General features: G+C 36.7%; 54 protein-coding genes (2 of these 54 running past the window's edge). 37 read left to right on the top strand and 17 right to left on the bottom strand.

Annotated elements, in window-relative coordinates:
- From lon to AC58DT_RS05825, 5 genes are all read left to right on the top strand, one after another.
- On the top strand, positions 1-1,599 hold the 3' portion of the coding sequence (gene lon, locus AC58DT_RS05845; protein ID WP_497215903.1) for an endopeptidase La. Its footprint begins 852 nt before the window's first position; only the last 1,599 of its 2,451 coding nucleotides appear in the window; the start codon falls outside the window, past its left edge; its stop codon occupies positions 1,597-1,599.
- A gap of 213 nt (positions 1,600-1,812) precedes the next feature.
- A complete protein-coding gene (gene porQ, locus AC58DT_RS05840; protein WP_497215902.1) occupies positions 1,813-2,832 on the top strand; it encodes a type IX secretion system protein PorQ in 1,020 nt (339 codons plus the stop codon).
- On the top strand, positions 2,832-3,527 hold the full coding sequence (gene cmk, locus AC58DT_RS05835; RefSeq protein WP_497215901.1) for a (d)CMP kinase: 696 nt from the start codon (positions 2,832-2,834) through the stop codon (positions 3,525-3,527). The genes porQ and cmk overlap by 1 nt, the downstream gene beginning before the upstream one ends.
- 57 nt (positions 3,528-3,584) lie before the next feature.
- Positions 3,585-4,025 (top strand): large-conductance mechanosensitive channel protein MscL, encoded by a 441-nt coding sequence (gene mscL, locus AC58DT_RS05830; protein ID WP_497215900.1) that lies wholly within the window; start codon positions 3,585-3,587, stop codon positions 4,023-4,025.
- Between the two features lie 209 nt (positions 4,026-4,234).
- On the top strand, positions 4,235-6,148 hold the full coding sequence (locus tag AC58DT_RS05825; RefSeq protein WP_497215899.1) for an ATP-binding protein: 1,914 nt from the start codon (positions 4,235-4,237) through the stop codon (positions 6,146-6,148).
- A 36-nt stretch (positions 6,149-6,184) separates the two neighbouring features.
- On the opposite strand, the gene AC58DT_RS05820 is transcribed toward AC58DT_RS05825, so the two are convergent.
- Positions 6,185-6,556: a DNA topoisomerase IV gene (locus tag AC58DT_RS05820; RefSeq protein WP_497215897.1), complete on the bottom strand. Its 372-nt coding sequence runs from the start codon at positions 6,554-6,556 to the stop codon at positions 6,185-6,187.
- A 42-nt stretch (positions 6,557-6,598) separates the two neighbouring features.
- Positions 6,599-7,018 carry a helix-turn-helix transcriptional regulator gene (locus tag AC58DT_RS05815; RefSeq protein WP_497215896.1) on the bottom strand — a complete coding sequence of 140 codons (420 nt, stop codon included), beginning with the start codon at positions 7,016-7,018 and terminating at the stop codon, positions 6,599-6,601.
- Between the two features lie 292 nt (positions 7,019-7,310).
- Between AC58DT_RS05815 and AC58DT_RS05810 the strand changes: the two genes are divergently transcribed.
- From AC58DT_RS05810 to AC58DT_RS05790, 5 genes are all read left to right on the top strand, one after another.
- Complete coding sequence (locus AC58DT_RS05810; protein WP_497215895.1) at positions 7,311-8,477, top strand: M14 family zinc carboxypeptidase; 1,167 nt, start codon at positions 7,311-7,313, stop codon at positions 8,475-8,477.
- A gap of 33 nt (positions 8,478-8,510) precedes the next feature.
- Positions 8,511-8,990: an Lrp/AsnC family transcriptional regulator gene (locus tag AC58DT_RS05805; protein WP_062622982.1), complete on the top strand. Its 480-nt coding sequence runs from the start codon at positions 8,511-8,513 to the stop codon at positions 8,988-8,990.
- Positions 8,991-9,061: 71 nt separating this feature from the next.
- Positions 9,062-9,577, top strand: a complete 516-nt coding sequence (locus AC58DT_RS05800; RefSeq protein ID WP_497215893.1) for a DinB family protein — start codon at positions 9,062-9,064, stop codon at positions 9,575-9,577.
- Entirely contained in the window at positions 9,578-10,534 is a 957-nt protein-coding gene (locus AC58DT_RS05795) for a YihY/virulence factor BrkB family protein (RefSeq protein WP_497215892.1), read from the top strand.
- 111 nt (positions 10,535-10,645) lie between these two features.
- On the top strand, positions 10,646-11,194 hold the full coding sequence (locus tag AC58DT_RS05790) for a type 1 glutamine amidotransferase domain-containing protein (RefSeq protein WP_497215891.1): 549 nt from the start codon (positions 10,646-10,648) through the stop codon (positions 11,192-11,194).
- Positions 11,195-11,254: 60 nt separating this feature from the next.
- Here the strand turns inward: AC58DT_RS05790 and AC58DT_RS05785 are convergent, their stop codons facing one another.
- Positions 11,255-11,548, bottom strand: coding sequence for a hypothetical protein (locus AC58DT_RS05785; protein WP_062622978.1), 294 nt, complete (start codon positions 11,546-11,548; stop codon positions 11,255-11,257).
- A 77-nt stretch (positions 11,549-11,625) separates the two neighbouring features.
- Complete coding sequence (gene aroB, locus AC58DT_RS05780; RefSeq protein WP_497215889.1) at positions 11,626-12,696, bottom strand: 3-dehydroquinate synthase; 1,071 nt, start codon at positions 12,694-12,696, stop codon at positions 11,626-11,628.
- 71 nt (positions 12,697-12,767) lie between these two features.
- Between aroB and AC58DT_RS05775 the strand changes: the two genes are divergently transcribed.
- On the top strand, positions 12,768-13,940 hold the full coding sequence (locus AC58DT_RS05775) for a proline dehydrogenase family protein (protein ID WP_497215888.1): 1,173 nt from the start codon (positions 12,768-12,770) through the stop codon (positions 13,938-13,940).
- 10 nt (positions 13,941-13,950) lie between these two features.
- Here the strand turns inward: AC58DT_RS05775 and AC58DT_RS05770 are convergent, their stop codons facing one another.
- The 6 genes from AC58DT_RS05770 to porX form a co-directional block, all read right to left on the bottom strand.
- The gene (locus AC58DT_RS05770) at positions 13,951-14,328 is read right to left on the bottom strand and encodes a hypothetical protein (protein WP_497215887.1); all 378 of its coding nucleotides are present in this window, start codon (positions 14,326-14,328) and stop codon (positions 13,951-13,953) included.
- Between the two features lie 56 nt (positions 14,329-14,384).
- Positions 14,385-15,584 (bottom strand): alanine dehydrogenase, encoded by a 1,200-nt coding sequence (locus AC58DT_RS05765; RefSeq protein ID WP_497215885.1) that lies wholly within the window; start codon positions 15,582-15,584, stop codon positions 14,385-14,387.
- A 57-nt stretch (positions 15,585-15,641) separates the two neighbouring features.
- The gene (locus AC58DT_RS05760; RefSeq protein WP_497215884.1) at positions 15,642-16,175 is read right to left on the bottom strand and encodes a hypothetical protein; all 534 of its coding nucleotides are present in this window, start codon (positions 16,173-16,175) and stop codon (positions 15,642-15,644) included.
- Positions 16,176-16,637: 462 nt separating this feature from the next.
- On the bottom strand, positions 16,638-17,150 hold the full coding sequence (locus tag AC58DT_RS05755; protein WP_062622973.1) for a hypothetical protein: 513 nt from the start codon (positions 17,148-17,150) through the stop codon (positions 16,638-16,640).
- Positions 17,151-17,415: 265 nt separating this feature from the next.
- Positions 17,416-17,829, bottom strand: a complete 414-nt coding sequence (tsaE, locus tag AC58DT_RS05750) for a tRNA (adenosine(37)-N6)-threonylcarbamoyltransferase complex ATPase subunit type 1 TsaE (protein ID WP_497215882.1) — start codon at positions 17,827-17,829, stop codon at positions 17,416-17,418.
- Positions 17,830-17,922: 93 nt separating this feature from the next.
- Complete coding sequence (gene porX, locus AC58DT_RS05745; RefSeq protein ID WP_497215881.1) at positions 17,923-19,473, bottom strand: T9SS response regulator signal transducer PorX; 1,551 nt, start codon at positions 19,471-19,473, stop codon at positions 17,923-17,925.
- A 156-nt stretch (positions 19,474-19,629) separates the two neighbouring features.
- On the opposite strand from porX, the gene AC58DT_RS05740 reads away from it, so the two are divergent.
- From AC58DT_RS05740 to AC58DT_RS05685, 12 genes are all read left to right on the top strand, one after another.
- Positions 19,630-20,874, top strand: coding sequence for an HD domain-containing protein (locus AC58DT_RS05740; RefSeq protein WP_497215880.1), 1,245 nt, complete (start codon positions 19,630-19,632; stop codon positions 20,872-20,874).
- Between the two features lie 120 nt (positions 20,875-20,994).
- Complete coding sequence (lpxD, locus tag AC58DT_RS05735) at positions 20,995-22,020, top strand: UDP-3-O-(3-hydroxymyristoyl)glucosamine N-acyltransferase (protein WP_497215879.1); 1,026 nt, start codon at positions 20,995-20,997, stop codon at positions 22,018-22,020.
- A complete protein-coding gene (locus AC58DT_RS05730) occupies positions 22,013-23,419 on the top strand; it encodes a bifunctional UDP-3-O-[3-hydroxymyristoyl] N-acetylglucosamine deacetylase/3-hydroxyacyl-ACP dehydratase (protein ID WP_497215878.1) in 1,407 nt (468 codons plus the stop codon). The genes lpxD and AC58DT_RS05730 overlap by 8 nt, the downstream gene beginning before the upstream one ends.
- Positions 23,420-24,205, top strand: coding sequence for an acyl-ACP--UDP-N-acetylglucosamine O-acyltransferase (gene lpxA, locus AC58DT_RS05725; RefSeq protein WP_497215877.1), 786 nt, complete (start codon positions 23,420-23,422; stop codon positions 24,203-24,205).
- Between the two features lie 36 nt (positions 24,206-24,241).
- Positions 24,242-24,808 (top strand): elongation factor P, encoded by a 567-nt coding sequence (efp, locus tag AC58DT_RS05720; protein ID WP_045081644.1) that lies wholly within the window; start codon positions 24,242-24,244, stop codon positions 24,806-24,808.
- 56 nt (positions 24,809-24,864) lie between these two features.
- The gene (locus AC58DT_RS05715; protein WP_497215876.1) at positions 24,865-25,803 is read left to right on the top strand and encodes a UDP-3-O-(3-hydroxymyristoyl)glucosamine N-acyltransferase; all 939 of its coding nucleotides are present in this window, start codon (positions 24,865-24,867) and stop codon (positions 25,801-25,803) included.
- Positions 25,800-26,213, top strand: coding sequence for a nuclear transport factor 2 family protein (locus AC58DT_RS05710; RefSeq protein WP_497215875.1), 414 nt, complete (start codon positions 25,800-25,802; stop codon positions 26,211-26,213). The genes AC58DT_RS05715 and AC58DT_RS05710 overlap by 4 nt, the downstream gene beginning before the upstream one ends.
- A 110-nt stretch (positions 26,214-26,323) precedes the next feature.
- Positions 26,324-27,196 carry a succinate--CoA ligase subunit alpha gene (gene sucD, locus AC58DT_RS05705; protein ID WP_497215874.1) on the top strand — a complete coding sequence of 291 codons (873 nt, stop codon included), beginning with the start codon at positions 26,324-26,326 and terminating at the stop codon, positions 27,194-27,196.
- Between the two features lie 191 nt (positions 27,197-27,387).
- Positions 27,388-28,134 carry a 3-oxoacyl-[acyl-carrier-protein] reductase gene (fabG, locus tag AC58DT_RS05700; protein WP_497215873.1) on the top strand — a complete coding sequence of 249 codons (747 nt, stop codon included), beginning with the start codon at positions 27,388-27,390 and terminating at the stop codon, positions 28,132-28,134.
- A 45-nt stretch (positions 28,135-28,179) separates the two neighbouring features.
- Positions 28,180-29,157, top strand: coding sequence for a DUF6624 domain-containing protein (locus AC58DT_RS05695; RefSeq protein ID WP_497215872.1), 978 nt, complete (start codon positions 28,180-28,182; stop codon positions 29,155-29,157).
- A gap of 43 nt (positions 29,158-29,200) precedes the next feature.
- Positions 29,201-31,234, top strand: coding sequence for a vWA domain-containing protein (locus AC58DT_RS05690; RefSeq protein ID WP_497215871.1), 2,034 nt, complete (start codon positions 29,201-29,203; stop codon positions 31,232-31,234).
- Positions 31,235-31,259: 25 nt separating this feature from the next.
- A complete protein-coding gene (locus tag AC58DT_RS05685) occupies positions 31,260-32,075 on the top strand; it encodes a prohibitin family protein (RefSeq protein WP_497215870.1) in 816 nt (271 codons plus the stop codon).
- 106 nt (positions 32,076-32,181) lie between these two features.
- Here AC58DT_RS05685 and AC58DT_RS05680 read toward each other — a convergent pair whose 3' ends face one another.
- Positions 32,182-32,331, bottom strand: a complete 150-nt coding sequence (locus AC58DT_RS05680; protein ID WP_497215869.1) for a hypothetical protein — start codon at positions 32,329-32,331, stop codon at positions 32,182-32,184.
- 113 nt (positions 32,332-32,444) lie between these two features.
- Positions 32,445-34,175 (bottom strand): sodium:solute symporter family protein, encoded by a 1,731-nt coding sequence (locus AC58DT_RS05675; RefSeq protein ID WP_497215867.1) that lies wholly within the window; start codon positions 34,173-34,175, stop codon positions 32,445-32,447.
- A gap of 280 nt (positions 34,176-34,455) precedes the next feature.
- Here AC58DT_RS05675 and hisG point away from each other — a divergent pair, with 280 nt between their 5' ends.
- Genes hisG through corA form a run of 9 tightly spaced genes read left to right on the top strand, consistent with a single transcriptional unit; the run spans position 34,456 to position 42,762 of the window.
- Positions 34,456-35,313 carry an ATP phosphoribosyltransferase gene (hisG, locus tag AC58DT_RS05670; RefSeq protein WP_497215865.1) on the top strand — a complete coding sequence of 286 codons (858 nt, stop codon included), beginning with the start codon at positions 34,456-34,458 and terminating at the stop codon, positions 35,311-35,313.
- 1 nt (position 35,314) lies between these two features.
- On the top strand, positions 35,315-36,628 hold the full coding sequence (hisD, locus tag AC58DT_RS05665) for a histidinol dehydrogenase (RefSeq protein ID WP_497215864.1): 1,314 nt from the start codon (positions 35,315-35,317) through the stop codon (positions 36,626-36,628).
- 11 nt (positions 36,629-36,639) lie between these two features.
- Entirely contained in the window at positions 36,640-37,689 is a 1,050-nt protein-coding gene (gene hisC / locus AC58DT_RS05660) for a histidinol-phosphate transaminase (protein WP_497215863.1), read from the top strand.
- The gene (gene hisB, locus AC58DT_RS05655) at positions 37,689-38,825 is read left to right on the top strand and encodes a bifunctional histidinol-phosphatase/imidazoleglycerol-phosphate dehydratase HisB (RefSeq protein ID WP_497215862.1); all 1,137 of its coding nucleotides are present in this window, start codon (positions 37,689-37,691) and stop codon (positions 38,823-38,825) included. The genes hisC and hisB overlap by 1 nt, the downstream gene beginning before the upstream one ends.
- 31 nt (positions 38,826-38,856) lie before the next feature.
- On the top strand, positions 38,857-39,489 hold the full coding sequence (gene hisH, locus AC58DT_RS05650) for an imidazole glycerol phosphate synthase subunit HisH (RefSeq protein WP_497215861.1): 633 nt from the start codon (positions 38,857-38,859) through the stop codon (positions 39,487-39,489).
- A gap of 31 nt (positions 39,490-39,520) precedes the next feature.
- Entirely contained in the window at positions 39,521-40,273 is a 753-nt protein-coding gene (gene hisA, locus AC58DT_RS05645) for a 1-(5-phosphoribosyl)-5-[(5-phosphoribosylamino)methylideneamino]imidazole-4-carboxamide isomerase (RefSeq protein WP_497215860.1), read from the top strand.
- A complete protein-coding gene (gene hisF / locus AC58DT_RS05640) occupies positions 40,263-41,018 on the top strand; it encodes an imidazole glycerol phosphate synthase subunit HisF (RefSeq protein ID WP_497215859.1) in 756 nt (251 codons plus the stop codon). The genes hisA and hisF overlap by 11 nt, the downstream gene beginning before the upstream one ends.
- Before the next feature lie 5 nt (positions 41,019-41,023).
- Entirely contained in the window at positions 41,024-41,629 is a 606-nt protein-coding gene (hisIE, locus tag AC58DT_RS05635) for a bifunctional phosphoribosyl-AMP cyclohydrolase/phosphoribosyl-ATP diphosphatase HisIE (RefSeq protein WP_497215858.1), read from the top strand.
- A gap of 44 nt (positions 41,630-41,673) precedes the next feature.
- Positions 41,674-42,762 (top strand): magnesium/cobalt transporter CorA, encoded by a 1,089-nt coding sequence (gene corA, locus AC58DT_RS05630; protein WP_497215857.1) that lies wholly within the window; start codon positions 41,674-41,676, stop codon positions 42,760-42,762.
- A gap of 152 nt (positions 42,763-42,914) precedes the next feature.
- Here the strand turns inward: corA and AC58DT_RS05625 are convergent, their stop codons facing one another.
- The gene (locus tag AC58DT_RS05625) at positions 42,915-43,655 is read right to left on the bottom strand and encodes an arylesterase (protein WP_497215856.1); all 741 of its coding nucleotides are present in this window, start codon (positions 43,653-43,655) and stop codon (positions 42,915-42,917) included.
- 27 nt (positions 43,656-43,682) lie between these two features.
- Between AC58DT_RS05625 and AC58DT_RS05620 the strand changes: the two genes are divergently transcribed.
- The 3 genes from AC58DT_RS05620 to AC58DT_RS05610 all read left to right on the top strand — a co-directional run bounded on the left by AC58DT_RS05620 (position 43,683) and on the right by AC58DT_RS05610 (position 47,953).
- A complete protein-coding gene (locus AC58DT_RS05620) occupies positions 43,683-44,372 on the top strand; it encodes an ABC transporter ATP-binding protein (RefSeq protein ID WP_497215855.1) in 690 nt (229 codons plus the stop codon).
- A 47-nt stretch (positions 44,373-44,419) separates the two neighbouring features.
- Positions 44,420-46,909: an ABC transporter permease gene (locus AC58DT_RS05615; protein ID WP_497215944.1), complete on the top strand. Its 2,490-nt coding sequence runs from the start codon at positions 44,420-44,422 to the stop codon at positions 46,907-46,909.
- 318 nt (positions 46,910-47,227) lie between these two features.
- Positions 47,228-47,953 (top strand): NAD(P)-dependent oxidoreductase, encoded by a 726-nt coding sequence (locus tag AC58DT_RS05610; RefSeq protein ID WP_497215854.1) that lies wholly within the window; start codon positions 47,228-47,230, stop codon positions 47,951-47,953.
- 502 nt (positions 47,954-48,455) lie between these two features.
- On the opposite strand, the gene AC58DT_RS05605 is transcribed toward AC58DT_RS05610, so the two are convergent.
- Positions 48,456-49,154: a LytR/AlgR family response regulator transcription factor gene (locus tag AC58DT_RS05605; RefSeq protein WP_497215853.1), complete on the bottom strand. Its 699-nt coding sequence runs from the start codon at positions 49,152-49,154 to the stop codon at positions 48,456-48,458.
- The gene (locus AC58DT_RS05600; RefSeq protein WP_497215852.1) at positions 49,147-50,274 is read right to left on the bottom strand and encodes a sensor histidine kinase; all 1,128 of its coding nucleotides are present in this window, start codon (positions 50,272-50,274) and stop codon (positions 49,147-49,149) included. Before AC58DT_RS05600 ends, AC58DT_RS05605 begins: the two co-directional genes overlap by 8 nt.
- A 228-nt stretch (positions 50,275-50,502) precedes the next feature.
- On the opposite strand from AC58DT_RS05600, the gene AC58DT_RS05595 reads away from it, so the two are divergent.
- Positions 50,503-51,390: an ABC transporter ATP-binding protein gene (locus AC58DT_RS05595; RefSeq protein WP_497215851.1), complete on the top strand. Its 888-nt coding sequence runs from the start codon at positions 50,503-50,505 to the stop codon at positions 51,388-51,390.
- A 3-nt stretch (positions 51,391-51,393) separates the two neighbouring features.
- A complete protein-coding gene (locus tag AC58DT_RS05590; RefSeq protein ID WP_497215850.1) occupies positions 51,394-54,960 on the top strand; it encodes an ABC transporter permease/M1 family aminopeptidase in 3,567 nt (1,188 codons plus the stop codon).
- A 335-nt stretch (positions 54,961-55,295) separates the two neighbouring features.
- Here AC58DT_RS05590 and AC58DT_RS05585 read toward each other — a convergent pair whose 3' ends face one another.
- Complete coding sequence (locus AC58DT_RS05585) at positions 55,296-57,530, bottom strand: caspase family protein (RefSeq protein ID WP_497215849.1); 2,235 nt, start codon at positions 57,528-57,530, stop codon at positions 55,296-55,298.
- A gap of 29 nt (positions 57,531-57,559) precedes the next feature.
- On the bottom strand, positions 57,560-57,671 hold the 3' portion of the coding sequence (locus tag AC58DT_RS05580) for a tetratricopeptide repeat protein (protein ID WP_497215848.1). Its footprint extends 1,856 nt past the window's final position; the window shows 112 of its 1,968 coding nt (coding positions 1,857-1,968); the start codon falls outside the window, past its right edge; its stop codon occupies positions 57,560-57,562.

Raw genomic sequence — 57,671 nt, 5'->3', positions numbered from 1 at the left:
ATAGAAGAAATGCGTGAACGTGCCACAAAAAAGAAGTGGAACAAAGACGTTGAAAAGCATTTTAATAAAGAACTCTCAAAAATGCAGCGCATGAATCCACAGGTTGCTGAATTCAGTATCCAGCGAAATTATTTGGACCTGCTTTTAGACCTTCCTTGGAATAAATACAGCAAAGATAAATTCGACTTAAAGCGCGCCCGAAAAATTTTGGATCGTGACCATTATGGCCTTGATGATGTTAAAAAGCGCATCATAGAATATTTGGCCGTTTTGAAACTAAGAAACGATATGAAATCACCCATTCTTTGTCTCTACGGACCTCCCGGTGTGGGTAAAACTTCTTTGGGAAAATCTATTGCGGAAGCATTAGGCAGAAAATATGTGAGGATGAGCTTGGGCGGACTTCGCGATGAAGCTGAAATAAGGGGCCATCGTAAAACCTACATTGGGGCCATGCCGGGGCGTATAGTGCAAAGTATTAAAAAGGCTGGTACAAGCAATCCTGTTTTCGTTTTGGATGAAATTGATAAAATTTCCGCAAGCAATCAGGGCGACCCTTCTTCAGCAATGCTCGAAGTTTTGGACCCAGAGCAGAATAATGCCTTTTACGATAACTTTTTAGAATTGGGCTACGACCTTTCAAAGGTTATGTTCATAGCTACTTCAAACAGTTTGAGTACCATTCAACCTGCTTTGCGGGATAGAATGGAAATAATAAACGTAACAGGATATACCGTAGAGGAAAAGGTTGAAATAGCAAAGCGCCATTTGCTTCCCAAACAATTAAAAGAGCACGGAATGGAAAGTGAGGCTTTGAAAATAGCCAAGCCCCAACTTGAAAAAATTGTGGAAGGTTACACACGTGAAAGTGGTGTACGTGGATTGGAGAAGCAAATTGCCAAAATGGTTCGCTATGCAGCAATGAAAATTGCAATGGAAGAGGAGTATGAAATAAAAGTGACCAATGATATTATTATTGAAGTCCTGGGCGCTCCCAAACTGGAACGCGACAAATATGAAAATAATGATGTAGCAGGCGTGGTTACTGGTCTAGCTTGGACTAAAGTGGGCGGAGATATATTGTTTATTGAATCTACCCTTTCCAAAGGAAAAGGTGCGTTAAATATGACCGGAAATTTGGGTAAGGTTATGAAAGAATCTGCTACAATTGCTTTGGAATACATAAAATCCAATGCTGAAAAACTTGGTATCAATCCAGATATATTCGATAATTATAACGTTCACATTCACGTGCCGGAAGGTGCAACGCCCAAAGATGGCCCAAGCGCCGGTATAACAATGCTTACTTCATTAGTATCGCTTTTCACACAAAGAAAAGTAAAGAAATCCATCGCAATGACCGGTGAAATTACTTTGCGAGGAAAGGTATTGCCCGTTGGCGGTATTAAGGAAAAAATTCTTGCAGCAAAACGCGCACGAATTAAAGAAATTCTACTTTGTGAAGACAATAAACGCGACATAAACGAAATAAAACCTGAATATTTAAAGGGGCTCACTTTTCATTATGTAAAAGATATGAGCGATGTCTTAGAGTTAGCCCTAACCAAGGAAAAGGTAAAAAACGCCAAAAAGCTATAATTTTGAGCAAGAAGATGATTAATGCAGAGTTGCCAAAACCAATTATGCATTAATCATCAATCATATTATTGCCTACGTTATTTTTAAAGTTTAATTGGAACTTGCAGCTATCAAGCCCAAGCATTATAAAAATTAATCATGGATGTTTCTTTCCTTTGCAAAAATAAATTATACTTGCATTCGTTTAGTTTTTAGTTACGGTAACTTACGTCTATGACCCAAAAGGTTTTCTTAGTTGTTTCCTTATTTATATCTCAGCTTTTGGCAGCCCAGATAGGAGGTAAGGCAACTTATCAGTTTCTAAACCTTGTTAATAGTCCTAGAATGGCTGCTTTGGGCGGAAAAGTAGTTACTAATTATGATTACGACCCTACCCAGCCACTATTCAACCCCGCAAGTATTAATCCTGCAATGGACAATCAGCTTTCGCTTAATTATACAAACTACATTGGGGATGTAAACTACGGTACGGCTACTTATGCCTATCTATGGGATCGAAGAACACAGGTTTTGCATGCGGGTATTACCTACGTTAACTATGGGCAGTTTGACGGCTATGATGAATTGGGAAACCCAACAAACAGTTTTAGTGGGGGCGAAGTAGCCCTTTCTTTGGGACATGCCCGAAATATTGCATTCACAAATTTTCACGTAGGTGTAAACCTAAAGCTTATTTCTTCTAAACTGGAAAATTATTCTTCATTTGGAGGCGCTTTGGATATTGGTATTATGTACGTTTATGAAGATTGGGATCTTCATATTACGGGAGTTGCTAGAAATTTGGGAACACAATTCACACCCTATCACGAAGAATATGAACCCCTTCCGTTTGAACTTATTTTTGGAATTTCACAAACATTGCAGAATGTGCCTATTCGCTGGCATTTTACCTTGGAGAATATGCAACAATGGAACGTAGCTTTTTCTAACCCTTCAAGAGAGGAAACTGATTTGGAAGGAAACACTACCGAAGAAAATATAAATTTTATAGACAACGCTTTTCGGCATATGATTGCGGGAATTGAACTATTTCCCGAAAGCGGTTTCAATATTCGGTTGGGGTATAATTTCAGAAGAGGTGAAGAGTTGCGAATAGCAGAAAAACGGGCTTTCGCAGGAGTAAGCGCCGGCTTTGCAATTAAACTGAATAAATTAAGATTGAGTTATTCCTATTCAAAATTTAGCACCGCTGCTTCATCCAGCTTTTTCGGCTTAAATATAGATCTTCAGTAATGGGAAAAATTACTATTGCCATTGACGGATATTCCTCAACCGGAAAAAGTACGGTTGCCAAGCAATTGGCCGATTATCTGGGCTATGTTTATGTGGACAGTGGTGCAATGTATAGAGCCGTAACGCTCTATGCTATGCAAAATGGTATTATTTCCAAAGATCATTTTGACACTTCCAAACTTATAGAATCACTTTCATCAATCCATCTTAAGTTTTATAAAGAGCCTGATTGGGGCAAAGCACATATCTTTTTGAATGGAAAAGATGTGGAAGATAAAATAAGAAACCTTGAAGTATCAGAGTTTGTAAGTCCCATTGCGACAATTCACGAGGTAAGAGCAAAACTGGTTGCCCAGCAAAAACAGATGGGCCTAGAAAAAGGAGTGGTTATGGATGGTCGTGATATTGGCACAATAGTTTTTCCCCAAGCCGAGCTAAAAATATTTATGAATGCATCTGCTAAAGAGCGTGCCCAAAGAAGGTATAAAGAGCTTTTGGAACATGGTGAGAACATACAGTTTGCTGAGGTTTTAAAAAATATTCAAGATCGTGACCACATTGATACTACCAGAAAAGACTCTCCCTTGGTAAAAGCAGCCGATGCTATTGAAATTGATAATTCTGAAATGAATCTGGAAGATCAGTTCCATACAGTACTACAGCTTGCAAAGGATCGAATTGCTGGTCGCGTTTAACTTCTTTTTTCTTTCTGAAATCTTTTCTATTATTACACTCTAATAAAAAATCAACACATGGCTTCATTTTTTCAGGAATTTAAAAACTTCGCCATAAAAGGCAATATGATTGATATGGCGGTGGGTATCGTAATAGGTACTGCCTTCAATAATGTAATAAGTACAATTGTAAAAAAGATTGTAATGCCTCCGCTCTCAATGCTTACGGATGGTGTAAACCTGGCCAATAAAAAGTATATACTGCAGCCTGCAAGTGAGACATCTGAAGAAATTGCCATTGGTTATGGGGAGCTTATGGAAGTGCTGATTGACTTCTTCATTATTGCTTTTACCATTTTTATGGTAATAAAATTCATCAATCGCTTTAAGAAAAAGGCAGAGGATCCTCAGGATAAAACTGTGGAAACGCCAAAGGACATCCAATTGCTATCAAATATTGAAAAACTGATGGAAGAGCAAAATTCTTTCATGAAATCAAAAAATAACATTTCAAAATAGAGTTTTTAAAAAATTTTTAAACAAATCTTTAGAATAATAAAAGATAATCTTTTTTAACTTTAAAAATGCTTCAAAGAAGAATAATAGCTAATTTCCACAAAAGCAAATTTGCCTTGCTTTCTATTATTTTATTTTTATTCCTTTCAGCTTTATGTGTTCTAAGTTATTATAGAACTATAATTGATCAAAAGCAAGCTAAGCTCAGGCAGTTGGACATTGCGGGCACATTGACCCATCAGGATTTTAAAAAAATAATTAGTCATAATATTACTTCGCTAGAGGATATGCGTGACCGTATAGTTGAGAGCAATGGTAAATTCAAAGCCTATTTAAAATCTGATACGGAACGGATTATCAAACAAAACAAGTCAATTAAATTTATAGAATATATAGATAGCACGGGTATAATAAACTTTGTAGCTCCTTATTACCCAAATAGGGAAGCACTTAACTTAGATATAAAATCCGTAGGGTATCGTTACCAAAGCTGGATTGAAAACTCTAGGGATACATTAGTAAATATAACTTCCTGGGTCAATCTCACCCAGCACGGTAAGGCTTTTTTGGTAGATGTTCCAATTTATTATGACAACAGTTTTCAGGGAACAATATCCGCAGGCATGGATTTTAAAGACCAATTTGACAATATAAGCTCCAAACAAAATCTTTTTAGTGTCCGGATTACAGACAATGCGGGAAATATTTTTTACAGCTACAATAATCCCAAAATTGAAGATTTTCAAAGCGATCAAATATTTGCGCAAAGCTTAAATCCACTTGCGGATAGGGCGGAGGGTGATTGGAAATTTGAATTTATGTTTTATTCCCGTCAAGAATTAAGAGCAACCACATTGCAGAATTTTATATTGGCACTTGGCATATTTTTATCATTTCTTATTGGTTTACTAGCCTATTTCTTTTTATTGGCCAAAAGACAGTCTCACAGGTATAAAATTATGAACCAAAAACTGCAGATGCTTAATGCCGAAATTGAAAAAGAAAGGCTTAGGGCGGAAGATGCCTCTGTAGCAAAAACACAATTTCTTTCAAACATGAGCCATGAAATAAGGACTCCATTAAGCGCCATATTAAGCATTTCTGAAATACTGGAAGGCAAACAACTTTCAACAAGTGAAAAAGAATTTTTAAAATTAATGCAAAACTCATCGAAGGTATTATTAAATCTGGTCAATAATATTCTCCATATAGATAAAATTGAATCAGGCCAAGTAGAACTTTCACAAGATGTTTTCAGTCCTTTTTTCATACTTCAAAGAATTGTCGATATTTACGCACCCACCATAAAGGTTAAGGGAATTGAGGTAAAAACAAATTTTGCGAGTATTCTGAAACAGAAAAACGTAATTGGTGACGTTTCGCGTACCGAACAGATTTTTACCAACCTTATAAGTAATGCGACGAAATTTACAGAAGAGGGTTTGATAGAAATTTTTTACGAAGAAAAATCAGAAAATGGTAGGCTAAGAATACAGTTGGTTGTAACTGACTCTGGTATAGGAATTGCCCCTTCGAAAATGAATGATATTTTTGAAAGATTTAAACAACTGGATTTTGGAATCACTAAAAAACATCAAGGGAGTGGATTGGGTTTGGCAATCACTAAAACTTTGGTAGAATTGATGGGGGGTACAATTAGTGTGCAAAGCAATGCAGGGAAAGGGTCTATTTTTACGGTATCTCTAGATTTTCCTAAAGTTGAAAACCAAGATGAAAACAAAAAATTAAGGCACTACAGGAATTTAAGCTATTTAAAGGTCTTAATTGTTGATGACAATCTCTTGAACCAAAAAGTTTTGGCAAAAATACTTTCAAAAAGCCAAATTTCTGCAGATCTTTCATCAGATGGAAACGATGCTTTACTTAAATGTGCTTCCCGCCATTACGACCTTATTTTTATGGACGTACATATGCCCGGAAAGGATGGGTTTGAAATTGTACAACATTTGAGAAAAATAGATAATACTTCAGTAATACTCGGGTTTTCAGCAGATGTAACAAAAGAAGCCATTGAACGTGGAATTAAGGCAGGTATGAATGAATATCTTACAAAACCCGTTGAGCAGGGAATATTATTTGGTATTTTAAATAAATACTTTTCTTGATCCAGTTTATTACTTACAAATAATTGGGATATAAAATTACTTAACTTTCTTTGCCGTAGCCTTGCTCGTTTTAGTTTTACCCACTTCACTGAATTCAAAAGTGTAGCTATTTTTATCAGTGGTTAAAATTTTGATGTGAATGGCTTTCTTTTCAGCTTGGTTCTTAGGATTTATTTTTTTTAGGACATACTCACAATCGTTTATCCATCTAATAGAAGAAGAATCTGTTTTCCCCTGAAAATAATCAACCTCTATGGAATCATTGCGAATTATGGTTGTTTTGAAGACCTCAGTGCCCGAAAGCGCTTCAAACTCGAAGGTTCCGGTTTTAAAATCGGCACAATCTCGTTGGGTTTCATAGCACCCCGCCAATAATAGAAAACTTAATAAGGCTAAAAAAAAACGCATGCTTAAAATTTATGCGAATTTCCGAAAAATTACTGAAACCATTTAGTTTTGGTAAACATTAAAGCTACCGTCAGTATAAAAAATTACAATTCTCTCAATATTCTTTACATTTTGATTCACTTGAATGTTTCTTTTGACCTCGGTGTCATTTTCTGCAGAAAAAAGATTCAATGAGTTTTCTTCATTTGAAGTTTTAATTTGTTTTTGATTGTCCGGACTTTTTAAGTTTTCTCCGGTAGAAGGGAAGCTCCCTTTTCCGAAAAGTAACCAATCCATATCAACCTCTGGAAATTTTTGATAGAGCTTCATCACAAATTCCAAGCTCGGTTTATTTCTTCCTGAGAGTAAATGTGAAATAGTGGAGCGGTTAAAATCAATTTCTTCCGCAAACGCAGCGGCAGATAATGAGTAATAATCCAGTATTTTTTCCAATCGTTTTGTAAAATCCGAAGTGTTTACCATTGTAACATATTATGAATAACAATAACGATTACAAATGTAATTTATTTCTTTTCAAAAGCCTAAATAAATTATAATAATTACAAATATTGTCAAATTAATACTTTATTTAATCGAATTTAAAATACTGAAAAACAATATCATAGGCTTATTGTATAATTGATGGACTATAATTCAATAAAATGGTAACAAATCAACAACATCTTCGTTTACAGAAGTAATCAATAATTGACAACGCATTTGTTTACGATTGTGAACAAGCCATTGTTTAACTTTGTAAACTATAATTTAGAATATGAAAATAGAAGACTGGTACAAGAATCATTTTGAGACTCAGTTAAGAGGTCGATACATCACTATGGAACACATTTATCCGTTACTGGATATGTATAAAATTAAGTATGAGGTTTCGGTACCTGGAGTGTCAGAAAAAGGACAGGATATTCCCTTGATTAAAATTGGAAATGGTAAACAGGTGGTTTTGGGATGGTCTCAAATGCATGGAAATGAATCTACAACAACGAAAGCTCTTTTTGATTTTATTCGATTTATTGATCAAAAGGAAAATTTTCAATCAGAAATTGATGAATTTTTAGGCACATATACTTTTTATCTATTTCCTATGTTAAACCCCGATGGCGCCCAACTTTACACGCGTGAGAATGCCAATGGAGTGGATTTGAATCGAGATGCCCAGGATTTATCTCAAAAGGAAAGCAAATGTCTGCGCAAAGTATTTGAAGCGCTTAAACCTGACTTATGCCTTAATCTTCACGATCAGCGCTCTATTTATGGCTTTAAAGATGGCAAGGCTTCAACTATTTCGTTTTTATCTCCAGCAGCAAATAAGGAACGATCTATAACTCCTTCCAGAATAATTGCGATGGAACAAATAGTAAAAATGAATAAATTGCTGCAAGATTACATTCCCGGGCAAGTGGGCAGGTATGATGATAGCTTTAATAATGCTTGTGTGGGCGACACCTTTCAAAATGCAGGGGTTCCAACTATATTATTTGAGGCGGGTCAATATTCCCAAGATTACCATCGTGAAAAAACCCGAGAATTTATCTTCTATTCCTTACTTGTCTTATTTAATATTATTGGGGATAGTAAACCTGCATTAAATTACAGAGACTATTTTAATATTCCAGAAAATCTTAAAAATTATAATGATTGTATTTTGAGAAATGCAAAATTGAAGGATAAAAGAGAGCAAGTATCAGTTGCAATCCAATATCGTGAAATTTTAAGAAATGAAACCATTGTCTTTGAGCCATTTATTGATGAAATTGGGTCATTAAAGAACAAGTTTGCATATATTGAAAATAATGTGGAAGGCGCTGAAATTTTAACAAATTCACAAGATATTTTAACAGTGGGTGATAATATTTCAGAAATTATTGATAAAAATGATAAATCAATGATTTATTTTCAAAGAATAAATTCTATTATAGCTTAAAAGTTTATAATTTTGCAAAAAAAAAATAGATATATGCCAAAGTTTAAATTAGACGATGTAGACCACAAAATTCTTGATTTATTAATTGATAATACGCGAATCCCCTTTACAGATATTGCAAAAAAATTAGAGATTTCTGCAGGGACAGTTCATGTGAGAGTGAAAAAAATGGAAGAAGCCGGCATCATTACCGGTTCATCACTTCAAGTAGATTATAAAAAGCTTGGATATTCCTTTATTGCTTATGTGGGAGTTTTTATTTTTAAAACTTCACAAACTCAATTTGTTTTGGAACGAATAAGTGAGATACCCTTTGTTACTGTAGCCCACGTAACAACCGGAAAATTCAATATTTTCTGTAAAATTAGGGCAAGGGATACTGCCCACGCAAAAGATGTAATCTATCAAATAGACGACATTGAAGGCGTAAGCCGTACCGAAACAATGATATCAATGGAAGAGAGTATCAATGATAAAAAGAGATTGCTACATTCCATTTTTAACGAAATTTAAGTAGCGCCTCTTAATTAAATTAAAAACCTTTGTTTAGCGACAAAGGTTTTTTTTATCTTTAAAAGAAAACTATGAAGCCTACTGAAATTAATCCTTCAGAATATAATTCCTATTATCAAAAATATATTGACTTGGTCAATAACGTATCATTACCTGAAGCTTTGGAAATAGGTTTGCGCAACACTCCAAAGTTTTTTAAAGGTATTACTGAAGTAAAATGGCACTATCGGTATGCTGAAAACAAATGGACGCCAAAGGACATTTTGCAGCATATTATTGATACCGAAAGGGTTTTTACATATAGGGCGCTTTACTTTTCAAGAGCTGATAGTGCAAATTTGAAAGGTTTTGATGAAAATATATTTGCTCAAAACGCCAATGGAAATAATAAAAGCATCGACCATCTTTTAGAGGAATACAGTGCTGTGCGCAATGCAAGTTTCCATTTATTTAAAAATTTTGATGAAATCCAATTAAAACGAACAGGTAATGCCAACAACAGTGTTATGTCAGTAGCAGCCGCAGGATTTATCATTTGCGGCCACGAGATTCATCACCAAAACATAATTAACGAACGTTATCTTTAAATGAAGATTTTCAAATTATTAAAGGACACTTATCTTAGTTGGGACAAAAACGATCCGTGGGCTAAAAGTGCTGTGATTGCCTATTATGCTTTGTTTTCATTACCCTCTCTGTTAATCATTACTGTACATTTTGCGGGCATTTTCTTTGGAAGAGATGCAGTAGAAGGGAGAATCACAGGGGAGATTGGAGGATTGATAGGGCAGGAAAGTGCTGAGCTTATTCAAGCTATGATAATTAATTCTGCTTTATCGGAAAGTTCTGTGCTATTTATAATTTTTGGAATTGGGGTGCTTATCTTCGGCGCAACCGGTGTTTTTTTTCAACTTCAGAAAGCACTGAACGATATTTGGAGTGTTCGAGCTAAAAAGAATACTTTTTTGGACACATTAAAAAGACGGGTTATTTCCTTTGGGATGGTTTTGGCTATTGGTTTATTGCTGCTCATATCGTTGGTAATCACTACGGCTATCAATGCTTTGAGTGATCTAATTGGAAACTATTACACCGACCTTTCTTCACAACTTGTTCAGATTCTGAACTTTATTTTTTCGCAAATAATAATAACGGCACTTTTTGCAACAATCTTCACTTTGCTCCCGGATGTAAAAATAAAATGGAAAACTAATCTGATAGGTGCATTTATGACTTCATTGTTATTTTTGGCAGGTAAATACCTTATTGGGTTTTATTTTGCAGCGTCAGACCCTGCTTCAGTTTATGGTGCGGCGGGAAGCCTCGTACTTATTCTGTTATGGGTATATTACACCTGCCTTATTTTATTCTTGGGAGCAGAATTTACCGTGAATTGGGCGTTGCTCAGAAATATAAAAATTGAACCCTCCGGCAACGCGATTTTATCTTACGAACTTGAAATGCAGGAACTTCGAGAATACAAGCGAAAAGTAGAGGAGGATAAAAAAAAAGCCGAAACCTTAAAGGATAACGGTACTTCTTAGCAATTCTTAACAAAGATTAGTAAAAGATTAATATCAAAAAATTTATAGTACCTCTAGTGCTTAGTATCTTCACTGTAAATTAATTGTTTAACTAATAAAAAGAAAAGAAAAATGAATAAGAGAATTGCAATTTTAGCTACAAACGGTTTTGAAGAATCTGAATTGAAATCACCCAAAGAGGCAATGGAAAAAGAAGGATTTACCGTTGAGATTATTAGTGAAAATGAAGGTAAAATAAAAGGTTGGGCAGATGGCAATTGGAGCAACGAATACAACGTTGATAAAAACGTTGGAAATGTTTCTGCAACTGATTATAACGCGCTGGTGTTGCCAGGAGGAGTTATAAACCCTGATAAATTAAGAAGAAATGATGATGCATTAAAATTTGTAAAACAGTTCTTTGAGTTGAAAAAACCAGTTGCTGCTATATGCCACGGTCCTCAAGTTTTAATTTCTGCAGGAGTAGTGGAAGGTAGAAAAATGACTTCCTTTAGCTCAATTAAGGATGACTTGATTAATGCAGGAGCTAATTGGGTAGATGAAGAGGTAGTTGTAGACGAAGGTTTTGTAACCAGCCGAAACCCTGATGATTTGCCTGCGTTTAATTCTAAATTAATCGAGGAAATTAAAGAAGGTAAGCACGAACTTCAGCATGCATAATAAATGAAGTTTCAGAATAAAAAAAGAGGCTAGACAGCCTCTTTTTTTTGATAGAAAGATTTATTCTTCCTCATCCATTTTCTTTTTATCCGGAATTTCACTTATTGGCTCATTAAAGTCAGCGTCATCATAATCGTCTTCATCAAAATTAGCCATTGTTGTTTCTAAGCGAGAACTTACTTTAACTAAATATATTGTATCATCCGTTCTTACTTCAACAGCTTCAACGGTTTCATTTTTAGCATTTTTAAAAGTTATAACATGGTCATCATCATATCCATCGGGATATTTTTCTACTAGTAAAGAAAGTATTTCTGGGGTTAGCTTTCGGTAGTCTACTATAATTCGCTTCATTTAATATTCAATCTTTTGGTTTGTGGTTATAAAACTATTCAAAAAATGAAGAGATAAAAATATTTTCAATAAAATTTTCAGAAATTTTTATAATACTCAAAAGCCTTGTAAATAAAGCTATTGTCTACTTCGCAATCAGTTTTGTAATGGCCAATGTCTTCCAGAAGTACAAATAACACTTTCCCGTTTCTGTTTTTTTTGTCAAAAACCAACAACTTTATAACAGTATCAATATCATTTTTACTGAAAGTTTGTTTTGGAAAATGATTAAGAATGGTTTCTGTAACATCATTCAATGTACGCTGAGGAAAACCAACAATTTCTGCTGAAATATGGGTTGCTAAAATCATTCCTATTGCTACAGCTTCGCCATGGAGCAGCGTAGGCTTATCATCATTTTCTAGAAAATACGATTCAATTGCGTGCCCCAGTGTGTGGCCATAATTTAAGGTTTTTCGAAGGTTATTCTCAAAAGGATCTTTGGCCACAATTTCTTTTTTTATTTCTACTGAATCCCAAATAAGTTTCTCAAACTCCACTTTATCTGAGAAATCCACATTTTTTATACGCTCCCAGTACGTGAGACTATGGATAAGGCCGTGTTTCAACATTTCGGCTAAGCCTGATGTTACGTGTTCATGTGGCAAGGTTGTTAGAAATGCCGTGTCCAATACTACCAGTTCGGGAAGATTTATTACGCCAATTTGGTTTTTTATATGGCCAAGATCGACCCCATTTTTTCCACCCACTGAGGCATCTACCATGGCGAGTAGGGAAGTGGGGATATTTATAAAAGGAATGCCCCGTTTAAAAGTGGAAGCTACAAATCCACCAAGATCGGTAACCACTCCGCCACCTAGATTGATTATTAAGCTTTTTTGGTCGGCTCCTTTTTCAGAAAGTGTTTCCCAAACATTGAAACAAGTGCTTATGTTTTTGTAGATTTCCCCAACGGGAATGGTGATGGTTTCTGATGAAAATTCAAACTTTTTCTTCTCTAAAAAAATAGATAAGCATAATTTATTGGTGTTTTCATCGGTTATAATAAATATTTTGGAAGGACTTTTTTCCTTTACATATTTTGCTAAAGCTTCCCACCCAATATCATCTCTTAAAACCTGACCTTTTTCATTTGAATTTTTTCCCATGAATTTATTGATTTTTCTCATATAATCAAAGTCCAAATCTAACTATATTTGCACACATTATTGTAAATTTTATGACTTCAAATTCCCTTTTTGATAATACCGAAACGGCCTTTCAGCTAAAGAGCGATTCGGAACTGGAACGTGCGTATTTTCTTTTCAAGATGATTTCTAAGGAACCTTTAGTGAAAATTGGTTCTGCCGTTACAAAATTTGCCTTAAATATAAACCTACCGGTAGAGGGGTTAATCCGTTCCACGGTTTTTGACCATTTTTGCGGGGGTGTGAATGAGAGGGATTGTATGTCTACGGTAGACAGATTATATGACGTTGGCGTTTCTTCAGTCTTGGATTTTTCAGTAGAAGGAAAGGAGGAAGAGACACAGTTTGACGCCACCGCCGATAAAGTGATTGAACTGACCGAGTTTGCAAAAAATAAGGAGGCGATGCCGTTTTCAGTTTTTAAACCCACTGGTTTTGGAAAATTTAAGGTTTGGCAGAAAATCACGGAAAGTGAGCCTCTGACGGATAGCGAAAAAACTGGTTGGAAAAATATTGAAAACCGTTATGATCGGGTTTCAAAAGTAGCCCATGATAATGGAATCCGATTGCTAATTGATGCAGAGGAATCTTGGATGCAGGACGCCGCTGATGATCTTTGCGAAAAAATGATGGAAAAATATAACAAGGAGCGACCTATAGTTTTTAATACTTTGCAATGCTATAGATGGGACCGTTTGGATTATTTAAAAAAGTTGCACCAAAGAGCTAAAATGAAAGGTTACAAGCTCGGCTTTAAAATTGTTCGTGGCGCTTATATGGAAAAGGAAAATGAAAGAGCAATTGAAAAAGGTTATAAAACACCAATATGTGAGAGTAAAAAAGCAACTGACGACACATTTAATGAAGTTTTAAAATACATTCTTGAAAACATAGACGATATAGGACTGTTTGTTGGCACCCACAATGAATTGAGTACCTATTTAACGATGGACTTGATGAAAGAAAAAGGAATTTCAAAAAGTGATGACCGTATCTGGTTTGGCCAACTTTTTGGGATGAGCGACCACATTACATTTAATCTGGGAGCAGAGGGTTATAACGTTGCAAAATATATTCCCTTTGGACCAGTTAAAGATGTGATGCCCTATTTAATCCGCCGCGCAGAGGAAAATACCTCGGTGGCGGGGCAAACAAGTAGGGAGCTTACGCTTTTGAAAAAAGAAAAAGAGCGAAGAAAATTATAAAGGGTTTAAATTACTGTTCGAGAAGCTCTGCCTCTACAACAGTGGCTAACTTCTCACAATTTTCAACTGTTATTTTTAGATTTTTTTCTGAAATTTCACCTTCAATAACATAAATTCTGCAAGAGTCAAGCTCGGTATTGCTTTCTGAAAAGAGGACATCACCATCATCCAAAAGAATTGAAATTGCTGAAGTGTCCATTTTATTTTCACGAAGAATCTGCAAAGTACTTTCGGAAAAAGCACGTTCCTTTAAACGGATGTTTTTAAGTGTTCTGGATTCTGGGCCATATGCGCAGGATGTTTTTTTTCCGCTGAGAATAAAAAATAAAAGGGCTATTCCAATTAAAAATCCACCGGAAAAATAAGCCAATCGGTATGCTAATTTCATTAAGTTTTATTTTGGGATTTTGGAAAATTGAGCAGTATAACCCTTTCGCCTTTAATTTAAAAGATCAAAAGGTTGATATCGCTATAAGACATGTTGAACCAATCTGCACATGCCTTGTTGGTCAAAATTCCGCGGTAAAAGTACAAACCATTTCTTAAACCATTGTCAAAACGGATGGCATTTTCAAGTCCGCCACTTTCTGCAATTTCTAAAATATAGGGTGTGAAGATATTGCTTATTGAAATTGAAGCCGTTTTTGGATAGCGCGCAGGAATATTAGGTACGCCGTAATGTATCACTTCATGTTTGATAAACGTAGGGTTGTCGTGGCTTGTCATTTCCGTGGTTTCAAAACAGCCACCCATATCTACGCAAACGTCTATAATAACAGCGCCCTTTTTCATATTGCGCACCATTTCCTCTGTAACAATTATGGGTGCACGATTGTGTCCACGAACCGCACCAATAGCAACGTCACACCTCAATAGGGCTTTCATTAAATTTTTGGGTTGTACGGTCGAAGTGTATAAAATTCTTCCAACGTTAGTCTGGATTGTTCTAAGCTTTGTAATAGAGCTATCAAAAACTTTGACGCTTGCCCCTAGGCCAAGTGCAGATCGAACGGCAAATTCGCCTACGGTGCCAGCGCCAATAACTACCACTTCAATTGGAGGTACGCCACTAATGCTTCCGAAAAGAAGACCGTTTCCTTTTTTTGCATTAACCATAAGTTCGGCGGCAATAAGCACCGATGCGGTACCCGCAATTTCACTTAGGGCTTTTACGGCTGGATAGCTGTGGTCTTCGTCTTTAATGAATTCAAAAGCAAGGGCAGTGATTTTCTTTTTCGCGAGCGCATCAAAATATGACTTCTGTCTCGTTTTTAATTGCAATGCGGAAATTAACACTGTCTTGGGGTTTATCAGTTCCAGTTCCTCAAGGGTGGGCGGTTCAACTTTTAGAACCATTGGACAGCCAAATACCTTCTTTTTGTCACCGGTTAACTCTGCACCGGCTTCTGAATAATCTTTGTCTGAAAACCCTGCTTCATCACCAGCTCCATTTTCAATAAGCACTCGGTGTCCATTATTTACGATTGCGTTGACCGCATCGGGAGTTAGGCAAATTCGCTTTTCTTGAAAATAGGCTTCTTTGGGAATGCCGATAAAAAGTTCTCCTTTTTGTCTTGATACTTCAAGCGTTTCTTCTTGTGGAAGTAATTGGGCTCGGGTAAAAGGTGATTTTGGTTTTGTCATGATACAAGCTTGGCAGTTTCAATTTACGGAATAATTTTCACAAATTTGAATGGATAATTATCGAAAGAGGTCTTTTATCTGCTGCCAAAAAGATCTTTTTTGAAAAAGCTCTTCTTCAAATGATTTCAAATCGTTCTGCCTCATTTGGCTGAAAAGTTTAGCTCTAATCAAATAGACAAATGGAATTATCACCATCATTATTGGAATTACATAAATAATTTCAACTTCATCAACACCAAAATTTTGTTTAATTAGGTTGAATAATTGAAAAATATACATAGATAGGGGTACGAGAATAATCCAATGCCACCAATGTTTGCAAGTAAAAAACCATATAAGCAATAAAAGAACGGGAATGATTTTACCTGTTAAAAACCAAGCATATTGGTAAATAGAGGGAAATTTAGTAGTAAATGTAAACAAAGAAGTTTCCCAAACTTGAGTATCGCTTGGGAAACTTTCATATGCGTAATATAGTAAAGGAGTACATGCCATTATAAAAACAATGATGCCTCCTTGTATAAGACTTTTTCTATCCGGCTGGCGGAACCTTAACCGTTCTCGCGTCGATTTGTTGTGGGGTTTGTTCATCCTGGATTCCTTCTGGGGTACAAGAAGCAAATAATCCTGCGGCAAAAATTGCGGCTACAATAATAACTTTTAAGTTTTTCATAATAATAAGTTTTTGTGAGGTTAATATGGGTCAAACTTACACTGAAAAAACTTAAACATAATAATTATGTTAATTGTATCTTTACAGGTTATAATGCAATTAAATCCTTTGAAATTCATCATAAGGTTCAATTAATTGTTAAATTTTAACATTTATTACAACACTGAATTTTTAATTGTTACTTCACCGGCAATTTACTTTTGGTTTTATTTTGCTTAGGGTTTTAGTTAGTTTTAATTTTTATTCATTTTATTTTTCATCTAAACAACTAATGATAAAGTCAGGAATTTAAGTAGGTTTTCTTTATTTAGGTTTAAAGATGAAAATTGCAAAGTACCAAGGTACATATAAAAATTGAAATTGTATATTATGAATAAAAATCAAAAAAGATCCTTGATTTGTTGCAAGAAACTCTTTTTAGACCCTAACTCTTCCTCAAAACTTTTTAGATCCTTGCCTAAAAGTTTATTTGATAAGCGCGCTTTTATTAAATAGATTAGCGGTACAATCACGAGCATTATAGGGAAAAGCCACCAAATTTCAACCTCATCGGTTATACCTACATCATCATTAATGACACTGAAAAGCTGAAACGCAAACATTCCTATGGGTATAAGTATCACGTGGTACCACCAGTGTTTGCATGTAATAAACCAAATTATTAAAAGCAACATCGGCACAAATTTCCCCATCATTGTCCAAACAGAAACGTACACTTCTTGATACCAATTTGCGTGATATGTAAATAAAAAAGTTTCCCACGATTTTGTTTGTGGGAAACTTTCATATGAATAAAATATGTAAGGGGTCGCCGCTATGATTAGGGCTATTATACTACCCGTTACTAGGTACGATGATTTTGCTTTTGTGGATTTGTTGGGGTGCTTGTTCATCCTGGATGCTTTCTGGGGTGCAAGAAGCAAAGGTTCCTAATGAAAAAATTGCTGCGATAAAAAGTACTTTTAGAGTTTTCATAATAAATGGTTTTGTGAGGTTAATAATACTTCAAACCTACTATGAAAAAAGAAAGTTTTTTTAATTTTTTTTGCGTTATATTTATAAATTTTTTTGAAAATAGATTCCCAGCTCTATAATTTTTGCGATTTGGGGCAAACAACTAAAAAGTAATTTATAAATATTGTATTTTTCGCTGCAATGTTATTTCACTGGCATAAATTTTAAAGTTCTACTTCCTATATTATTATTTTTAATATCTATTCTATTCGCGATTTCTGGTAAAAGTTGATCGATTTTTTCGGGCCATTCAATAAATATATAGTTTCCGCTGTATAGATAATCTTCCAGGCCAATGTCAAACGCTTCATTAATATCTTTTATTCTGTAAAAATCAAAGTGATAGATAGCGCCACTTGGCGTATCGTATTCATTTACTATGGAGAAGGAGGGACTGCTTGAAATTTCCATAACCCCAAGCTGTTTAACTAGCTCCTTTATTAAAGTTGTTTTACCAACACCCATATTGCCATAAAAAAGGAATATTTTTGAAACTGAATTTTTTAAAAGTTGTTCAGCTACCTTACCAATTTCATTTTGGGTATACGTAAATTCCATAGTAAAAACGGGACGAATATAGATAATTTATCAATCAAAACCGAAAATATCTAATAATTCGGTAATTTTCCTACATAAATATTTTAATAAGAATTACTTAGGAGTAAATACTGAAAAGGGAATAACCATCTCTTCCAAAGAGACTCCACCATGTTGGTAAGTGTTTCTATAATAGCTTACATAATGGTTATAGTTATTCGGATAGGCAAAGAAATAATCGCCTTTAGCAAATATGAAAGAACTGCTCATGTTAATAGTTGGCAGATGTATTGTCTTCGGGTCTTTTGCAGCTAAGACTTCTTTGTCTTCGTAAGTCAAACTTTTCCCGGTTTTGTAGCGAAGATTAAGACTCGTGTTTTTGTCACCTATTACTTTAGATGGATTTTTCACGTTAATGGTTCCGTGATCTGTAGTAATAATTAGCTTAAAGCCCAAACGTGCAGCTTGTTGGATAATTTCCAGTAAAGGCGAGTTTTTAAACCAGCTTTGTGTAAGGGAGCGGTATGATTTGTCATTAGATGCCAACTCTTTTATAACTTCCATTTCAGTTTTTGAATGTGAAAGCATGTCGACAAAATTATAAACTACAACCGTTAAGTCTTCATCTTTGTGGCTTTTGAAGTTTTCAACCAGTTTTTTGCCCTGCTTCAAACTCGATATTTTGTGATAGCTCCAATTCAATTTAAGCCCCGAGCGCTTTAATTGAGCAGCCAAAAACTCTTCCTCCTTCATGTTTTTTCCACCCTCTTCGGTATCGTTCAACCATAAATCTGGATGAAGTTTTTCCATTTCACTTGGCATTAAGCCTGAAAAGATAGCGTTACGGGCATACTGGGTGGCGGTAGGAAGAATGCTGCAAAAAAGCTCTTCGTTCGTCTTTTTATAGATATTGGCAACCGTAGGTTCAAATGCTTTCCATTGATCAAACCTCAAATTATCGACAACCACTAGTAGGGTGGGGGTTCCTTGATTCAATTGCGGTTGAATTTTTTCTTTGAAAAGCGTATGCGACATAATGGGCGCCTCGCTAGGGTCTTCAAACCATTTTGGATAATTTTTATCTATAAATTTGCAAAACTGACTATTAGCTTCAGTTTTTTGTGATTCAAGAATTTCAAACATTCCAGAATCTTCTATATCCTCCAGCTCTAATTCCCAATAAACAAGCTTTGTGTAAAGGTCTTTCCACTCTTCAAAACTATTGACCATTGAAAGATCCATCGCTATTTTTCTGAATTCCTGTTGATAGCTTGATGTGGTTTTTTCAGACACTAGCCTACTATGGTCCAAATTCTTCTTCAGGCTCAATAGAATTTGGTTTGGATTTACTGGCTTTATAAGATAATCGGCTATTTTAGCGCCAATGGCTTCCTCCATTATATATTCCTCTTCGCTTTTTGTAATCATCACCACCGGAACAGAGGCCTGTTGTTCCTTTATTTCGGCTAAGGTTTCCAGTCCGGTCAATCCCGGCATATTTTCATCCAAAAAGACAATATCAAAATTTTCCTTTTTAATTTCCTCAAGTGCTTCCGTACCGCTCTGGGCCGTAGTTACTTTATAATTCTTGTTTTCTAGGAAAAGAATGTGTGGTTTAAGCAAATCAATCTCATCATCTACCCATAGTACTTTTATGTCGCTCATATATGTATATTTGTCTTTATACTCCAAGGCTTTAGCGTGGGAGTATCGTTAAATTCGATTTTTTAAATAATTCTGCACTTTGTCGAAGAATTTTCTTCAAAAATAAACCTGAATTATTTCAAAAAATTTTTGAAGCTATTAATTTAAAGTTAAAGTTTGAAAACCCTTCCAAAACACAAAATTATAAACGACCCAATCTATGGTTTTATTACCATACCCAGCAAGCTGGTTTTTGATTTGATGGAGCACAAATATTTTCAAAGACTCCGTCGAATTTCGCAAATGGGGTTTTCATATATTGTATATCCTGGCGCGCACCACACCCGTTTTCATCATGCACTGGGCGCTATGTTTTTGATGCAGAAAGCTGTGCAAGTGCTTAAATCAAAAGGAATTGCTATTTCTGAGAAGGAAGAGGAAGCACTCTATTTAGCCATTCTTTTGCACGATATTGGGCATGGTCCATTTTCCCATGCCATGGAAAACAGCATTGTTGAAAACATAAGCCATGAGCAAATATCGCTTCTTTTTATGGAGGCTTTGAACCGAAAGTTTAACAAGCAATTAACGCTCGCCATTCAAATATTCAAGGATGAGCACCCACGTAAATTTCTACACCAGTTAGTTTCTGGGCAGTTGGATATGGATAGATTGGATTATCTAAAACGCGATAGTTTTTATACCGGTGTGCCAGAAGGCACGGTAAATGCACAACGCTTAATTGCCATGCTGCACGTTAAGGATGATAAGTTGGTGGTTGAGGAGAAGGGCATCTATTCGGTGGAGAACTTTCTCGTAGCGCGGCGGTTAATGTATTGGCAGGTTTATCTGCACAAAACGGGAATTGTTGCAGAACAGCTTTTGGTTCGGGTCCTTAAGCGCGCCAAACAGCTTTCTGCTAAAGGTGTAGTGCTTCCAGCAAGCAATGGTTTAAGATTTTTTCTGAATAACAATATTAGTATCAATGATTTTTCTGAAGAGGTACTGGACACCTTTTCAAAATTAGATGATTACGATATTATTTCGGCCATGAAGATTTGGGTAAGCAACGATGATTTTGTTTTAAAAAATCTTTCCAAAATGCTTCTTAATCGCGATTTATTAAAAATTAAAGTAAAGCCACAGGATTTTTCAAATCAAAAAATTGAGGAAAAAAGAAAAAAACTAGTTGAAACATATACTATTTCTGAAGAGGAGGCATCCTATTTTGTATTTAAAGGAAAGCTTGAAAACCAGGCCTACAGTATGGAAAAAGATACAATAAACCTCCTGAAGAAAAATGGAAAAATCATAGACGTTGCAAAGGCAAGCGATCAGCTGAATTTGGAGGCGCTTTCAAAGTCGGTGGTGAAATACTATATGTGTTATCCAAAAAACAATAAGGATAGCTATCGAGGCTAAATCCTTTTTTTCTATTTTTGCAAGAATGAAAACGAACGACCGAAAATCAATTCATTTAAAATTTATTACTTTGTGGTTGCTTTTTATATGTACTTCGGTTAAAAAAAACCTTAACGCCAAATGAAATTTACAGCTGCCCAAATAGCAGGAATCCTTAACGGAACCGTTGATGGCGATGAAGGTATAGAAGTTTCAAAACTTGCAAAAATTGAAGAGGGAAGCAAAGGCAGCTTGACCTTTTTGGCTAACCCAAAATACACACATTATATATATTCCACACAGGCTTCAATAACCATCGTCAATGATGATTTTGTAGCCTCTCAAGATCTATCAACAACGCTTATTCGGGTAGAGAATGCTTATAAGGCATTTTCGCAGTTGTTAGAATATTACAACCAAGTAAAAATGAATAAGACCGGAATTGAAAACCCGGTTTTTATTTCAGAAACCGCCAAATATGGTGAGAATTTATATTTGGGAGCTTTTTCATACATAGGCGAAAATGTAAAGATTGGTGATAATGTGAAGATTTATCCGAATGTGTATATTGGCGATAATGTAAAAGTTGGCGACAATTCCGTGCTTTTTACAGGCGCTAAGCTCTATTCCGAGACAGTAGTGGGGGAATCGTGTGTTATAAACAGTGGGGTTGTAATTGGTGCAGATGGTTTTGGTTTTACTCCTAATGAAAAAGGTGAATACAATAAAGTTCCACAAACGGGGAATGTTATTTTAGAAGATAATGTAGATGTTGGCCCTGGAACAACTATAGACAGGGCGACTTTGGGTTCAACCCTCATCAAAAAAGGGGTAAAATTAGACAATCAAATTCAAATTGCGCACAACGTAATTATTGGAGAAAATACTGTTATTGCCGCCCAAACAGGTATAGCGGGTTCTACCAAAATAGGGAAAAACTGCATCATAGGTGGGCAAGTAGGTATTGCTGGACATATTACCATTGGCGATAATGTAAAAATACAGGCCCAAAGCGGAATAGGAAGAAATGTGAAGGACAACGAAACCTTACAGGGCTCTCCCGCGTTTAGTTATGGTGATTTTAATAAAAGTTATGTATATTTTAAAAACCTTCCCAAAATTATGGAAAGGTTCAATATAGTTGAAAAAAAACTCGATAATGAATGAAAGTGTTGTAAAACAGCGCACCATTGGTAAGGAAATTTCACTTACCGGAGTGGGTTTGCATACAGGTAAAGAAGTTACGATAACTTTTAAACCTGCACCTGAAAATCACGGATATACATTCGTGAGGATTGATTTGGAGGGCCACCCTGTCATTGAAGCAGATGCCAACTATGTGGTAAATACCCAACGTGGTACAAACCTTGAAAAAAAGGGTGTTAAAATACAAACTTCTGAACACGTGCTAGCTGCATTAGTAGGGCTTGAGGTTGATAATTGCATTATGGAACTTAATGCTTCCGAACCTCCAATTATGGATGGATCAGCCAAATTTTTTGTTGAAGCAATAGAAAAAGCAGGAGTAGTAGAGCAAGATGCCCCGAGAGAAGAATATGTAGTAAAAGAAGTAATCTCATTCTTAGACGAAGAGACCGGAAGTGAAATAATAGTAATGCCTGCTGATGAATACCAAGTAACCACCATGGTCGATTTTGGAACAAAAGTTTTGGGCACTCAGAATGCTTCTCTTAAAAATATTTCTGACTTTAAAAATGAAATTGCAAATGCTAGAACCTTCAGCTTTTTACACGAAATTGAAATGTTGCTGGAACATGGTTTAATAAAAGGGGGCGATCTAAACAATGCAATAGTTTATGTTGATAAAGAACTTTCCCCGAGCACAATGGAAAAGCTACGAACAGCTTTTGGAAAAGATACTATTTCTGTAAAACCAAACGGAATTTTAGATAATCTTACCCTGCATTATCCCAATGAAGCTGCCAGACATAAACTTTTGGATGTAATAGGAGATCTAGCTCTAATTGGCACTCGCATACGCGGAAAAGTGATCGCCAACAAGCCAGGCCATCACGTTAACACCCAGTTTGCTAAAAAACTTTCTAAAATTATAAAGCTGGAAGCTAGAAACAATATTCCAAAATTTGACATTAACCAACCTCCAGTAAAGGATGTCAACCAAATAATGGCCATGCTTCCGCATAGACCGCCATTTTTGTTGGTTGATAAGATTATGGAAATGACAGACACTAGTGTTGTAGGCCTTAAAAATGTAACAATGAACGAGCCGTTCTTTGTTGGCCATTTCCCTGGTGCACCTGTAATGCCTGGAGTTTTGATAGTTGAGGCAATGGCACAAACAGGCGGTATATTGGCATTGAGCACTGTTCCAGATCCTGAAAATTATCTTACCTTTTTTATGAAAATAAACAATGTTAAGTTTAAGCAACAGGTTAATCCTGGCGATACCTTAATTTTTGTGTTGGAACTAATCTCTCCTATTCGCCGCGGGATTGTTCATATGCAAGGAAATGCATATGCCAATGGCAAATTAGTAACAGAGGCCGAACTGATGGCCCAAATGGTAAAAACAAAAAATCTATAGATGAACCAACCACTTGCATACGTCCATCCGGGCGCAAAAATAGCCAAAAATGTAGTGATTGAACCTTTTACGACCATTCACAATAATGTCGTGATCGGTGAAGGAACTTGGATTGGCAGCAATGTGACCATTATGGAGGGCGCGCGCATTGGGAAAAACTGTAATATATTTCCTGGGGCTGTAATCTCTGCAATACCACAGGATTTAAAATTTAAGGATGAAGATACTACTGTAGAAATAGGCGATGGCACAACCATCCGTGAATATGTTACCATAAATCGCGGTACAGTGGATCGTGGCAAAACTGTAGTGGGAAAAAACTGTTGGATTATGGCCTATTGCCACATTGCGCACGATTGCATTGTAGGTGATAACTGCATTTTTTCAAACAATAGTACTCTTGCTGGGCACGTGACTGTTGGTGACCATGTAGTTTTAGCCGGGATGACTGCAGTCCATCAGTTCTGTATGATCGGAAACCACGCTTTTGTAACTGGAGGTTCACTTGTACGTAAAGATGTTCCGCCATTTGTAAAAGCAGCTCGTGAACCACTTAGTTATGTGGGTATTAATTCTATTGGTTTAAGAAGAAGAGGATTCAATTCCCAAAAAATCACTGAAATTCAAAATATTTACAGACTTCTTTATCAAAAAAACTATAACACTTCACAAGCTTCCGAAATTATAGAAGCCGAAATGGAGGCCACTCCGGAAAGGGACGAAATACTTCAGTTCATAAAAAATTCCAAACGCGGAATAATGAAAGGCTATTTTAATTCAAACTAAACGTAATCAATAAAACATTAAACCACACACCTAGTAATGGCAACATCATCAGATATTAGAAAAGGACTTTGCATCCGCTATAACAACGATATTTATAAAATAATTGAATTTCTTCACGTAAAACCTGGAAAGGGACCTGCTTTTGTTCGTACAAAACTAAAAAGCGTTACCACTGGAAAAGTAATTGACAATACTTTTTCCGCAGGGCATAAAATAGAGGACGTTCGCGTTGAAACCCATAAATTTCAATATCTATACAACGAAGGTGATATGTATCATTTTATGAATACTGACGATTATTCGCAGATTCGCTTGATGAAGGATATACTCGATACACCTGAATTGATGAAAGAAGGTGAAATTGTTACAGTTTTAATAAATACTGAAGATAGCGCACCGCTTTCAGTTGAAATGCCAGCTCATGTAGTTTTGGAGGTTACTTCAACCGAACCTGGCGTTAAAGGTAATACAGCCACAAACGCTACCAAACCTGCAATTGTTGAAACTGGTGCTGAAATTAATGTTCCTCTTTTCATAAACGAAGGTGATAAAATTAGAATTGATACTGAAAAAGGTCAGTATCAGGAACGAATGAAAGAGTAAACTGGAATGTAATATTCAATCATTACAACAATTCAATAATCTATTAATCCGAAAAAGTGAAATTCCCAACTCCCCAAACTCTTGAAAATATAGCTGTCATAATCGGTTCAGATTATGTGGGGGAACCAAATTTTCCAGTTTTTGGGATGAATGAAATTCATGTTGTTCAACCGGGAGATATTGTATTTGTTGACCATCCAAAGTATTACGACAAAGCGCTGGAATCACAGGCAACGGTAATTCTTATCAATAAAAAAGTAGAATGTCCTGTTGGGAAAGCGTTGTTGGTTTCCGATGATCCGTTTAGCGATTTCAATAAGCTTACACATTATTTTAAACCTTTCCGAAATGCTAACAGTGCAATTTCAGAATCCGCTGAAATAGGTGAGGGCACAGTAATTCAACCCAATGTTTTTGTTGGAAATAATGTGAAAATTGGTCGAAATTGTCTAATTCATTCCAACGTAGCTATTTACGACAATACAGTTATTGGTAACAATGTAACTATCCATGCAGGTAGCGTTATAGGAAGCGATGCATTTTATTACAAAAACCGCCCTGAAAAATTCGATAAACTTTTAAGTGGCGGCAACGTAATAATTGAAGACAATGTTGACCTTGGTGCGCTTTGTACTATTGACAAAGGAGTAACTGCCTCAACGACTATTGGAGAGGGCTCAAAACTTGACAATCAAGTTCACGTTGGGCACGATACGGTTATCGGTAAACGTTGTTTGATTGCCTCCCAGGTTGGTATAGCGGGTTGTGTTTTGATTGAGGATTTTGTTACCATTTGGGGGCAGGTGGGTATCACGAGTGGAATTACTATTGGTGAGAAGGCAGTAATTTCAGCACAGAGTGGCGTGAGTAAGTCACTGCCCGGCCATAAGGCGTATTTTGGAACTCCTGCAGATGAATTCAGAAAAAAATATAAGGAATTAGCTTCCATTAAGCTTATTCCAGACATTATTGAAAAATTGGACAAATTATCATGAGCAAAAAAGCAAAACAGATTGTAAGGGATTTTTACAGATCAGATATTTTAAGAGACGATACAGTTTTGGAGCGTTTTTTCCACCCTGAACTGGTGCTTATATGGAACAGTGCCAACGGATTATCTATCATGAACTATGAGGATATTGTAAATTTCTTTGGTGAAGTAAGACGATCTTATAATGATTTAAGAATTGAGGTGAGCCATTTGCTGGCTGATGACAACCACGTAACAATTCGTTATAAATATTATATCAGAACCATGGAAAATCCTGATGAAGAGTTGGGAATTGCACATTTCATTGCAATATGGGAAGTGAAGGACGATAAGTTATATCGTGGTTACCAAGTGAGCCAACCGGTTACGGATAAAGATGATACTAACGAAAGCTACCACAGAGTTAAGGTGTAATATCTTTTAAAAGCCATCCCAAAAGCTGTATCTTTGCGGCAATTCTGAAAAACCTACTTCAGATTTCACTTCAATAATAAATAGAAATAATTAATAGAAAATAATTAGCAATGAGCGTTTTAGTAAATAAAAATTCAAAAATAATAGTTCAAGGTTTCACCGGTAGCGAAGGTACATTCCACGCCGAACAAATGATTGAGTACGGAACCAATGTAGTAGGAGGGGTAACGCCCGGGAAAGGTGGTCAAGAACATTTGGGTAAGCCAGTTTTCAACACAGTTTCTGAAGCAGTTGAAAAAACTGGCGCCGATACAACTATTATTTTTGTACCACCAGCATTTGCTGCAGACGCCATTATGGAAGCTGCAGACGCTGGTATTAAGGTAATTATCACCATTACCGAAGGAATTCCAGTAAAAGATATGATTACTGCATCAAACTATATAAAAGACAGAGATTGTCGTCTTATTGGTCCTAACTGCCCAGGTGTTATTACTCCGGGAGAAGCGAAAGTGGGTATTATGCCTGGTTTCGTTTTCAAAACAGGAAAAGTGGGTATCGTTTCAAAATCTGGAACACTTACCTATGAAGCTGCAGACCAAGTAGTAAAACAAGGCCTTGGCATTACAACGGCCATCGGAATTGGTGGAGATCCAATCATTGGTACAACTACTAAAGAAGCTTTGGAATTGCTCATCAATGATCCTGAAAGTGAAGCTGTAGTAATGATCGGGGAAATTGGAGGTCAACTTGAAATAGATGCTGCAAATTGGTACAAAAACAGCGGTATAAAAAAGCCTATTATTGGCTTTATTGCTGGTGAAACTGCGCCTGCAGGACGTACTATGGGTCACGCTGGAGCAATCGTTGGAGGAAGCGATGATACGGCTCAGGCAAAGAAAAAAGTAATGCGCGAGTGTGGCATCCACGTTGTGGATTCCCCAGCGGAAATTGGAAAGAAAGTAAAAGAAGTTTTAGGCTAACAAGCTATTCTCGACCTGCAAGGTTTTAAGAACCTTGTAGGTCTGAATCATTAAGTAGCTCTGTGAAATTCGCAGGGCTTTTTTTATGGAGAACCCGCAACCTTTTGCTATATTTGACCATAAGATAGAACCTGCAAGGTTTTCCAAACCTTGTAGGTTTTTTACCAACCATCAAAACACCTTTTAAAAATATGAAATTACTGGAAGGAAAAACAGCAATCATTACCGGCGGTAGCCGTGGAATAGGAAAAGGAATCGTTGAAGCCTTCGCCCAGCACGGCGCCAATGTAGCCTTCACCTATAGCTCTTCGGCTGAAGCGGCAAATGCTTTGGCAGACGAAATTTCAAAATCTGGTGTAAAGGCAAAGGCATACAAAAGCGATGCAGCTTCCTATGACGAATCGCAAAACCTGGCCGAAGAGGTTTTGAATGATTTCGGAAGCATTGATATTCTTGTAAATAATGCAGGAATTACCAAAGACAACCTTTTGATGCGTATTTCCGAAGAAGATTTTGATAAGGTAATTGAAGTGAACCTGAAATCGGTCTTCAACATGACCAAAGCTGTACAGCGCGCTATGTTGAAACAACGCAAAGGTTCCATCATCAATATGAGTTCCGTTGTTGGTGTAAAAGGAAATGCCGGACAGACCAATTACGCTGCCTCGAAAGCGGGAATCATTGGTTTTACAAAATCGGTTGCACTGGAATTAGGTTCGCGAGATATTCGCTGTAACGCTATCGCTCCGGGTTTCATAGAAACCGAAATGACCGGAAAATTGGACGAAGCCACAGTACAGGGTTGGCGCGATGCCATTCCGTTAAAGCGTGGCGGCTCTCCTGAGGATATTGCAAATGCCTGTGTTTTCTTTGCCAGCGATCTTTCTGCATACGTTACTGGGCAAGTGCTGAACGTGGATGGAGGTATGTTGACTTAATTGAATTTTCCGCACAGAATGCTTAAAATCTTCAAATTAGAATTTATGAAGAAATCAGTTTTATTAACGGCTCTCTGGCTATTGGGTATAAGTTCAGTTTTTGCTCAAAATCAGCAGACATATTCTGAATTAGTCAATGAAGCTTGGGGTTTGTATGAAAGTAAAAATTTTCAAGAATCAGCAGAAAAATATTCTGAAGCATTTAAGTCAAAAGGGGATAAAGGAGCAATTAATGATAGATATAATGCTGCTTGTTCATGGGCCTTGGCAAAAGAAATTGATTCATCATTTGTTCAGTTATTTCGAATTTCTGAAAAAGGAAATTACACGAATTATTCTCATATTACTACTGACTCCGATTTGTCAATTCTACATTCCGATAAGCGCTGGAACGAGGTTATAAATCTTGTGAAAGTTAATAAAGAAAAGGCAGAAGCAAATTTTGATAAACCGCTCGTTGCAATCTTAGATAGTGTATATAAATACGATCAGGGCTTGCGTATGCAAGCCAATACGGTTTATGATAAATACGGGCGCGACTCTCAAGAAACGAAAGATCTTTGGAAATCGATTGCGGAAAATGATTCTTTAAACCTAATTATTGTTAAAAAAATATTAGATGAACGCGGTTGGTTGGGAGCAGATATTATTGGAAATCAAGGTAACACCACATTGTTTTTAGTTATTCAACATGCTGACTTAAAAACCCAAGAAAAATATTTGCCAATGATGCGCGAAGCAGTTAAAAAGGGAAACGCAAGACCTAGCGCTTTGGCTTTATTGGAAGATCGGGTAGCCCTTGGACAAGGAAAACGACAATTATATGGGAGCCAAATTGGTTTGGATAGAGAATCCGGTGTATATTATGTTTTACCTTTGGAAGACCCTGAAAATGTGGATAAAAGAAGAGCTGCTATGGAATTGGGAGATTTACAGGATTATGTTTCAAATTGGAATATTGTGTGGGATGTAGAAAAATATATTAAAGAACTTCCCGATATTGAAGCCAAACAAAAAAAGTGATTGAAATTACCTTCTCAACTTAAATTGAAATTTATAAAATTTAGTGACCACAGAAACAATTCTTTATATAATCATCGCCGGAGTAGTATCCATTGCTCTGGCGGTTTTTATGTATGGATATAAGTCAAAACAAACGGGTTCCCTTCGTTGGATTTTTGGAATACTCCGCTTTATAACTTTGTTTTCCATTCTACTTTTAATCATAAATCCAAAATTTAAAAGTGAAACCTATACCATTGAAAAGCCGAAACTTCCCGTACTTATTGACAATTCAGCTTCAGTCGAGGAGTTGAACCAAAGGGAAAATGTTTCGTCTTTACTTCAAAAATTAAAAGAAAACAGCGAATTAAACGACAAATTCGACGTTTCCTATTATTCCTTCGGAAGTGATTTCCGTGAATATGATTCACTTTCTTTTGATGAAAAAAATACGAATGTTTCCAAAGCGCTTGCTTCAGCAAACGAGCTTTTCAAAAACCAATCCGCACCAACAATCCTTATTACTGACGGAAACCAAACCCTTGGGAATGATTATGAATTTTCTTCCGCAACTTTTAAAAATACTATTTATCCTGTAATTCTGGGTGATTCCATAAAATATACGGATATAAAAATCGAACAGTTAAACACCAATAGATACGCATTCTTAAAAAACCAGTTTCCGGTTGAAGTTATTTTGAATTACAGCGGCACAAATCCCGTGAATTCTGAATTTGTCGTTACGCAAGGCGCTGCAACGCTCTATAGAACAAACGTTTCCTTTTCGGAAAATGAAACTTCAAAAACGCTCAATTTCACGTTAAATGCTTCCAGCGTTGGGCTTCAAAAATACACAGCGCAAATACTTCCACTTGTGGATGAAAAGAACAAAACCAACAACAGCAAGCAGTTCGCCGTTGAAGTGATTGACCAGGCCACCAACGTTTTAGTGGTCAGTAAAATAACTCATCCCGATTTAGGTTCGCTTAAAAAAGCAATTACTACCAATGAACAACGCACCATTTCATTTAAAAAACCTGCAGAAGCTGCTTCATTTTTAAATGATTATCAATTGATAATCCTTTATCAGCCCGATAGAAGTTTTGCCGCAATATTTTCTGAAATGGAGAAATTGAACAAGAATAGTTGGGTAATCTCTGGCCTGCACACGGATTGGTATTTCCTTAATGGGGCGCAGGATAATTTCAATAAAGAAGCCTCCAATCAAAGTGATGACGTGCAAGTTGAACTAAACAGTAATTACGGAACCTTCGCTGTTGAAGATATTGGTTTCAACAATTTTCCACCATTGCACACAGAGTTTGGTGCATTGACAATAACGGTTCCAAACGAAGTAATGCTTGAACAAACAGTTAGCGGAATTTCCAATGGAAACCCTTTGCTCGCCACAATGGAAATAAACGGCAAACGAGACGCAATATGGGACGGAGAAGGTTTTTGGCGATGGCGTGCACGCAGTTTTCTGGAAACGGAAAGCTTCCAAAGTTTTGATGATTTTATAGGAAAACTTGTTCAATATTTAGCTTCAAACAAACGGCGAAGCAGAATGGAAGTGTTTTCGGAAACGTTTTATTACAATAACAATCCAATTAAGATTTCTGCCCAGTATTTCGACAAAAATTATGTTTTCGATAATCGTGCATCGCTGAATATAACGGTAAAAAATACGGAAACCGAAAAGCAAACCGTTTTTCCAATGCTTCTGCGGAACAATTATTACGAAGTAGATTTAAACAGTCTTCCCGCTGGGGAATATAATTATACTGTTTCGGTTTCAAACGAAGCAGTTTCCAGCAGTGGCAATTTCACGATTTTGGATTTTAACGTAGAGCAACAATTCCTGAATGCCGATGTGTACAAACTTCGTCGGATAGCCCAAAATTCTAACGGAAAAGCCTATTATGTAAACCAAACGGAAGCGTTAATTGAAAATTTACTTACCAATGATAACTTCCAAAACATTGAAAGAAGCGAACAAAAAGTAGTACCTTTGATCGATTGGAAATATCTTCTCGCACTTATCGTTCTCGCACTCGCAGCAGAATGGTTTATAAGAAAATATAACGGACTCATCTAAAAATTAACCCATATAAAAATATACAATGGAAAAATTACCCAAACTCACAATACCCGTCATCGTAGGAATTGTTTTGCTGATAATTTTAGTATCAAAATCTTCGGTTACTATTGACTCCGGTCACGCAGGTGTGCTATATCAAACTTTTGGAAACGGTGTGGTTACCGATGAACCGCCGCTTGGCGAAGGTTTTCATATTATTGCGCCTTGGAATAGGGTTTTCGTTTATGAAGTACGCCAACAAGAACTTAGTGAAAAAATGCAGGTACTATCCAGCAACGGACTTGAAATTAAATTGGATGCCTCTGCTTGGTATCAACCCATTTACAGTGATGTTGCCAAGTTACACCAAGAAAAAGGAGAAGATTACTTGCAACGTGTTATTCAGCCAGCCATAAGAAGTGCGGCAAGAAGTGTTGTAGGTCGTTATACGCCCGAACAATTGTACTCTACCAAGCGAGATGCAATTCAAGAAGAAATTTTTGAGGAAACCAAAAAAATTCTTGACAAACAATACGTACAATTAAATGAAATTTTGGTGCGCGATGTAACCCTACCGCCAACAATTAAAGATGCGATTGAAAGAAAACTGAAGCAGGAACAAGAATCTTTGGAATATGAATTTAGACTCGTAACAGCAGATAAAGAAGCTCAAAAAGTTAGAATTGAAGCCCAAGGAAAAGCGGATGCAAATGCTATTTTAAGTGCTTCATTAACAGATAAAATCCTTCAGGATAAAGGAATTGACGCAACTCTTGAACTTGCAAAATCACCTAATGCTAAAGTTGTAGTAGTTGGTTCTGGCGACAGTGGTTTGCCTTTGATTTTAGGGAATAATTGATGTAATTTTTAGTAGCAAATGTAATATTGCAACAGAAAGTAAATCTCGAGGAATATATTCTATTGGTAAAACAATGCTTGGTCTTCAATATTTAAGTATTGAAGTTTTAGCAATTACAAATCCACTCTTGTTCTCCAAGAGGTAAGTACCACTGACATCCAAGTTCTTCACAACTTTCTTTCGCATCTTCTTCCTCACAACTTGTAACAAAAACTGAAACAAACAATAATAAGATAAATAATATTTTAGTTTTCATATTCGATAAATTTTTAGTCTAAAATGACATGTTTCAGTGCAATAGTAAGATTATTGTGCAATTTTGAATATTACGAATGTTTCAAACTATAGAACAAATGTTTCCAGTACCAGTTACGAATCGGTTTTTTGAAAAGATTTAATAATCACCAAGCCGCAAATCACGGCCACTGCAGTTAAACCAAAAGCCAAAAGAATGTTGCTATAAATAAAGTTCCCAATAGCAAATAAAGAACAATAAACTCCAACTACACCTGCAAAGAACCCGAGGATTTTCATTCCAAACCCTTTGAATTTTGATTCATCTCCAAAAATAAGGCTGTTAAAACTGTTTAATGTTTCTGCATTTGAAGGTTTGGTTAAATAGGTTACAAGAACCCATCCAATCGTTGTTATGGCTACACTTAATACCAATTGCCAATGCCCGGCCATTTCAACAATTGGAGTGTCCATTTTTCCGTTTACAAAGAAAAAAGCTGCAATTACAAAAGAAATAACCATTGCGGCCATTTCACTATACGGGTTTATTCTGCTCCAGAACCAGCGTAGAATAAAGAGTAAACCTGTTCCAGCGCCAATGGAAAGCAATAGATTGAAACCATCCCGGGCTTCTTCCAATACAAGTGCCAGCAAACCTGCCAAAATCATCATTACCACCGTGGAAGTTCTTCCAATTGCTACTTGTTCTTTCCCGGTTGCTTCTTTCCGAAGAAATCGCACGTAAAAATCGTTCACCACATAAGAACTTCCCCAGTTTAAATGAGTTGAAATAGTACTCATAAATGCCGCGATAAGCGATGTGATTACAATTCCCAAAAGTCCAGCCGGCAAAAATGTAAGCATGGCGGGATAGGAAAGATCATTTTTTACGAATGCCGGATTTAAATTTGGAAAAGCTGCCTGCAAACTCTCCAGATTTGGATAAACAATTATAGATGCCAACCCAATAATAATCCACGGCCATGGACGAAGCGCATAATGAGCAAAGTTGAAAAATAAAGTGGCCCACGTGGCGTGTTTCTCGTTTTTGGCAGCAAGCATCCGTTGTGCAATATAACCGCCCCCCCCGGGCTCTGCGCCGGGATACCAAACGCTCCACCACTGTACGGCAAGCGGAACGATAAGCAGCGGAATTAATAATTCAGGTTTTGAAAAATCTGGCAGCATCGCGGTTTTGGCTGTAACGGTAGGGGTAGAAAGCAGGTTTTCAATTCCACCAATTTCAGGCATATTTACTATAAAAATAGTTGCCCAAATACTGCCCACCATGGCAATTATAAATTGTACGAAATCTGTAAGTAAAACACCTTTTAAACCTCCAAACGCCGAATAAATTACCACAACGGGCGAAGCAATCAATAAAACTTCATACGAAGACAGGCCAAACATTACATGCCCAATTTTAATTGCTGCCAAACAAACATTCGCCATAATGACGATATTAAAGAACACACCCAGATAAATTGCTCTAAAACCTCTTAAAAATGCGGCGCTTTTTCCGCTGTAGCGCAATTCATAAAACTCCAAATCTGTTGTTATTCCGCTTCTTCGCCATAATTTGGCATAGAAAAAAACGGTAAGCATTCCCGTTAGCAGAAAACTCCACCAAATCCAGTTTCCGAACACTCCGTCTTCCCGAATAACGCCAGCAACAAAATTGGGTGTATCGGCGGCAAACGTAGTTGCAACCATACTTACACCAAGCAGCCACCACGGCATATTTCTATTGGATAAGAAAAAAGATTTGGAGTCTTTTCCAGATTTTTTGGCCACAAGCAGCCCAATTGCGATAAAAACAATAAAAAATGAAACTATAATTATCCAGTCAAGTGTCTCTAAATGCATAAATAGGAATGGTTTTCGGCTGTTTAAAATTGCTTGGGTGAAAGTAAATAAATTGTACCGAAATATAATAAAGCGTTAAAATTTTATATTCACAGTTTAATAAACAATCTTTTTATTTAGATTTGCCATCACAATTATGAACAATTCATTTTTACATCATCACCATATTTCTCTCCACGCGCTCGCGAGGTGATATGGCTATTGTGTAAACCCAACAATATTCAAAACCCGTTTGAGCAATCAAACGGGTTTTTTTATTCCTAAAACTGAACAGAATTTTATGAAAAAACTAAAAATAGCGGTACAAAAATCAGGGCGACTTCACGATGAATCCCTTGCATTGCTAAAGGATTGTGGTATTTATATAGACAACGGCTGCGACCAATTAAAAACATCTGCAAGCAGTTTTCCTTTGGAAATCTATTACCTGCGCAACGGCGATATTCCGCAGTATTTAAAAGATGGCGTGGTGGATTGTGCAATTATTGGCGAAAATCTATTGATTGAAAAAGGCGAAGGAATTTCAATTGCCGACAGATTAGGGTTTTCAAAATGCAGGGTTTCCCTCGCGGTTCCGAAGGCATTTAAATACACCTCAATTGCCGATTTAAATGGGAAGCGAATTGCCACCAGTTATCCCGAAACTACCCGTAATTATTTGGCGGAAGTGGGGGTAGAGGCAGAGCTTCACATTATTAATGGCAGTGTGGAAATAGCACCAAACATTGGTCTGGCAGATGCCATTTGCGATATTGTGAGTAGCGGCAGCACGCTTTTTAAAAACAATTTAAAGGAAGTTGAAGTCATTTTAAAAAGTGAAGCCGTGCTCGCGGTCTCCCCAAATATTTCAGAAAACGCAAATAAAGTTCTGGATAAAATTCGCTTTAGAATACAGTCAGTCCTGCAAGGCCGCGATTCGCGCTATGTGCTATTAAATGCGCCGAATGATAAGATTGATGAAATCATCAAAATTTTGCCCGGAATGAAAAGTCCAACCTTGTTGCCACTGGCAGAAGAAGGCTGGAGCAGCATTCATTCCGTAGTGAATCGCGATGTTTTTTGGGAAGTAATTGAAGAACTGAAACAGGCCGGCGCCGAAGGAATATTAGTTTGCCCTATTGAAAAAATGATCTTGTAAGATGAAAAAAATATACAATCCAAAACCCGAAAGCTGGAGCGAACTTTTAAAACGCCCCACCCAAACCATCGCCGATGTGGAAACTACGGTAAACCAAATATTTTCAGAAATAAAATTGAAAGGTGATACTGCCGTAAAAAAATACACTCAACTTTTTGATGGAATTTCTATTGAAAGTCTATTGGTTTCAAAAAACGAAATTGAAACTGCGGAAAAGGAAACCTCTGAAGAATTGAAAAACGCCATCAATCTTGCAAAAGCAAACATCGAAAAATTCCACAGCGCACAAAAAACGGAACGCATTACTGTAGAAACTACCGAAGGCGTGGTTTGTTGGCAGGAAATAAGACCCATTCAAAAAGTGGGGCTTTACATTCCTGGAGGCACAGCTCCGCTGTTTTCTACTGTATTAATGCTTGCTATTCCGGCAAATATTGCGGGTTGCAAAGAAATTATTTTATGTACGCCGCCCGATAAAAACGTCAATATTAATCCGGCTATTTTATATACTGCAAATCTTTGTGGGGTAACCAAAATTTTTAAAATTGGCGGTATTCAAGCCATTGGCGCAATGACTTTTGGCACCGAAAGCGTTCCTTCGGTTTATAAAATTTTCGGCCCTGGAAACCAGTTTGTAACCGTTGCAAAACAAATCGCCACCAAACACGGCGTGGCAATAGATATGCCCGCGGGACCTTCGGAATTACTGGTGTTTGCCGATGACACAGCGAATGCTTCATTTGTAGCATCAGATTTATTGTCGCAAGCCGAACACGGGGCGGATAGCCAAGTTGTTTTGGTTACAACTTCGGAAAAGCTTTTGAATTCAGTGGAAAAGGAGGTTGAAGAACAACTTCAACAGTTGCCACGAAAAGCTATTGCAGAGAAAGCTATTGCAAATTCACAATTGATTTTGATCGAAAGCAATTCGGAAGCTATCAATCTTATCAATGAATACGCCCCGGAACACTTTATTGTGGTTTCAAAGGAAGAAGATTTTTTTATTGAAAGTATTCAAAATGCCGGGTCTGTTTTTATAGGCAATTTCACCCCCGAAAGCGCCGGTGATTATGCTTCTGGCACCAATCACACTTTACCGACCAACGGGTATGCAAAGCAATATAGCGGCGTAAATCTGGACAGTTTTATGAAAAGTATGACTTTTCAGAAAATCTCAGAAAAAGGAATTCAAAACATTGGCAATGCCATAGAAACAATGGCGGAAGCGGAAGGCCTGCAAGCGCACAAAAACGCTGTGACATTACGCTTAAAAAGTTTAGAAAAATTGTCCGGTCGAGCCCAGTCGAGACCTTAACTTGTACAAATATGACGAACAAAATAGATATACAATCTCTCATCCGCCCAAACGTAGCCAAAATGAAGCCATACAGCTCGGCCCGCGATGAATTCAAAAATTTCGATAGCGAAATGATTTTTCTCGATGCCAATGAAAATCCGTTTGAGACTAACGTAAATCGCTATCCCGATCCGCAACAACGGCAACTTAAGGGCATACTTTCAAAACAAAAAAGTATCGCCACCAATCAAATTCTTTTGGGAAATGGCAGCGATGAAGTACTCGACCTGATTTTTAGAGCATTCTGTGAACCCGCCAATGACAACATAATTACCTTGCCGCCAACTTACGGTATGTACAGTGTTTTGGCAGATTTGAACGATATTGAAAATAGGGAAGTTTTTCTCGATGCAGATTTTCAGCCCGATTTGGACGAAATTTCGAGAACTGCAGATATGCGTACCAAACTTCTATTTATCTGCTCTCCCAACAATCCCACGGGAAATTTAATTGCTGCGGAAAAAATAGAGTGGCTTCTCAAAAATTATAATGGTTTGGTAGTGGTCGATGAAGCTTACATAGATTTCGCAAACGCGGAAAGTTGGATTTATAAACTGGATGAATTTCCAAATTTAATAATTACCCAAACCCTTTCAAAAGCATACGGATTGGCGGGAATCCGTTTGGGATTATGCTTTGCTTCCGCGGAAATAATTTCGGTTTTAAACAAAATAAAACCACCGTATAACATTAATGAACTTACACAGCAAAGCGCTATCGAACAACTTCGAAATACAGGAAAGATAAAAAATGACTTGTCTTCGTTGAAAGAAGAAAAGGAGTCATTACTTAAAGCCTTGGTTCAAGTTAATTTTATTGAGAGAACTTTTCCTACCGATGCCAATTTCATCCTTATAAAAGTGGACGATGCTGAAAAACGCTATTCACAATTGTTGGAAAACGGCATCGTAGTCCGCAACAGAAGTTCACAGCCGCTTTGCGAAAATTCACTGCGCATAACCATTGGCACCAATTCTGAAAACACAAAACTAATAAACACTCTAAAAACTTTAAAATAATGAAGAAACGCGTACTGTTTATAGACCGCGACGGCACCATCATAAAAGAAACCGTGGATGAGCAAATTGACGGGTTTGATAAAATGATTTTTTACCCGAAAGTTTTCACCTATCTAGGAAAAATAGCGAAGGAACTCAATTTTGAATTGGTAATGATTACCAACCAGGACGGTTTGGGAACTGACTCTTTCCCCGAAGAAACTTTTTGGCCCGTGCATAATTTTATATTGAAAGCGTTTGAAAACGAAGGTGTTACTTTCAATGAAGTTTTAATTGATCGCACGTTTCCATACGAAAATGCTGACACGCGCAAACCGGAGATAGGATTACTTAAAAAGTATTTTTCCGAAGAATATGACCTTAAAAATTCATTTGTAATCGGCGATAGGTTAACGGATATCGAGCTTGCCAAAAACTTGGGTTCCAAAGGAATTTATATTAACGACAACACGAATTTGGGTACTGCTGAAATTTCTTTGAATGCCGAAGAACTTCAGCAATACATTGCTTTGGAAACCAAAGACTGGCAACAGATTTATGAGTTTTTAAAACTGAAACAACGCGTTTCGGAAATCCAACGAAAAACCAATGAGACCGATATTTCCATTAAACTGAATTTGGATGGCACGGGTAAGAGCACTATAAACACTGGCGTTGCTTTTTTTGACCATATGTTGGATCAATTGGCGCGCCACGGGCAAATGGATTTGGAAATCACCGTAAAAGGCGATTTGGAAGTTGACGAACACCACACTATTGAGGACACCGCCATTGCCTTGGGTGAAGTTTTCAACCAAGCCCTCGGCGATAAATTGGGGATGGAGCGTTACGGCTTCTGTTTGCCAATGGACGACTGTTTGGCGCAGGTTGCCATTGACTTCGGCGGTAGGAATTGGCTGGTTTGGAATGCAGATTTTAAACGTGAAATGATTGGAAAAATGCCAACCGAAATGTTTCAGCATTTCTTTAAAAGCTTTACCGATGGCGCCAAGGCAAACCTCAATATTAAAGCCGAAGGCACTAACGAACACCACAAGATTGAAGCTATATTCAAAGCTTTTGCAAAAGCCATAAAAATGGCGGTGAAACGCGATGCCGAGAAAATGATTTTACCATCAACAAAAGGCTTGCTATAAAAGCCCCCTAACCCCCGGAGGGGGAACTATTATGAATGCAGAAACAAACAAAAAATTAAAAGTCTCTCCCCCATTGGGCGCTGGGAGCCTGGTAATTATTAATTATGGCGCGGGCAACATCCAAAGCATCAAATTTGCTTTGAAAAGATTGGGTGTAGAAGCAATTTTGAGTAATGATGAAGCTGAAATCCGCCAAGCAGATAAAGTGATTTTTCCGGGAGTGGGCGAGGCGAGTAGCGCGATGCAAAAACTGAAAACTTCAGGTTTGGACCAAGTAATTCCCACATTAAAACAACCCGTTTTGGGCATCTGTTTAGGAATGCAGTTGTTATGTAATTCTTCGGAAGAAGGAAATACGAAAGGCTTGGGGATTTTTGACGTTGAAGTGAAACGTTTTTCAAATGAAGTGAAAGTGCCACAAATAGGGTGGAATCAAATTTCAAATTTAAAATCCGGCTTGTTTGAAGGTATTTCAGAAAACGAATTTATGTATTTGGTGCATAGCTATTATGCGCCTTTATGTAAAGAAACTATTGCAACTTCCGAATACGGAATTCAGTATTCATCGGCAATACAAAAGGATAATTTTTATGGCGTTCAGTTTCACCCTGAGAAAAGCAGTACAGCCGGAGCACAAATTTTAAAGAATTTTTTAAACTTATAAACGAGATTCCCGCCTTCGCGGGAAATATATTATGCGAATAATACCAGCAATAGACATCATAGACGGCAAGTGCGTGCGAATGGCAAAAGGCGATTACGGCACAAAGAAAATTTATAATGAAAACCCTTTGGAAGTTGCGAAACAATTTGAGGCCCACGGAATAAAGTACCTGCACTTGGTGGATTTGGATGGCGCCAAAAGCAAGCATATTGTAAACCATAAAATTTTGGAAGAAATTGCTACGAAAACAACTTTAAAAATTGATTTTGGCGGCGGACTAAAAACTGATGAGGATTTGCGGATTGCCTTTGAATGTGGTGCAAACCAGATTACTGGCGGGAGTATTGCCGTAAAAAATCCCGAAACTTTTAAAAGTTGGCTGCAAAAATTCGGAAGTGATAAAATTATTTTAGGCGCCGATGCAAAGAATGAAAAGGTAGCAATCGGTGGGTGGATGGAAGATTCAGATTTAGAGTTAATTCCTTTTATACAGCAATATGTTGAGAACGGAATTGAATATGTAATCTGTACCGATATCAGTAAAGACGGGATGTTAGAAGGCCCCTCGTTTGATTTGTATCATAAAATTTTAAAAGAAATTACAGTGTCAGGTCGAGCGCAGTCGAGACCTACGAAGCTAATTGCTTCGGGAGGTATCTCAACTTTTGAAGAACTCCCAAAGCTCGCCGAAATTTGTTGCGAAGGTGTGATAATTGGAAAAGCCATTTATGAGAATAGAATATCTTTAAAACAACTTGAAAACTACATTTTAAATGCTAACTAAAAGAATTATACCGTGTCTCGATATCAAAAATGGCCGAACCGTTAAAGGAGTCAACTTCTTAGATTTGCGCGACGCCGGCGATCCGATAGAATTGGCAAAATTCTATTCTGAAAACGGAGCTGAAGAACTTGTTTTTCTGGATATTTCGGCAACTGAGGAGCGCAGGAAAACCTTGGCCGAATTGGTTTTAAAGGTTGCAGAAACCATCGATATTCCCTTTACTGTTGGCGGAGGAATTTCTTCCGTTGAAGACGTGGAAATCCTTTTAAACAATGGTGCCGATAAGGTTTCGGTGAATTCTTCTGCAGTGAAAAATCCACAGTTGATCAATGAACTGGCTTCAAAATTTGGTTCGCAGTGCGTTGTGGTGGCCATTGATGCAAAACAGATTGACGGCAATTGGAAAGTGCATTTAGTGGGAGGAAAGGTGCCAACAGATCTGGATCTGTTTGAGTGGGCAAAGGAAGTGGAACTGCGCGGTGCTGGTGAAATTCTTTTTACGTCCATGGACCACGATGGAACGAAAAACGGTTTCGCTAACGAAGCTTTGGCAAAACTTTCAACAGAGCTGAACATTCCAATAATTGCCTCAGGCGGAGCGGGAACCATTCAGCACTTTACAGATACTTTTATTGAGGGAAAAGCAGACGCAGCTTTGGCTGCAAGCGTATTCCACTTTAAGGAAATAACTATAAACAATTTGAAAAAAGAATTAAAAACCCAGGAAATTCCTGTTAGATTATAAATTAGATGGAAATAGATTTTAAAAAATACAGCGATGGCCTTGTACCGGCCATAATCCAAGACACAAATACCAGCAAAGTGCTTATGCTTGGCTATATGGACGAAGAAGCATTTTTGAAAACCAACCAATTAAAAAAGGTTACTTTTTTCAGCCGAAGCAAACAGAGACTTTGGACCAAAGGGGAGGAGAGTGGCAATTTTCTGGAGCTTGTTTCCATTGCTGTTGATTGTGATAAAGATGCACTATTAATAAAAGTGAACTCTGTTGGGCCCGTTTGTCACAAAGGAACCGACACCTGCTGGAACGAAGATAACGTTTCGAGTTTTGGCTTTCTTTCAGATTTGGAAAGCATCATTCAAAACAGAAAGGATAATTCGGAAAATGAAGATTCTTACATTGCATCCCTTTTCCGAAAAGGTATCAATAAAATTGCCCAAAAAGTAGGCGAAGAGGCAGTGGAAGTTGTCATTGAATCAAAAGATAGCAACGATAATCTTTTTCTTGATGAAAGCGCCGACCTGCTTTTTCATAATATGATTTTGCTTCAGGCAAAGGGTTTTACGTTGAGCGATGTGGAGAAAACACTTCGGCAACGCCATAAAGTGGAATAATCTTTTTACTTTTTCCTACCTTTAAAAAATAATCAACGTTTTTTATGGCCGCACGAAGAAGAAAAAAACCGCAAACCACCAAAATTCAACCCAAAAGAGCAAGAAACCTTTCTCCGGGAACGGTAACCTATACCGGTAAAAAAACCACTACGGTTACGGAACTGGACATTATTGATTATTCCAAAGAGCATTATGACCGCTTTGAGACCAACAATATACAAGAAGCATTTACATATGAAGATTCCAGCAACATAACGTGGATTAATGTAAACGGTCTCAGCAACACCGATGATATTGTTACCCTTGGTAACCATTTTGAATTGCACCCGCTAATCCAGGAAGATATTGTTACCACTAATCAACGCCCAAAAATTGATGAATATGAGGAGTATTTGTTTATCGTTTTTAAAATGCTGCACTATGATGAAAATGAGCATCTAACAAACGAGCATATAAGTATGGTAGTTGGGAGTGATTATGTAATCACTTTCCAAGAAGCAGAAGGGGATGTCTTTGGCGACTTGAGAGATAGGCTGGAACACGGAAAAGGGAGAATTAGAGGCTATGGTTCTGATTATTTGATGTTTGCCATACTTGATGCCGTTGTTGACAATTACTTTACGGTAGTTGAATTTTTGAGCAATAAAGTGGAAATACTTGAAGACAATCTTTTTGATGATAAGGATGATGAAAACATGACTGAGGAAATCCAAGAACTTAAAAAAGAAATCCTAAAAATTAGAAAAGCAGTTTTACCATTGCGTGAAGTAATAAACCGATTGGAAAAAATAGAAAGCCCCCTCATTGAAGAACGCACCAACAAATATATACGTGATCTTTATGACCACATTATCCAAGTAAACGAAAGTGTTGAAATATACCGCGATATGATCTGGGGCTTGATGGATATGTACATGACTACCATCAGCAACAAAATGAACGAAGTGATGAAGGTGCTTACCATCATGGCTTCTATTTTTATTCCTTTAACCTTTATGGCCGGTATTTATGGGATGAACTTTGAGCATATGCCCGAACTACACTTAAGGTATGGCTATTACTACCTTTGGGCAGCAATGATTCTTGTGTTTTTTGGTCTGCTTTGGTATTTTAAGAGAAAGAAATGGTTGTGAAGTGAATTGTTGAATTGTGAGTCGTGAGTCCTGAATCCTGAAGTGTGAAACGCAAAACGGTGAACTTATTGCTCATTGATTTCTCTATGTCCACTGTTCCTCTGTGGTTAAAATTTATTGATTGAGTCTATACTTGCTATACACTATGGCAACTACAACACAGGCTCCAACACCTCCCAAACAGTATTGGCAACAATTTTATGTCCTTCGGCAGTGGGATGTATCCCGTCATTCTGGTTTAATTCCTTAACACCCCCTACATCCTTTAAAATAAAGGGAATGAAGGCAATATTATTTTCCATAGTCAAATCAGAAAAAATAGCGCGAAACTGCGTGGTATAATCTTGCCCCATATTGGGTGGCAATTGCATTCCTGCCAAAACAATCTTTGTATCTGGGCTTTTTGTTTTAACAGCATCTATAATTGCCTGTAGATTAGCTTTGGTTTCAGAAATTGGAACTCCACGTAGTCCATCGTTTGCGCCTAGTTCCAAAACAAATATATCTATGTCCTGATTGAGGATCCAATCAATTCTGCTTCTGCCGCCGGCGGAAGTTTCCCCGCTAACCCCAGAGTTTACGACTTCATAATTCAAGCCCAAGGAGTCAACTTTAGTCTGAATAATTCCCGGAAACGCATCGTTGGTATCATCCAGGCCATAGCCAGCAGTAATGCTGTCCCCAAAGAAGAGGATGGTTTTGTTTGTAGTGGTTGCTGAAGCTTCGGTTTCGGTAGTGGTATTTTCGTTTGTATCTACAACGGCTTTCGTTTTTGTGTTATTTCCGCAGGATAGCACTATAAAAACAGTCAAGAAATAACAAAACTTTAAGAGGTTCTGAGACTTGGAAACTATTGTATCTAAAAGGGTTTGCGTAATTTTGGGCTTCGGCATAAGATCGAGAAATATTATAAAATTTAAATGACAAAGATATTAAAGATTAACGGGCTGGAGAAAACTTATAAAAACGGTTCGAAGCAATTAACGGTTCTTCAAAATGTTTCGTTTGAAGTGAAAAAAGGACAAACATTCTCTATCGTTGGGCCCTCTGGAAGTGGAAAGACAACTTTATTAGGTTTAGCTGCAGGCTTAGACACCCCCAGTGCTGGGACGGTGGAATTATGCGGACATAATTTAAGCAGCCTCAACGAGGATGAACGCGCACAACTGCGCAATGAGGAAGTTGGGTTTATTTTTCAGGACTTTCAATTATTGCCAACCTTAACGGCGCTTGAAAATGTAAGCGTGCCTTTGGAACTGCAAGGCGCAAAAAATGCTGATAGCAGAGCAAAGGAACTATTAGAAAAAGTGGGTCTGGCAGATCGCGTTCACCACTATCCATCACAACTGTCTGGGGGCGAACAACAAAGGGTAGCGGTGGCAAGGGCATTTTCCAACAAGCCTTCAATTTTATTTGCAGACGAACCTACCGGAAATCTTGACGAAGAAACAGGAGAGAAGGTAATACAGTTACTTTTTGAACTCAATGAACAGGCAGGTACCACGCTTGTGATCATAACCCACGATTTGGATTTAGCAGTAAGAACACAGCAAATTTTAAGATTGAAAGGTGGTAAGATTTTAACGAATGAAACAACTGCAACAATTTGAACAAACCTCAGTTACAATCAAACTTAAACAACGCTTGGCTTTTTAAGATGGCTTGGCGCGATGCAAAGGCGAGCAGAGCGCGATTGCTACTGTTTATGGCGTCCATTATTTTGGGGATTGCTGCCGTGGTTTCCATACAGTTATTCAGCCAAAACCTTACCGATAATATCCAACGACAATCAAAATCGTTGATGGGGGCCGATTTTACGATTGATAGTGATCAGCTTCCCAACGAACGCGCACAAGCAATTATTGATTCATTAAACCCAGATGCTTCGGAAGTAAACTTTGTGTCGATGGTGGCTTTCCCCAAAAACAATGGCACTAAATTAGTACGTGTGCGTGGTTTGCAGGGGGATTTTCCTTTTTATGGAGAGCTTAAAACACAACCTGTTGGCGCCGCTACTTCCTATCAAGCTTTAGGCAGTGCTTTGGTAGATGCTACCTTGATGTTGCAATACAACCTTCAAGCTGGCGATTCAATAAAAATAGGTGAAATAACCCTGCCCATCGCTGGCGCATTAAATGCTATTCCCGGTAATAATGCCGTCTCCAGTTCAGTAGCGCCTTTGGTTATAATTCCATATAGGCTTGTGGCCGATACCGAATTATTACAGTTTGGAAGCCGGAAGGAATACCAATATTATTACAAACAACCCAATGTAGATCTGGTGGCACTTGAAGACAGCTTGCAACCGATGCTCGAGGCAGAAAATACAGATTTGGATACGCACACTAGCACCAGCAGCAGATTGGGGCGCAGGTATGACAATGTTAGTTCCTTTCTTAACTTAACTGCTTTTATTGCACTTTTGCTGGGCTGCGTAGGAATTGCCAGCTCGGTTAATATCTATATTAAGGAAAAAGTAAAGGCAATTGCCGTCTTAAAATGTTTGGGTGCATCCAGAAAACAAAGCTTTTTAATATTTCTGATTCAGATTGCAGGAATAGGCATCTTAGGAGGTATCATCGGGACTGCGATAGGAGTGGGGCTGCAGGAACTTTTCCCCTTTGTATTAAAAGAGTTTTTACCCTTCGATATAATTATTAGCATTTCTGCCCAACCTATAATCATGGGCGTTCTCTTGGGCTTAGTGATGTCGGTTTTATTTGCCTTGCTACCGTTATTGCGAACTTGGTACGTTTCGCCATTGGAAGTGCTGCGCTTTAGCGGGGAATCCTCAAAACAATCAAAAAAAGCCACCTATGGCGTTATTGCTTTAGTTGTTTTATTTCTTTACGCCTTTTCCTATTGGTTGCTGAAAGATTGGTTATTTGCATTAGCCTTTATTGGCGGTATTCTTGTAACCTTCGGAGTGCTAGCAGGTATTGCAAGTGGAACCATGAAATTGGTTAAAACCTATTTTCCAAAAGGCGCACGGTTTACCACACGGCAAAGTTTACTGAATTTATTTCGGCCTAACAATCAAACCATAGTGCTATTGGTAGCCATTGGTTTGGGAACTTTTTTAATCAGTACACTATATTTCACAAAGGATATTTTGCTGGATAAAGCAACCATCGGCCAAACCTCAGAAAGTGCAAACTTGATAACTTTGGATGTGCAACCAGACCAAGTAACAGAGGTGATGAATACCTTTAAAGCAAATGATCTGAATGTATTGAATAATATTCCGCTGGTTACCATGCGGATGCACAGCATTAAAAATGAGTTGGTAAGCAGCTTACGAGTCGATACTACAGCCCAAATAAAAGGCTGGCTTTTAAACCACGAATTTAGAACCACTTATCGCAGTGCCCTTACAAAGTCTGAGGAAATTGTAGCAGGGGAGTGGGTTGCTGAGCACAAACAGGGTGATAAAATCCAAATCTCTATTTCCGAAAACCTAGCCGAAGATGCCAATGTAACGCTAGGCGATGCACTGGTTTTCAATGTGCAGGGGGTGCTTATGGAAACGGTTGTTAGCAGCATTCGAAAAGTGGATTGGACTACCTTGCAACCCAATTTCTCTATCGTTTACCCAAAAGGAGTCTTGGAAAATGCGCCACAATTTAATGTATTGTCAACCTATGCGCCAACAGAGGAAAGTTCGGCCAAGTTGCAACGTGACTTGGTGAAGAAATTCCCCAATGTGTCTGTGATAGATCTAAGACAGATGTTTACTGTAATAGAAGATATATTGGACAAGGTAAGTTGGATCATCAACTTTATGGCGTTTTTCAGTATTCTAACCGGGATTATAGTGTTGATAGGCTCCGTGCGAACCAGCAAATACCAGCGCATAAAGGAAAGTGTGCTACTGCGCACTCTGGGTGCAAAAAACAAACAAATAATCGCTATTACCGCCCTGGAGTATCTGTTTTTGGGAATCTTGGGAAGTCTCTTGGGTATCCTTTTGGCGTTACTTAGCAGCTTGCTATTGGCAATATTTGTATTTGAAGAACCCTTTATGCCTTCGCTTATTCCGTTCCTGATTTTCTTGCCGGGTATATCACTTTTGGTTTTGGGGATTGGGTTGAGCAATATTCGAGAGGTTTTACGGAGCTCACCGCTGGAGGTGCTTCGGAGGAGTTAGGCGTGGGGCGGTAGTCTGTATTCTGTTGTCTGTTGTCTGTTGTCTATTCTGTTATAATGACTTCTTTTTGGTTTCTTTAGTCTTTCTTCTTTTTTCACGGCTTTGGATATACTTCGGAAAAATGTATGATTTATTGATTATATTTTATTAAACAAGCTATTAATAACGAAGCCGAATTTCTTTTTCTAAATAATTATTTATATTTAATCATTAATAGATAAATAGCTGCTTATTAAATACATACAGCTATATTAAAATAAGAAACAATTACCGAAGTAGTTCGTCCTATAAATAGAGTAACCATCCAAATAATGCAATATGACAATTTTAGTAGTAGGAGCAAGTGGTGCCACGGGCAGTAAATTAGTGGAACAACTTTTAATGCTAAACCACAGGGTGAAAATAATTGTACGATCTCCCGAAAAACTTCCTGACGCTTGGAAAACGAATGATAATCTTCAAATAATAACTGCCAGTGTTTTGGATTTAAGTGATGCCGAAATGCGCGAAATAGTAAAGGATTGTGATGCCGTGGCGTCTTGTCTTGGGCACAATCTAACCTGGAAAGGTATTTATGGACAACCTAGAAAATTGGTAACGGATGTTACGCGACGGTTATGCGATGCGATAAAATTCAATAAACCGCAAAGGGCAGTGAAATTTATTTTGATGAACACCACAGGAAACCGCAATCGCGATTTAGACGAATCTATTTCCTTCGCCCAAAAATGTGTTATTGGGTTGCTTCGCTTGTTGCTGCCGCCGCATGTTGACAACGAAAAAGCGGCGGATTATTTGCGTATTGAAATTGGGCAAAATAATCCCTATGTTGAATGGACAGCAGTGCGACCCGATGGTTTGATAAATGAGGAAATGGTAACGGATTATAAAATTTATCCTTCTCCAACACGAAGCGCCATTTTTAATGCAGGCAAAGTAAGCCGGATAAATGTGGCCCACTTTATGGCCCGTTTAATCGATGATTCCGATTTATGGGCTAAATGGAAAGGAAAAATGCCGGTAATCTATAGCGCAACGGTGTAATTTACTTTTTGGTGAATGCTATCAACCGTTATTGTGAGCACAGGGTGACAATCTATTGAACATTTCCGCTAGTATGGATGTGCTATAGTTTTATTGCAAAAATGAAATTATAATGGGATAGCTATAAATATGAAATATGTTATTTACGCTATATACATACTATAAACATACTATATATACGCTATAAATACGCTATAAATACTTTACACTTTACATTAATAGGTATATTTATTATTCTAGTTATTCTTTTTAAACCTTATTAATATATTCTTCTCTCGTTATGAAACTTGAGGTTTACTCGCTTCATTTCTATTTGATAATTAGGTGTTTGCGAATCTCCTTCGTCGGTTTGGTTAAAAGCGGAAGTTGTTACTATAGTGTCTCGAAAAAATTTATTCTAAAATTTTCTTCTGCAATGTTAATAGAACACTTTTTATGCGACTGGCCTGTGGTGAGCGTAGTCGAACCATAGGAGGAAAGCGTAACATGTGTGGAATGGTAATTAACTGTTATATAGCTTATTTACATTGCTTTTGTATGTTTGTCCTATAGGAATTTTATAATCGTCTATTAAAATACGATTACCTTCTATAAATTTAATTTTATCTACAACAACAAGAAACGATTTATGAACTCTTAAAAAATTATCGTTATTTAAAATAGATTCAAAATACGATATTTTTTCGTGGCTAATAATCATTTCATTCTTTAAAAATAGTTTGGTGTAGTTTCCGTAAGCTTCTATATAAAGGAGATCTTTCAAATCTATTTGATGATGCTTTTTATCACCTTTTATAAAGAATCGCGTGAAGGTTTCAGGGGTAAATTCTTTTGAGACTGTTTTGGACAATTGTGTTTCAGAAACTTTATTTACAGCTTTCACTAAACGGTCAAAACTAAAAGGCTTTAAAATATAATCTACAACGTTTAACTCAAAACCTTCAATTGCATGCTCTTTATAAGCCGTTGTAACTATGGTTTTTGGAGGATTTGATAATGTTTTTAAAAAATCTAAACCTTTTAATTTAGGCATATTAATATCCAAAAAAATAAAATCGACAGTATTTTCATTTAAGTACTGCATGGCTTCCATAGCGCTGTAGCAATTTTTTTCTAATTGTAAATGTGGTAACATGCTACAAAACTCTTCAATTATTTCATGAGCCAACGGTTCATCATCAATAATTATAAACTTAAGCATGTTTAGCAATCTTTAAGGTTGTTTTATATAGGTTATTTGATACATCCACTTTTAATTCATGTTTATTTTTATATAATAAAGATAGTCTTCTTTTTAAATTTTGTAATCCTATTCCGTTTGATATGCTTATTTCATTAGGATCAAAATTATTTTCAATTGAAAAAACAATGAAATCTGTTTCTTCATTTAAGTTAATATGTATAAAAGCGTTTTCAGCTAAAGTTTCAATGCCATGTTTGAAGGCATTTTCTAAAAGAATAATATACAGTAAAGGAGCAATAGTTAAACTTGTATCCACATCATGGTTAAATGTAATCTCTACAGACTTTTTATATCGTATTTTATGTAATTCAATGTAATTATTTAAATATTCTATTTCGTCCTTAATTTTTACCATGTCCTTTTCACCTTCATAAATGGTATATCGCATCATATCCGATAACTTTAAAATTACTTCTGGTGCTTTCTCCGAGTTTTTAACTGTTAATGCATACAGATTATTTAAGGTGTTAAAGAAAAAATGAGGATTCATCTGCGTTCTTAAAAGGGAAAGTTCAGTTTTAGATTTTTCAGCTTTTAAATCTCTAAACCATTTCCACTGTTCATAAACCCAAACGAAAAATAAAACTGGAATGGGTAAAAAGAACACGTAGAATGGATAATCTTTCTTAATTTCTAAATAGGCTTCTAAACCACCAGAAAACAGCCTTAAATAAAGAAAATAAATAAATAACGGTAAATAGATAAGTACAATAAGTTTCCAATACTTTTTTATGAATGAAGGAATCAGCAAATACACAACACCTATCCAAAACCCCATTAGTAGTATAAAAGTCACTGGGTTATCTGGCATATCCATTAAAGTATCCACACCTAATGTTACGATAAAAACAACAATCAGCACTATAACCTTAAGAATGGTAACACCTTTACGCTTTAAATAGTTGTAATTATGAATAGGCAACGCAATCGCCAAGCACCAAAACAGGGTGATTAATATAACTTCAATTGGATCATCATCTGGAACATTTATAACACCAAAATAATCCAACATATAAAATATGGGTATGATAATTAGTGCAATTAAAAAGGCTCTGTATTTTTTGATGTACTCAACCATAGAACAAAAGTATGTATGTAATCCTGCATTAACAAGAAAGTTGATAGACACTAGTAAAATGCAATTCAACGCTATTGTTTTTTGCATGAACAGAATTGATGCTGTTTTTCATTACATATGACTTTATAATAATGTTATACATCATATAAATTATAAAGGAGGCTTTCTTCAATTTATGTTTGTCACAAATTAAAACTAAAACAGCACATCAATTAAAAATCAACAGTTATGAATACGTTACAAATCAATAATTTAAGCAAGACCTATCCTAATGGTGTCAGGGCATTGAACGACATTAATTTAGAAATTACCAACGGAATGTTTGGTTTGTTAGGAGCCAATGGAGCTGGTAAGTCTTCCTTAATGCGAACCATTGCATCCTTACAAGAGCCTTCTTCTGGAAGTATTTTCTTTAATGGTTCTGATATCATTAAAAAACCAGAAAATATAAGAAAACATTTAGGCTATTTACCACAAGAGTTTGGTGTGTATCCAAAGATTTCGTGCGAAAAATTGTTAAATCATTTAGCAGTTTTAAAAGGAATATTAGATACAAAGCAACGTAAAGAGCAAGTAACAGCATTGTTGCAACAGGTTAATTTGTATCAACACAGAAAAAAATCAGTGTATACATTTTCTGGTGGTATGCGTCAACGTTTTGGGATTGCACAAGCCTTATTAGGAAATCCGCAAGTAATTATTGTTGATGAGCCAACAGCAGGCTTAGATCCAGAAGAAAGCAATCGCTTTTTAAACCTATTGAGTGAAATAGGGGAGAACGTTATTGTTATTTTATCCACACACATTGTAGAAGATGTTAGAAACTTATGCCCGAAAATGGCCATATTATCTAATGGTGAAATTATTTCTGAGGGAAATCCGAAAGATTTAGTGGCGAGTATTGAAGGTAAAATATGGACAAAGATGGTACCTAAAAAGGACATTGAAGTGTATAAAAAAACATTCGATGTCATCTCAACAAAATTAGTTGCAGGTGATACACAAATTAGAGTGCTATCAGATTATATACCTGAAGATAGTTTTGAAGCTATTACACCAAATTTGGAAGATTTTTATTTCGCTATGCTTTTTAATAATTCAGTAAAAATGCAATAAGTTATGTTTACAAAATTATTAAAATTTGAAGTTTTTTATCAGTTTAAACAACGTGCATTTCCAATGTTCGCTGTTCTATTTTTATGCTTGGGTGTTTTTGTTGGTAGACAAGGGTTTGCACCAACAGGTGTTAATTATAATTCTGTATATCAAGTATATTTCCACACAAGTTTGTTTACTTTAGGAAGTGTTTTTATCATCATGTTCTTTGCCATTAGTGCTATGCTTAGAGATAAGCAATATAATATGGAATCGCTCATTTACAGTTCTTCAATACAAAAGGCACATTACTTCTGGAGTCGGTTTATAGGTACCTTTATTTTTAGTGTCTTGGCTTTTACACCATTTATATTAGGCTATATCTTCGGAAACTATTTTTCTGATTTAGATGCAGAACGTTTAGGCAAATTTCAATTGCTAACTTATGTACAACCTTGGTTATATATAGTAGTGCCTAACATATTTATATGTTCTGCCATCATATTTTCTGTTTGTACCTTAACAAAAAATAGTATTGCAACCTATGTAAGTGCCGTTTTTGTTTATATGTTATATTTTGTAAGTTCCCTCTTTCTAAATTCGCCATTATTGGCACAAGCCGTTCCAGCATCACCAGAAAGTATGGCTATTGCTGCAGTTGCAGATCCATTTGGTATTGCTGCTTTTTTTGAACAAACACAATACTGGACACCTTTTCAAAAAAACTCACAATTACTATCTTTTTCCGGATTGTTTTTATGGAATAGATTAGTTTGGATAGTTGTAGGTTTGGCTATTTTATTTGGTACTTACAGATTGTTCTCTTTTAGAAAAATCTCTAAAAAAGTAAATAAAACCAAAAAAGTAAAGAGCCAAAATAACCTATTAATAGCGTATAAACCTTTACAGACAATACATAATTTTAAAGCACAGTATCTAGCATTTTTCTCTTTGCTCAAGATAGAATTGAAAAGTGTGTTTAAAAGTTTGCCATTTATTGCCGTATTAATTATGTGGTTAGCTATTGTGTTTTCAGAATTATATAGCACAGTTATTAGTGGTGGAGAATATGGCGTGAGTCAATATCCATTTACAAATCAACTCATAAGTTTAATTGTAAACCCGTTAACGCTTTTTAGCCTCATTTTAATTATTTTTTATTGTTCCGAAATTGTTTGGAAAGAGCGCAGCTTGAACTTCAACTTAATTGTTGATGCCGTACCGACAAAAAATAGTGTGTTCTTTCTCTCTAAGTTCTTTGCCATTTTATTGTTACCAGTTATTTTAATTACCACTGGAATTATAATGTGCATCCTGTTTCAGGTACGCTTAAACTACACAAATTTTGAGTTTAGCCAATATGCATCCTTATATTATCATTACGGATTGCAACTTGCTGTATTTAGTATGATTGGTTTATTTATTAACAGTTTGGCAAAAAGCAAATACTTAGGTATGGGTGTTTTTGGTTTGTTTGTGCTGTTAAGTTTAAAATCTGATGCAATTGGACTTGAACACCCTTTAACAAGTCTTGGGTTCATGCCTAGAATTTCTTATACTAATATGAATGGTTTTTATGGTGCATTAAACCTATTTAACCATTTGGCAATCTATTGGTTATCTTTTGGATTGTTGCTGGTATTCGTCTCTTTTAAAATTTGGAATAGAGGCGTAGTGTCTAATTTTCCGACCAAACTAAAATCACTTAAAAGTGGTTTTTCAAATTTTCAAAAAGTATCTTTTTCATTATTAATCATAGTATTTATAAGCTTCGGAAGTGTGGTTTTTTATAATTTGAATATCATTTCAGATTATGTAACAACAGATGACAATTTAGAATTTAGAGAACAATATGAAAAAAAATTCAAACAGTATGAAGATTTAGAGCGACCGTATGCCATATCCAGAAAAACAGAAGTCGCTATTTTTCCTGAAAGTAGACGCTATACCATAAAAGCAGATTATATGTTGAAAAACGGAAGTGACCAGCCCTTGTCAAAAGTATTTGTCACGGAGCGTCTTCCTTTAGAAGCCATCGCTATTGAAAATGCAAATTTATTAACACATAATAGTGTCTATGGTATTTATATATTTCAATTTGAAAAACCGTTACAGCCCAACGATACTGTACGCTATATTTTTGAATTAAAACATGAACTTAAAGGTTATGAAGAAGACAAAACCATTGTAAATAATGGTACTTATATAACACACAGAGATTTCGAACCTCTATTGGGCTATAGCTCTGGATTAGAAATTACTGACAAAGTAGAACGGAAAAAGAGAAATTTGCCAAAGCGTGAAGAAGAAATCATTTCAGATGAACATATTGCTCTTGAAGATTTTAACAATGAAAAAATAAACTTTGAAACTATTGTATCTACAAGTATCAACCAAACGGCAATGAGTTCTGGTAACTTGGTAAAACAATGGTCAGAAAATAATAGAAATTACTTTCACTATAAAACTAAGAATAAAATCATTCCAATGATCGCTTATTTTTCAGCAAACTATAAAGCTAAAAAAGTGGATTACAAAGGCATTTCTATTGAGCAGTATTTCGATGAAGCTCATTCATTTAACATTGAAGACATTGAAAACAGCACCAAAAAAACCATAGATTATTGTGAGGAAAACTTTGGAGACTATGCTTTCGATTATGTTAGAATAGCAGAAATTCCTTCACATTGGTCATTTGGAGGCTTTGCACATCCAGGAGTGATAAGTATGGTTGAAGACCGATTATATTTAGCAGATGTTAGAAACGAAGAAACTTTCAATTTGGTTGCTAAAAGGACCATCCATGAAGTAGCACATCAATATTGGGGACATACGCTATCTGCAAAACCAGTAGCAGGTGGGTCTATTTTTGTAGAAGGGTTTGCAAAATATACCGAAGCCGTTGTCATGGAAAAAATGTATGGCAAACGTGCTGTTTATGAATTGAGTGAAAATGCTAGAAGTCGTTATTTTTCAGGAAGATCTTTTGCAAGTGAGCTAGAACCACCAGTTTATAAAGTACTTGGTCAAGGTTATATTTCTTATGGAAAAACATTAAACGTTATGCTCGCATTGCGAGACCTTATCAGCGAAGAAAAAGTAAACCATGTTTTAAAAACAATAAGCGATAAATATCGTAACAGTAATACTTTGGAAGCAAATACTATTGAATTTTTGGATTTGGTTTATGACGTTACACCAAAAGAGCAGCATCATTTAATTGACGACTGGTTTAAAAAAGTAATAACGTATGACTTAAGCATTGTGAAGAGTTCTTATGTAGCCTTAGAAAATGGTACTTATGAAATTACTGCAACCGTAAAAGCGAAGCGTTTTGAAACGATAAATAATGGAGAAATAATCCAAATAGGAATAAACGAACCTATTAAAATTGGAGCCTTTACAACGCATCCATCATTAGTTAAAGAGGGTAGCTCCGTATTGTATTATGAGTCAAATCAAATCAATAAAGAAATCACTGAAGTTAAGTTAATAGTAAGCGAAATTCCCAATTACATTGCTATTGATCCTTATGGAACAAGAACTGATGAGAATTTAGTTGATAATATATTTAGATTTAACAGAGAGTAATTTTATATACCGACAAATTATATTAGCTGTGAATTTTAGGAACAACAAATAGGCTTTTACATTATTGTTGACGATTTCTTTAAAGGTTATAAATCTGATATGATAAAATATGGGGTTGGTATGAACCGCAAATAACCTTGGTTGCTTAAAAGCTGACGATATAGCTTACGGCGTGAAGCAATATCTGATTTTATGTAAAATACGCGGTATGAGCTATTTGCTTTATGCGTTCTATAATTTATATTATGTAAAATAGAATATTTTGAAACATACCCATTTGTTTATACTTATAACCCAACAGTGAATTCTCAAACTACTTTCCCCTAAAATATTTACTACGTTAAAAATTGAAGCTTTAAGAACTTAATAAATGGATCAGTAGGATTATCAGTCTGCATTAAGCTTACGTATGCATTATAGGCATTAGCGTGTATGGATATTTTTTGGCGCAGGTCGGCCATCGATGCCGCTTTTGTATAATGGTCCTTAGATTTTTCAAAATCTCCCTTGTAAAGAAATAACTCCCCAAGCGTCGCCAATTTCCACAAACTCGGAAACGGATCTTTTTCGGTGGCTTCAAATGCTTGATCTGCATAGCTTACCATTGCTGCTTTATCTTCTTGCTGCAGGTTTAAAAATGCTAGATTTATGGCGTGAAAATAGATTTGGGAATAATCTTGTTTTTCTTCAGCTATTTTAAGAGCTTCAACATAATGTTTTAAAGCCTTCTTTAAATCTTCTGTACTTGAACTGTTAAGGTATTGGCGTTTGTAGCGTTCTCCTAAAATACCCAACAATTTGGAATTATCTTTTGCCAGTGGATGCTCCTCCAATATTTTTGTTACCTCATCCTCTCTCCCGGCGCCTTCCAAGGCGTACATCAATCGCTCCAAGCCTTTGCTGTCAAGGGTTTTCAAGTTGGGTAACAACGAATTTATTACAGCATTGTATTCTCCTAAAGCAATATTTATTTCTTCCTTATTTGAAAATGTATTGAGGAAACTCTTGTTCATTAAGCTATTCAGCAATAACTGATAACTATCGTCATTTATGTCGTCAATCTGCACCAAGGAAAAGTGATCCGCTTCCACAACCTCTTGAAACTCCTTCGGAAATGGCTCCAAGCTAGAGCTCATGGGTACATACGCATCCTCTGTGGCGGCAATGGTCTTAAATTTAAAGGGATATTTGTGTTGAAATTTTCCATTCCAAGCATTTCTAAGCCTTTGCATATAGGGACTCCCCTCCTTCAGCTCCTTTTCCTCGGCGCTATATGTAAAAAAGTTTTTTAGCTCAATTTCGGGCAAACCATTACTGGGTGTTCCAAAGAAAAGCACATGGCTTATTCTGTCCAAATCATGCTTTTCAAGTTCCAGTAAAGCCTGCTGTGCTACTATGCCTCCCAAATCGTGTGCAACAATGGCGATACGCTTATACTTGGAAAACTTATTTTTTATTGAAGTAAGCAAAAAGTCTGAATTACGCTTTATATCACTTGCGCAAGCCCAGATATTCTTACCCATTTCGGGCACTATGTTGCCGCTATAACCTAACGGAAACATATCCCAACCGTCCATATCTTCATTGGCCATCAACAGTTTTGGTGCTTCCGAAAAGGTGTTTTCTGCATCCCCGGAAAAGCCATGCACAAACAGAATGGCACTATTACTGTTTTCTGTTTCCCTAAATTTTGTAACAGGTTCTTTTTTAGGAGTATTAGAAGCTTCTGCTAAAGCTTCAATTTCAGCTTCATCTGCATTTTCATCTATTAATTTTGAAGCAAAGCTCACCACAAAATCCTCAAATACTTGAAGGTTCGCGTATGGGTTTTGATCTGGATATATCTCTGGCACCTTTTTAAATATGTACTGTACTACCTCAAATATGCGTACAAAGGGATCACTTGCATCATATTTGGCGTCTCCGCGTAATACTTCAATCATACATTTGGTGAAAAGGCTGTTTTTGTCACCGTCCAAAATAACACTCAACTGCTCTGCCCGGCAAGCAGAAACTATGGTCATGCCACGGCCATCGTCCAAATTTTGGGCTAGACCATCTGCATTGGTACGCCGGGGCTGAGAATTTAAGCCCGAAACCCCAGCCGTCATTCCCGCAGCGTGGCAGCAGTCCAAAAAGAATATCAACCTTCTGGATTTCAATTGTGAAATCTTGTATTTTATCTCTTCTGCCTTTATCCACGTGTTTTTGTAGTTATTGGGGTCATAATCATTGGGGCACAGGTGGAAATATTTTTGGTTCTCGGCCTCAGGCTTCTTTTTGGCTTCATCCTTTATGAAGGTATTATCGCTATACATACCACCATGCCCTGAATAAAATAGCAGTACAGAGGAATCTTCATCGGTTCGTTCCAACAGATCATCAAAGGCTTTGAGGATGCCTAGGCGCGTTGCTTTCTTTCCGGTAAGTTTTTTTATGTTTTTCTTGTAATAACTGCCGTGTTCCTTATCGCTCAATATTTTGTACAACGCCTTGGCATCGGTTACGGTTTCGGGTAAATCGGCACCTACCCCAATCAATAGTGCGTGTGCGTTTTTGAGTTTTGCCATTGCAATATGGTTTTATAAAGGTTTAAGGGTTATTTCCAAAAGTCCATAACCTCCTCAAACGCTTTTGTTTTATTGTAATCTATGAATTGGGGATCGTTTTTAAAAAATTTCCAATGGTACAAATGTCCATTGGCTGCGGCT

This window comes from Aequorivita sp. CRS11 (genome assembly GCF_059693805.1).
Note: the sequence above shows the minus strand (reverse complement) of the source record. Positions and strands in the feature narration are given on the sequence as shown.

What these genes read in the sequence shown, in the direction of transcription:
- hisH (WP_497215861.1), top strand. Translation starts at nt 38,857, where the DNA reads ATGAATGCAGAAACAAACAAAAAATTAAAAGTCTCTCCCCCATTGGGC.
- cmk (WP_497215901.1), top strand. Translation starts at nt 2,832, where the DNA reads ATGGGAAAAATTACTATTGCCATTGACGGATATTCCTCAACCGGAAAA.
- AC58DT_RS05710 (WP_497215875.1), top strand. Translation starts at nt 25,800, where the DNA reads ATGAGCAAAAAAGCAAAACAGATTGTAAGGGATTTTTACAGATCAGAT.
- AC58DT_RS05765 (WP_497215885.1), bottom strand. Translation starts at nt 15,584, where the DNA reads ATGACAAAACCAAAATCACCTTTTACCCGAGCCCAATTACTTCCACAA.
- AC58DT_RS05805 (WP_062622982.1), top strand. Translation starts at nt 8,511, where the DNA reads ATGCCAAAGTTTAAATTAGACGATGTAGACCACAAAATTCTTGATTTA.
- hisD (WP_497215864.1), top strand. Translation starts at nt 35,315, where the DNA reads ATGAAAAAAATATACAATCCAAAACCCGAAAGCTGGAGCGAACTTTTA.
- hisIE (WP_497215858.1), top strand. Translation starts at nt 41,024, where the DNA reads ATGGAAATAGATTTTAAAAAATACAGCGATGGCCTTGTACCGGCCATA.
- porX (WP_497215881.1), bottom strand. Translation starts at nt 19,473, where the DNA reads ATGAGCGACATAAAAGTACTATGGGTAGATGATGAGATTGATTTGCTT.
- hisC (WP_497215863.1), top strand. Translation starts at nt 36,640, where the DNA reads ATGACGAACAAAATAGATATACAATCTCTCATCCGCCCAAACGTAGCC.
- lpxD (WP_497215879.1), top strand. Translation starts at nt 20,995, where the DNA reads ATGAAATTTACAGCTGCCCAAATAGCAGGAATCCTTAACGGAACCGTT.
- AC58DT_RS05595 (WP_497215851.1), top strand. Translation starts at nt 50,503, where the DNA reads ATGAATACGTTACAAATCAATAATTTAAGCAAGACCTATCCTAATGGT.
- AC58DT_RS05755 (WP_062622973.1), bottom strand. Translation starts at nt 17,150, where the DNA reads ATGAACAAGCACCCCAACAAATCCACAAAAGCAAAATCATCGTACCTA.
- AC58DT_RS05800 (WP_497215893.1), top strand. Translation starts at nt 9,062, where the DNA reads ATGAAGCCTACTGAAATTAATCCTTCAGAATATAATTCCTATTATCAA.
- hisF (WP_497215859.1), top strand. Translation starts at nt 40,263, where the DNA reads ATGCTAACTAAAAGAATTATACCGTGTCTCGATATCAAAAATGGCCGA.
- hisG (WP_497215865.1), top strand. Translation starts at nt 34,456, where the DNA reads ATGAAAAAACTAAAAATAGCGGTACAAAAATCAGGGCGACTTCACGAT.
- AC58DT_RS05730 (WP_497215878.1), top strand. Translation starts at nt 22,013, where the DNA reads ATGAATGAAAGTGTTGTAAAACAGCGCACCATTGGTAAGGAAATTTCA.
- efp (WP_045081644.1), top strand. Translation starts at nt 24,242, where the DNA reads ATGGCAACATCATCAGATATTAGAAAAGGACTTTGCATCCGCTATAAC.
- hisA (WP_497215860.1), top strand. Translation starts at nt 39,521, where the DNA reads ATGCGAATAATACCAGCAATAGACATCATAGACGGCAAGTGCGTGCGA.
- AC58DT_RS05675 (WP_497215867.1), bottom strand. Translation starts at nt 34,175, where the DNA reads ATGCATTTAGAGACACTTGACTGGATAATTATAGTTTCATTTTTTATT.
- AC58DT_RS05590 (WP_497215850.1), top strand. Translation starts at nt 51,394, where the DNA reads ATGTTTACAAAATTATTAAAATTTGAAGTTTTTTATCAGTTTAAACAA.
- porQ (WP_497215902.1), top strand. Translation starts at nt 1,813, where the DNA reads ATGACCCAAAAGGTTTTCTTAGTTGTTTCCTTATTTATATCTCAGCTT.
- fabG (WP_497215873.1), top strand. Translation starts at nt 27,388, where the DNA reads ATGAAATTACTGGAAGGAAAAACAGCAATCATTACCGGCGGTAGCCGT.
- AC58DT_RS05770 (WP_497215887.1), bottom strand. Translation starts at nt 14,328, where the DNA reads ATGAAATTAGCATACCGATTGGCTTATTTTTCCGGTGGATTTTTAATT.
- sucD (WP_497215874.1), top strand. Translation starts at nt 26,324, where the DNA reads ATGAGCGTTTTAGTAAATAAAAATTCAAAAATAATAGTTCAAGGTTTC.
- AC58DT_RS05610 (WP_497215854.1), top strand. Translation starts at nt 47,228, where the DNA reads ATGACAATTTTAGTAGTAGGAGCAAGTGGTGCCACGGGCAGTAAATTA.
- AC58DT_RS05795 (WP_497215892.1), top strand. Translation starts at nt 9,578, where the DNA reads ATGAAGATTTTCAAATTATTAAAGGACACTTATCTTAGTTGGGACAAA.
- AC58DT_RS05810 (WP_497215895.1), top strand. Translation starts at nt 7,311, where the DNA reads ATGAAAATAGAAGACTGGTACAAGAATCATTTTGAGACTCAGTTAAGA.
- AC58DT_RS05695 (WP_497215872.1), top strand. Translation starts at nt 28,180, where the DNA reads ATGAAGAAATCAGTTTTATTAACGGCTCTCTGGCTATTGGGTATAAGT.
- corA (WP_497215857.1), top strand. Translation starts at nt 41,674, where the DNA reads ATGGCCGCACGAAGAAGAAAAAAACCGCAAACCACCAAAATTCAACCC.
- lpxA (WP_497215877.1), top strand. Translation starts at nt 23,420, where the DNA reads ATGAACCAACCACTTGCATACGTCCATCCGGGCGCAAAAATAGCCAAA.
- AC58DT_RS05605 (WP_497215853.1), bottom strand. Translation starts at nt 49,154, where the DNA reads ATGCTTAAGTTTATAATTATTGATGATGAACCGTTGGCTCATGAAATA.
- mscL (WP_497215900.1), top strand. Translation starts at nt 3,585, where the DNA reads ATGGCTTCATTTTTTCAGGAATTTAAAAACTTCGCCATAAAAGGCAAT.
- AC58DT_RS05820 (WP_497215897.1), bottom strand. Translation starts at nt 6,556, where the DNA reads ATGCGTTTTTTTTTAGCCTTATTAAGTTTTCTATTATTGGCGGGGTGC.
- AC58DT_RS05600 (WP_497215852.1), bottom strand. Translation starts at nt 50,274, where the DNA reads ATGGTTGAGTACATCAAAAAATACAGAGCCTTTTTAATTGCACTAATT.
- AC58DT_RS05790 (WP_497215891.1), top strand. Translation starts at nt 10,646, where the DNA reads ATGAATAAGAGAATTGCAATTTTAGCTACAAACGGTTTTGAAGAATCT.
- AC58DT_RS05685 (WP_497215870.1), top strand. Translation starts at nt 31,260, where the DNA reads ATGGAAAAATTACCCAAACTCACAATACCCGTCATCGTAGGAATTGTT.
- AC58DT_RS05680 (WP_497215869.1), bottom strand. Translation starts at nt 32,331, where the DNA reads ATGAAAACTAAAATATTATTTATCTTATTATTGTTTGTTTCAGTTTTT.
- AC58DT_RS05775 (WP_497215888.1), top strand. Translation starts at nt 12,768, where the DNA reads ATGACTTCAAATTCCCTTTTTGATAATACCGAAACGGCCTTTCAGCTA.
- AC58DT_RS05615 (WP_497215944.1), top strand. Translation starts at nt 44,420, where the DNA reads ATGGCTTGGCGCGATGCAAAGGCGAGCAGAGCGCGATTGCTACTGTTT.
- AC58DT_RS05620 (WP_497215855.1), top strand. Translation starts at nt 43,683, where the DNA reads ATGACAAAGATATTAAAGATTAACGGGCTGGAGAAAACTTATAAAAAC.
- AC58DT_RS05785 (WP_062622978.1), bottom strand. Translation starts at nt 11,548, where the DNA reads ATGAAGCGAATTATAGTAGACTACCGAAAGCTAACCCCAGAAATACTT.
- AC58DT_RS05815 (WP_497215896.1), bottom strand. Translation starts at nt 7,018, where the DNA reads ATGGTAAACACTTCGGATTTTACAAAACGATTGGAAAAAATACTGGAT.
- AC58DT_RS05625 (WP_497215856.1), bottom strand. Translation starts at nt 43,655, where the DNA reads ATGCCGAAGCCCAAAATTACGCAAACCCTTTTAGATACAATAGTTTCC.
- AC58DT_RS05585 (WP_497215849.1), bottom strand. Translation starts at nt 57,530, where the DNA reads ATGGCAAAACTCAAAAACGCACACGCACTATTGATTGGGGTAGGTGCC.
- hisB (WP_497215862.1), top strand. Translation starts at nt 37,689, where the DNA reads ATGAAGAAACGCGTACTGTTTATAGACCGCGACGGCACCATCATAAAA.
- AC58DT_RS05760 (WP_497215884.1), bottom strand. Translation starts at nt 16,175, where the DNA reads ATGAACAAACCCCACAACAAATCGACGCGAGAACGGTTAAGGTTCCGC.
- tsaE (WP_497215882.1), bottom strand. Translation starts at nt 17,829, where the DNA reads ATGGAATTTACGTATACCCAAAATGAAATTGGTAAGGTAGCTGAACAA.
- aroB (WP_497215889.1), bottom strand. Translation starts at nt 12,696, where the DNA reads ATGGGAAAAAATTCAAATGAAAAAGGTCAGGTTTTAAGAGATGATATT.